Source organism: Pseudomonas fluorescens, from assembly GCF_900636825.1.
GTDB lineage: Bacteria > Pseudomonadota > Gammaproteobacteria > Pseudomonadales > Pseudomonadaceae > Aquipseudomonas > Aquipseudomonas fluorescens_BG.
Map to the genome: position 1 here is coordinate 3,015,525 of NZ_LR134318.1, position 57,028 is coordinate 3,072,552.

Here is a 57,028-nt window from a genome sequence, read left to right on the forward strand (position 1 = left end):
GCTGGCTGCTCCGGCTCAAAATCCAATTCGCCCCCACCGGTCGAGCGCGACCCATGCCTGGATGCGGGGCGCGCTAAAAGCGTGGATTACGATAACTGTTTGGCTGATCGGGAAGCCAGCAAGAGGGAGGCTCTCAGAGCACTTCTCGACGATACCGGCGTTAATTCCCGACAGGTAGTAGTCGAATCTGAAGACAATACTTACCAAGCATCTGATTTTCCGGATACACCCATTCCCATGCTCTACAAGGGTGCTGATTCGATAACGGCGACTGAAAAGCGGGCGCTACCTTTCAAAATCCGGGTCACCTGGAAGTACGCCTCCGAGGGTGTCATACCGCCGCCCCGAGACCGTTTCCGGATGGATGAAATGGAAAGATTGATACTGCCAGCGGTACAGGATAAAGGGCTAGCGAAGTGGGTGTGCACCGGGACTGGTGGACACCAGCGGGAGTGGATTTTCTATACGCGAAGCGACGAAGCTTTTATCGCTAAAACACAGGCTGTTCTAGCGCAGACCGGGCCATACCCTATCGAGTTGAGCGCACGCAAAGAACAAGCGTTGAGCACCGACGAGCAAAGTAGTGAAAACCGGCCTGAAGATATCCGTATCACGCCCAAGAAGTGCGTGGAATGATCCGCGATGGTTCTAATGCCTTCACCGACGCGCAGAAGCTGGCAGCCACAAGCGCACTGGTTATAGCCGCAGCCCCTGGAGACGCGTTTCAACCTCCAGGGGCAGACGCACTGTGTGGGCGTCTCAGGCCTTCTCGGTGCTTGCAATCAATGTCGCTCGCCTGATCATCAGAACGTAATAGCAACTCGCTGGAAATACCAGCCCTACTACCCAGGCCAGGTCGATGCCCTGCAGTGACGACGCAATCGGTCCTACATAGAGGGAGGTATTCATGAATGGAATTTCCAGCGCGATGGTCGCGAGGAACACAAAGATCGCGATCCAGTTCACCCGACCATAGATGCCGGAAGGCTCAAAGATGTCTGCTATCTGGTAAATCCCCTTACGAAGCGCGTAATAGTCCACCAGGTTGATCGCCGTCCAAGGGATCAGGAAATAGCTCATGAAGAAGATGAAGTTCAGGAAAAACTGGATGAAGTCATCCTGCGCAAGGCTGCACAGCGCTGTAGCCACTGCACAGATAACCAGCATGAACATGGCACGAACCCGGGGTGTTACTCTCAGCGCAGCGAAGGGCTCAATCACTGTCACGGTCGACATGAATGCCCCGTAGAGATTGAACACGTTGATCGCGATCTGACCGTAGAGCACGAAAGCCACAGCCAGCAATGTTCCCCCGCCGAGCACACTGATGAGGTGCAGACCAACGTTGTCAGAGAATCCTGCGACTGCCTTGGCCAGCACTGCGCCCAGCAGCATCATCCAGCTTCCACCGATGACCGTGCCGACATAGCTGTACCAGAAAACCTTGTGTGTCGAAGTGCTGGTTGGCAGGTAGCGAGAGTAATCGGCTACATAAGGGGCATAGGAAAGCTGCCAGGTCACTGCAATGCTCACCGAGGCGAGGAACCGCGCAAGGTTGAATCCTTCCATAGACCATTGCCCGGGCTCGATTGGCAGTGTGATGGCAATCAAGGTCGCGACGGCGAATACGGCGATCGACACCAGCGAAAGCAGTTTTTGCAAACGATGGATGAGCGAATAGCCAAACAAGGCCACCACGAAACAAAGCCCGCCGAGCAATACAATGTTTCCAACATTGTTGAGTGGGCTGGAATTAGCGATTGCCTGGGCTGCCAGCAGCGTGTTGCTGACAAAGAAACCCAGGTAAATCAGCATCACGAACAACAGCGGAACAATGGCGCCAAATACCCCGAACTGCGCGCGGCTTTGAATCATCTGCGGAATGCCCAGCCTTGGGCCTTGAGCAGAATGTGATGCCATGAACAATGCGCCCACAAGGGTTCCAAGCAGAATGGACAACGCGCTCCAGAACAGATTGAGCCCCATGCTGACTGGCAGCACTCCTGCCGCCACCGTGGTGATGTTGGCATTGGCGCCGAACCAGACGAAAAACAAGGAACGAGGCTCACCATGACGCTCGGCTTCGGGAATGAAGTCGATGCTTCTTTTTTCTACTTTCATATCATTCTCCGGTCAGCAATTCGCAGCGAGATGGCTTTCGAAATGGGCAATGGCCTGCATAAATGCTTCTGGCTCGAAGGCCAGATGATCGGGCTCTGCAGTCACCAGAGAAGCAGCAGGCAGGTTGTTCCATCGCCGCAGTAATTGCTCGGTGGAGAAGATTTCCAGTCCGTAGATCCAGTTGGAGAGAATGAACAGCGCAGAATAATGGGCCGCAGTCGTGGTCGCTGCGCAGGCGTCGGCAACCAGCGTCAGCTGGAAATCATGTTGATAGGCATCGAACAGGCTGCTCATCACACAGACATCGGTCAGCACGCCTATTACCACCAAACGGGTAATACCACGCCTCTTCAATGTTTCCGCCAGATCAGTTTTATGAAAGGCGCTGTAGCGTTGCTTGTCGATTACGACATCGCCGGCCTGCGGGGCCAGTGCATCAATGATTTCAATAGCGCGCGTATCGGCACGGTAGGTGGTCGGCCTGCCTTGCTCGTCTACCGGCTCGCCGAATGCCAGGTTTCGGCCTTGGGCATCGTTGACGTGGCGGCTGTAAAACAGCGGGATATGCATATTGCGGGCGCAGGCAACCAGCGCTGCTGCGTTGTTGATCACTTGCTCGAATCGCGGCAAAGGGTAGCCGTCTTCGTTTTGCATATCGATCACGAGAATAGCGGTGTCTTGAGTCATTTGATTTCTTCCAGGTACAGAGCACCGGGCGATGTGCAACGGGTTCGCCAGGAGGTGTTCGGGGGGATACGCAAAGCGCTGCGTTAGCGTTGCGTGCGAAAGACGTGAGGCGCTTTCGTGGAAGGAATCAGCTGACTATTTGCCAGAAACCATTTTGCTTGGCCGCTACCGAGGCAGGAAGACGTTGAAGGGTGATCTGCAATGGGGCAATAGCTCGTCTCAAGAACCCGCTCATGGCCCCGCACGGCAAGCCGCACCCCAGGCCGGACAGGCGGGTGCGGATACCAGTGATGAAGGGTTCAGGGCGTGCCATGACAAACTCTCAAAGAGATCTTCGGATCTCTACAGCAATTGTCGCGCCAGATTCTGAGCCCCGCAAAATGGCACTTACAGCCTTGATTGCCTGCAGTGTTACTGCAGGTCTGTGGTATACCGTAATACGTCTGTTACAAGACGTATCATCGGCATCCGCGCGTCTATTCACCCGCTTGCATAGCGGACAAACGCCAAGGCGCCGGTACGTGCCGGCCTGACTTCAGCGCTAGCCAACTGTTTTATCAATCATCCACATCCGACGCCAGCGAAAGCGGCTGAATCAGCTGTGAGCCCTGATTACGCACATTCCCGACATCCTTGCCAACCTTGTACCAGTGAAAATCCGTAGCAGGCCTGCAATGCTGCGTCGCAAGCTCGCGAGCTCGTTCTGGCGACGTATCGGGATCGATCCACTCACGGGCGTACTCGGGCGATAAGACCAATGGCTTGCGATCGTGGACATCGACCATGCCTTCATCGCTTGCCGCAGTAATGATGACGAAGCCATCGCGATCATCCGGCTCCAAGCCTGCGTGCACTTCAGCCAGACCGGCGAAAAACATTGGAATCTGTTCTTTCAGCGTTATGAAATAGGGCTGTTTTTTCTTTGGATCGTCAGCATCCTTGACCCATTCGAACCAGCCGTTCGCCGGGGCAAGTACGCGACCGTTCGGCCAAAGCTGATTGAAAAACTTGCCGGTGATGACAGTCTCGACCCTGGCATTGATCGGGTCAGGGCGCTTTCCCTTGGCCCAGAAAGGCGCCCATCCCCATTTGACCTTATCAACGCTCAAGCCCCCTTCCACCGGCCGTATGATCTCCACTCGCGTCGACGGCGCGACGTTGTACCGCTCGACTGGCCAGAGGTCATAGCCATTGATCACCAACTGCTTTGGCGCGAGCTCTTTGAGGTAGTGATCCATCGATTCGTAGATCGAATAGCGTCCGCACATGCTGTCACCCGTCGAATTGTCGTACCTATGACATTGACCGCAAGCGAATCAAATCGTTAACTGTATGCATGTACAGTTAACCTTTTAAGGCTTGCATCATGAGCATCACCCTCCTCGGCCAACTTGCTACCGGCGGTAAGACGCTGCCCCTTTATTCTTCCAAGGTGCCAGCGGGCTTCCCCTCCCCCGCAGCTGACCATATCGAGAAGCACATTTCCCTCGATGAGCTGTTCGATATCCGGGCGCCGCACGTGTATCTGGTGAGAATCGACGGGGACAGCATGCAAGGCGCGGGTATCTATTCCGGGGATTTGGTGATCGTCGATCGAAGCATCGAGGCAGTCAGTGGCGACATCGTCATCGCCGCGTTGAACTCTGAGCCATTCTGCAAGCGCCTGCTTTTGCGCGAGAACGCCGTGCTGCTGTTGTCGGAGAATCCCAAATATCCGGCGCGACATGTCATGGAAGGCGATGAGCTGGTGATCTGGGGTGTCGTGAAATACAGCGTCCGCGATCATGACAATACGTGAGCCGGTTTTCGCCCTGATCGACTGCAACTCGTTTTACGCGAGCTGCGAGCGCGTCTTCAGGCCTGACCTCGCCAGGACGCCGATCGTCGTGCTGTCCAACAACGACGGCTGTGTGATCGCGCGCAGCTACGACGCCAAGCCGTTCGTAAAAATGGGCCAGCCCTATTTCCAGATCAAAGACCATCTGCGGCGACACGGGGTTGTGGCATTCAGCAGTAATTACGCGCTATACGGCGACATGAGTGAGCGCGTGATGACGATCATCGAATCGATGGTCCCGGCGCTTGAGGTCTACAGCATCGATGAGGCGTTCGCCGATCTGACGGGTATGCCTGGGGATTTGTCAGCGTTTGGTCGGCACATGCGTTCCACCCTTCTCAAACGCACAGGCATCCCGGTCGGGGTCGGTATTGCACGCACGAAGACGCTGGCCAAACTCGCCAACCACACCGCCAAACGGCTGCTGGACATCACCGGGGGCGTGGTCGATCTGTGCGATCCGTTCAAACGCGACTGGACGCTGCGCAACACCGATGTCGGCGAGGTCTGGGGCATCGGCAGGCGCATGAAGGCGCATCTGGAAACGATGGGCATCAAGACTGCAATGGACTTGGCAAAAGCCGATCCGTGGATGCTTCGCCAGAAATTCAGCGTGGTGATCGAGAAGACTGCCCGCGAGCTGGCCGGCACGCCGTGTCTGGAATTGGGGGAAGCTGACCCACCCAAGCAAGAGATTTGCTGCAGCAGGATGTTCGGCAATCGGCTCACGCAGATCGAGCCGATCAAGGAAGCCGTCGCCACCTATACCCAGCGCGCCGCAGAAAAGCTCCGCGCGCAAAACTCGCTGTGCAAGAAGATCCGCGTGAGCATTCGTACCGGCATGTTCAACCCCGAGGAAGCGAAGTACGCGAACGGCGCTCTGGTTGAATTACCCTACCCGACCAATGACGTCCGGCTCATGACAAAGGCTGCCACCGAGGCAGTCAACCGCCTCTTCCGGCCGGGATTCAAATACAGCAAGGCTGAGGTTCTGCTGATGGATTTGCGACAGCCTGGCGAATTCACCGATGACCTGTTTGCGCATTCGCAGCCTGTGATGGCGGACAAGGTGATGAGCGTGCTGGATGAGATCAATAGCCGCTGGGGAAAGGGAGTGTTGCGTTTAGCCAGCGTGCCGGCGACGCCCGGGTGGGCGATGCGCCGCGAACTGATGAGTCAGAGTTACACGACCAAAGTCGATCAGCTGTGGACGGTCAGGGCTAGATAGCTTCCAGGTTGGCACTGAGCAATTTTTCTGGCGAAACGAAAAGGCACTTGCGTCAACCGCAAGTGCCTTTGCTACGCGAAACAATTGGGTCAACGAGCCAGCATGAACGTCTCGTATTCCAGATTATCCAGCGCCGACGACAGTTGGGCCAAGCCGATCAACACGCAAATCAATAATGACAACGTGAAGCCATAGCCAAAGAAGCTAGGCCCCAAGTGCATGCTCAATAACGTAAAGGCCGCGTTCAATACCGCGAACAACACGCATAGATTCAGCACGACGCGACGTTTGTCGAGGTAGAAGAACACGTTGAGCAACGCCATGAACACCACCTGGATGCTCACCCCGATCAGATCGATATAGAACAGCGGCAAGTAGTAGCTGGAGATGCCGAGCCAATCCAGCAGGCGCGGTGCGAAGAGGAACAGCAGCACGACTGTAAGCCCCTGGACTTTGCAGATTTCCAGCAGCCCCTGGCGGATGGATAGCGTCATTTCGGTTTTCAGCGAACCGATGTGCTGCAGCGTCTCGCCTTCGCGGATAGCACGGAACAAGCGGTCGTACCATTCGGCAAAATCGGTCTCGATACGCACGAGAAACACCGCCATGCCTGGGATGATCGCCAGGTAAGCGATGAAGATTGGCATGTCATAGAGCATCGACGCCCGCAGCGGTCCGATGACGGCGTTGGACGTACCGGGGTTGAACCAGAACAGGATCTTGTCGATCCAGATGCCGAAGTTGTAGAAGAACCCGGTCGCCAGCAAGCTCAGAAACACGTTGCGCCGATCGAGGAATTCAAAGGCAATCAGCTTGTCCGCCCGATACTCGCGCAGGATGTCGTAGAGGTACAGGAACAGCAGAACGCTGTGCCCTATCAATAACGCCAACAAGAGGCCGGGCATGCGCAGGAAGCTCAGCAGATAAGCACTCGCGACCATCAGCGAATAACCAATCAGCATGACCATCAGGATGCGGTTGTATTTTTTCATCCCCGACAGAAAGATGATCACCAGCCACAAGTTGCAAAGCACCACAAAGTTCGACAACACCAGTACGCGGTAGATCAGCGGCTGATCGAACAGCCATGCCAACAAGATGATCCCCAGCACTCCGGCACCGACGGTGACCAGCAGCAATATGCCGAGCAAGTTAGGCAGGACGTTCTCGTACTTGTGCTCGAACAACAGGTCGGACACGAAACGGGTGAAAAACAACTGCAGGCCGCCCGTTAAAATCAATGAGCTGGCCATCAGGTAGGTCACCGTCACCAGGAACTGCCCGACCAACTCGTTGGGTAACAGAAGCCCCACGCTGATGATACCCACCAGCAGCACGCTGACGATCGACAACACCCACGGCCCGGAGCTGATCAGGCCGGCGTAGACGTAGGCGTGCAGGGTCGCGGTGTAAGAGTCGCGCGAAAGAATCTTGCGCAGTTCGAAGCCAATACCGGCCATTTAACTGTTCTCCATGGCTGCCTGGTACAGGTCGCGATAGCGCTGCAGCATCAAGCCTTCGGTGTAGAAACGGTTGACTCGCAACAGGCCGCTGGCCTGTGCGGCTTCCCAGCGTTCAGGGCTGCGCAACAGTTCAAGGATCGCCGCGCAGGTGGCCTGCGGGTCGGCGATTGCGACGACTTTGCCCGCGACACCGAGATCGCGATCCTCACTGCTGCCGCCTTCGATCAGCTCGCGACACGAGCCCACGTCACTGCTGATTACCGGAGTGCCGGCAGCCCAGGCTTCGAGGATCACCAGCGGCTGCGCTTCGCTGATGGATGTCAGCACCATCAGGCCGAGTTTGGGCAGGATCTCCTGGATACGCTGGAAGCCGAGGAAATGCACCTTGCCTTCCAATCCGAGACTGGCCATCAGGCTGCGGCACTCGCTGACGTATTCCGGGTCTTCCTCCTCGGGCCCGACGATCCAGCCTTCGATGTGAGGCATGGCAGTGATGACCCCGCGCATGGCCCGCAAGAAAGTTTTCACGTCCTTGATCGGCACCACACGCCCGATCAACCCCACCACCGATGCGATGCCCGGCTCGCGCGTCTCCATGGCCCTGGCCCACTGCGACAGGTCGATACCGTTCGCGATCAATTGCGTGCGGCTCGGATCGGCGCCGTCCTTGATCTGACGCTGACGGTTGCCGTCGTACAGGGCAATGATGTGATCGGCGCTGTTGTAAGCCAACTGACCGATGCGCTCGAAGAATCGAACCCAGAGCGTGCGAATGTAGCCGGTACCGCCGTCGAGGCTGCGGTTGAGCGCCTGACCGGAACTCTCGGCGATCCACGACGCCTGGGCCAGGTCGATCTTGCGCTCCTTGGTGTAGATGCCGTGCTCGCTGAGCAGATAGGTGCATTTCCACCGTTGCTTGAGGATGCAACCCAGCGCCCCGGCATAACCGGTGGAAATCGAATGCAGTACCCGCGCCCGCGGCATCTTGCGAGACGCTTCGGCCAGCATCAGTAAAGGTGACTGCAAGGAGCGCAGGGTCCAGAAATAGTTGACGAATGACGGGTCGGCACAATGCTGACGATAGCCCTCGGTCAGTGTTTCCCAGCTCGCGCGGCTGCGCGATACATCGTCGAGCGTCAGGTCGCATTCAGCGATGCAATTGAGCAAGCGCTCACCCAGCTCGCGCTCTGGCTGATCCGGGTGATGCAGAAAACGATAGAGGTCGGCCAGTTGCTGAGGATCAGCCTCGCGCGGCTTGCCATGCAAGTGAGTGGCGTGGGTCGCGTCTTCAAGGAACACTTCCTCGATATGCACCACGTTGGCGGGGATTTCATAGCGCCGCGATGAATACGCCGAACGCTGCCCGCCGATGAACATGACCGAGAACGTCAGCTCCGGCAGGCCGAGGATCATCTGGTGAATCCAGCTCGATACACCGCCGCGCACATAGGGCCATGTGCCTTCCAGCAACAGGCAGATATCGGCTATCGGTGTCGCTTCCTTGTCGTTCATTGCCAACTCCTCACCAGCTCAGCGAAAGGTGGGCGCTGACGGGTTTTTTCCGGAAGTCTGGCCAGCAATCCGGAAATTTCATGATAACGACCGCTCTCAAACGCCAGTTCCGCGTGGAAGGGCAGCAACTGTGCGGAGTCCAGGCCATTCGCTTCTGCTTGGTGCAGCAGTGCTTCGGCGCGTTCGTTTTCACCAAGCTCCAGGGCAATGCGTCCGGCAAGCAACAACAGTTCGCCGCCCTCACCTGCCGCCAAACCCTGTTCGGCATGTTCGCTGGCTTGGCCGAGCACGTGTTCCAGCACGCTGCCCTGCGCCAGGCCAAGATACGCCAACTCCCAATACCAACGCGCGAGCCTGCTGTGCACGGGGCCCGCGTTGCGCTCGCTGACATCGGCCAGTTGCTGGAGGCCCATCTGGATATGCAGGTTGATGTCGCTTTCCTGTTTGTCGAGCATCGAGTACGCCAGCAAGCGCACGTCATCGCTTGGATCGCCGAGCGCCAGCTTGAGGATGGGCACCGCTTCTTTGCCCGGCATGCGTCGGGTTGCCAACAGCGCAGCCAGGCGCTGATCCGGATCGGACGCATGGCGAAGCACATCCTGCAAACCGCCATCGGAAAAGATCGGCGTTCGCATCTGCGACTGTGCGCGGAACGGCAATCCTGGAATGCCAACGGCCTGCCAGGCTTGTCCATCGCGCTTGCGTGGCAGGAACAGCGCCGGGAAGATTGACGCCACCACACCCAACGTACCGATCACCGGTATGAAAAATGCCAGGCTGAAAATGAACAGCGGGCTCCACGGCAACGGGGCGCGATAGCGGGCCGGCAGCAACAGCCACACGGCGCCGCACAACATCAGGCAGGCAAGGCCATGGGTGACGCTGAATACCGCTAGCTGATGCAATTGCGGCGCATCAAGCCACAAACTGGCCCAACTGCCCGCCTCCAGCACCAGTGCTCCGCTAAACAGCCACTTGCTGATCATTCAGGCCACACTCGTTGTAAAGGAAGTTACGCAGCCCGTTGCGATCACAGCCAGGCTCCAGGTTGAAAGACATGACGCGCACGCCCAGGCTGGCCAAATCGCAGTCGTGACCAAAATGTTCGTGCAGCAACAGGCCGATACGCGCCAGATAGCCTTCAGCGCCCTCCGGACTGGTCAGCGGCAACAAGACCAGCAGCAAACGGTGGTCTCGAGCATTGTTCACCGGCAGATGAAGATCCAGACCCCGCTGGCTGCGCTCCATCAAGCGCGCCAGCTCATCGTTGGTTCGCGTCATCTCGAACGCGAACAGACCGGCCGGCAGTTGGTGCTGCTCAACGTCCACTAGCGAGCGCTTGAGCTGCAGGGTGAATTGCTGGGCATCGGCGCTTGGCAGTTGTAGCACTTGCGGGTCGCGGCGCAACAGGTCGGCGATGTGCCCGGCCAACAGCGACAAAAGGCTCAAGGTTCGATCCTGAAACGCGAAGAACGGCATCTGACGTACCGCCAGGATTGCCAGCAGACGACCCTCGGCATCGATCAGCGGAATGCAGGCCTGCAAGGATGAGAATTGCGCCGCGTTCCCCGAATCAATCAGTTCCTGGCGCACGCTGACCAGTTCGCCGCGTTGCAGACACAGTTTGATCAAACCGTCGTCGGTGCCCAGTGGGCCCATCACGCCGATTTGCGCCAATGGCTGGTGCAAGACGTTTTTCTCTGCTTCATCGACACGGTATAACCCGGCCACCCGCAACGCGCCGTATTGCCCCAGCATCGCCACGATAGGCTCGGCCAGTTCGCTCAGGGCATCACCTTCCACCGGCATGCCACGCAACTTTTCCCGCAAGCCCAGCAAAGAGCTGCGCAAGCTCTGGTCGCTGCCGGCCACGCGTTGTTCCAGCAGATCGTGGGACACCCGCAGAATCTGATGGGCACGGGTGAATTCGTCGAGGCGGTACTGACGGTATTCGTTAGCCATCTGCAAGCGTTCGAGACGCCGTACCCACAGGTCGCGCACCTCGCCCACCAACATCCCGCAAACCAGCACGCCGACGATGAACGACGGTTGCAGTTCGGTATATCCCTCGCGTTCCCAATAGCGCAGCACAAACACCGCGGCCACCAGCAGCGCAGCGCTGAACAGACCGCGCACGAAACCGTACCGTACACCTAACAGCAGCGGCGCCAGAACCGGCCAGGGGAAACTGCCGTGCATCTGCAACGGATCTTCGGGTGTCAACCAGAAGCCCAGGCCAATCGCCAGGCCCGTCACAAGCAGCGTTTCCAGCCAAGACACCGGCCCGCTGGCGCGAGGCGCCAGGCTGTAATCCATGTGTGGAGAATTCATTACGTTCACTCGAACCGAAGGGCGCCAACAAGTTTGTCGATGACTGTCTGAGCATTGCCTGCCAGGCTTTCACGAGACCAGCCGGCGCGCGCGCCGCTTTTGCTCCACAGTACGGCGCCACTTTTGGCATCCAGTACGCGCAGGCTCACGCCCACTGCCGGCTCACCGTCGAGGCCGTTTTTGTACTGCCACTCTTCCACGCTGCCGGACACTACATAATCGAGCTTCTGCTCGCGCGCCCATTCCATGGCGCCGTTGAGGCGCTGATTGTCATCCATCAGTGCTTGTTCACCCTGGGTGCTGGCCGGGTAAACCCGTGGTTGCAGGCCGTGGCTGGACAGCACGCTGAGCAGAATCTGCTCGCTACGCTCACCGGCTTGAGGCGTTTGGGAATAGTTGACCATCGGCACGACGCCCCACAGCGCATTGCGCGGCAGGCTCGGGCTGTTGTCACTGGTGAAACTGGAGCAGCCAGCGACGAACAAAACTGTCAGTGCCAGGCTAAGGTTGCGAATTGCTTGCATAAGGTTGTCTCCCGTAGAGTTCTGTAATCAGCGCCCGAAACGCAGGCCATAGCTCATGCCCACTACGCCGCCGGACTGGCCATCCCCGCCCTGTGGCGCAGATTGGTAGCCGAAGGTCAGGGCCAGTTCGTCGTTGCCCAGTACTTCAAAACCGATACCGGTGTTAACGCCGTAGTTGAATGTCTGATCGGTCCATTGCCACCCTGCCGTCATGTCCACCAGCCAGGTGTATTGCGGCTTGCTGCGCACGAGCGCGCCCGGAATACCGCGTCGCCAAGTAGAGCCAACGTACAGTTGGCCATAGCGGCTTTGCAGAAGATCTTTGGCCGTCACCGTCTGCAATTCGACGGGATCCGCTGGCAGCGGCAAACCCGTGTCCGGATCAGTTTCGACAGCCGGAGCGGGCAAGGTCGGCACGCGGACAGCACCGTTGAAGTCGCTGGACAGGTAGTCCAGATTCCGGTCTTTGACGTTGTTCTTCTGGTAATCGAGACCACTGCGCACCGTCCAGTTGGGGCCGGCGAATTCCAGGGTGTGATCCAGCTCCAGCTTCAGCGCGTGACCGTTACCGAGCGAATCGCCGGCACGGGTCGAAAACGACCGCTGCGCGACTTCCCAACTCAGTTGATCGCGCGCGGTCAGGCCGTGACGCCCGCCGACCCAAGCGCGATCCTGCTGACCGAAGGCACGCATCAAACCGCTGTCTTCGCTCTTGCGATGCCAATCCAGACCGGTCTCGATCTGCTGCCGCGAATCCAGTTGCCATTGGCGCGACAGCCCAAGGCCGTTGCGGTCATCGTCCTTGCGCTGACTGGTGTCGCCGAAGAACGTCCAACTGCCATTTTCCACCGGGCGAATCAGGGTCAGGGCCGCATTGCTTTCGTCACCGATTCTCGACGAGATAACGTCGTCACCTTTGTACTTGCCGTTTTCGACTTCGAGGTCGGCGTACCATTTGTCGCCCAGGTTATGGGCAATTTTCAGGCGCGGCGAGTCGAAGGAAATACCCCCGAAATCTTGCTTCTTGTAGGACAGCAGCATGCCTTGCGGCGTGGTTTCGTGGATTTCCACGGCCTGGCGGCGCAATTGGTCGTTGACCGCCTCAGGCTGATCGTCACCCAGCGCCGATAAGTTGATGTCCAGCGCTTCATTGGTGCGCCCCAGACGGCTGACCGCCTGGGCACGTTGGGCCGGATTCAGATCGCTGTTGGCCAGCAGGGTTTCGAGCTGGGATTTATTGCGGCTGCGCAACGCCTGCTGAATCTGCTCATAGCGGTCGACCTTCAGGCCCTGGCCGCGTGCCCATTCCAGCCACTGGTCTTTTTGCGATTCCTGGTTGGTCGCGTCAAGACGCGCCAGCAACCGTTCAAACCACAATTGTTTCATGGCGGGCGAGCCGTCTTTCCATTTGAACAATTGTTGCTGCGCCATACGTGGCGAATAGCTGCTGGACATCAAGCGCAGCCAGATGGCGTAGCGCTGCGACGACGGTTGCAGATTGTCGGCCTCGGGATTGCGCAGCAGCTTCAAGCGCAGTCGTTGCGCGGCATCCTGATAACCCGCGGTGTCCAAGGCATCGGCATACGCCGCCTGCACCAGCCAATCGCCAGGCACTGTCTTCAGATACGTGCGGTACCAAGCCAACGCTTCGGCATCGCGACCGACCAACTGGCTGGCACTGGCAAACGGCAGCCAGAGCAAGCGATCCTGACGGGCCTGTGCGCGCCATTTGATAAGCAGAGGTTTGAGCTTCGCGGTATCGCCCTGATCAACGTAGAGCCACATCAAGCGCTCGCGGAACAGGTTTTCGCCGGAATACTTCGCCAGGCCCTGCAAATACAAGCGCTCGGCTTCTTCGGGTTGCCCTTGTTCGACCGCCAGAGCGCCACGCACGGCCAGCACTTGCGGTTGCTCATAAGCATCCGGGTATTGCTCGGCGTCCTTGAGCAGCTCGACGACTTGTGGCCAGTCCTGCAGATCTTGGGACAGCTGAAGGGCTTCGACCAGGCGTTGCGGATTTTTCCCGCTGTGCCAGCTGGCAATCATCAATGCCTGTGCGCGTCGTGGATCGCGGGTTTGATACAGCGTGATCAGCTGGCTTTCGTCGCCACGGTTGAGCTTGCCATCGATCGCCAGAAGCCTCTCCAGAGATTCCAGCAAATCTTCATCACGCTCCATGTCCCAGGCCAGGGATGCGCGAGTGAGCCAGTAGCCAGAGTATTTGATGCTTTTATCATTGGCCTGAACCACCTTCCATGCTGCTTGTTCATCGAACAGCTTCATGTAGGTGCTGGCCCAGTCAACTCGCTCGGGCATGGTCAGTTCAAAGCGCTTGGCAAATTCACTGTAGGCCTTGGCCTTTTCGGCAAACTTTCCAGTGTTTTCCAGATTCTGCGCCAGCCGCGTCCACGCCAGTCGATGCGAAGGGTACTTTTTCAGGTAGGCGAGCAGCCAGCTTTCGGCCTGCTCGGGCGTACCGCGCGATTCATGGCCATAGATCAGCGCATCAAGTTCAACGTCAGTAAGGGCACGCTGCTGCATGATCTCAGCGAGCAGCGGGATCGAGCGATCGAAGTCGAATTGCTGGCTCGCCAGCCGCCATGCGTGTTCACGCATTTGCGGATCATCTTTCAACTTCAGACGGCGAATCCAGAAACCCAACGCTGCCGCGTTGTCCCCACGCCATTCACCCAACCGGGCCATTTGCTCCAGCAACGACAAGTCATCGGGGTAAATGGTGGTCAACGGCAAACCGGTTTCCCAGGCACCGGCCAAATCATTGATGGCCAAACGCACGTGAAACTCTTTAAGCGCGACTTTCGGATTATCCGGCTGCAACACGCGCCATTGCTTGAGTAGGCGCTGGGCCAAATCAAAATGCCTGGTCGCCACCGCCACATCGACGCCCTGCTCCAGCCAGGCAGGATCGGTTTGCGGATTGTTGAGCTGCGGCAACTCATCGGCAAGCACCTGCGCCGCCCGCTGGTCATCGCCTGCAGACAACAGACTGTCGAAGGCCAGTTGCGCAAATTCACGACGTTCGGCCGCTTGCTGACTTTCGCGTCGCAGCTGCAGATAGATATCCGCCGCCCGCGCCGGTTTTTCGCCGGCCATGTACCAGCGCGCTGCGGATTTCAGCGCTTCGGTTCGTCCGGCCGGATCGCGCCCGGCGATCTCTTCGTAGACGGTGGCTGTGAACGCGGGGGACTGCAAAGTCAGCCCCAGCGTCGCCAGCTTTCGCAACAGCGGCAGCGGCAGCTTGGCGTGGTCGAAGCTTGTCAGCCGCGCAGCCAGCGCCTGCTGCGCGATCAGATCGTTTTTACCGGCGGCCATTAACGAATCCAGTTCGAGCCGGTAATAAGCTTGAACGTCGGCCGTCGGCTTGGGCCAGGCGTCGATATGCTCGCGTGCCCGGGCGTAGTTGCCCAGGCGAATCAGCAGATCCACCAGTTGCATCCGCAGATGGTCGTCATCGGGATGGGATGCCAGTAATAACTCGCCGTAGTTGGCCGAGACCGCATCGGGCTCGCCGCCGTCGGGCTGGAATACTTCTTCGCGCTGGAAGGTTGCCCAGAGCAGCCCGCCCACGGCTACCGCCACGACCGCCAATGCCCAAGGATTGAGCAGGCGGTTATTTTTAGTTGCAGAAGAGCTGACCATTACTCACCTGCTTCATTGGTAATTGAAAAGTCCAAAGGCCGGCCGAAGCCTTGCCCGCAAATCGCTGTCCATCCACTTCTACGCGGCAGGCAGTCGCCGAACGCACCGAGAAGCTCAAGTCGAACTCCCCGGCGAAGCTGAAGTTGACCCGACGATCATCCAGATAGCGCCAATCAACCAAGGGCAAGTTGGCTTCCTCCAATGCCGGCCGGGTGTCGCGATCAGGGCGCAACACCAGCAAGGCACTCGCACTGCTCAGGGCGACGTAACGGCCCTGCGGCAGATCGCGCACCCCGGCAATGCCCTGAGAACGCAGCAAGTCGGGCCAGCCCATCTGCGGATCCAGGCGCAACGTCCGCAGCGCATCCATCCCGCGGATCTGCCAGGCACCATCCGCCGTTTGCGCAAGGCTGGCCTGATACAAGCCGTGCACGCGATCCAGGTAATCGCTCATCCACAGCGACATCGGCTGCTGATCGCGCATGTACCCGTAGATATCGTGCATGGCCTTGATGGACGCTTGCTTGGTGCTGGAATAGAAGTGGTAATACAGATGCAGGCCGCGCAGACGGCGCGGGTTTTCGGTGAGTTCGAAGGTATCGATCAACTCACGAAAGCCGTAATACGGGCCTTTCCACAGGTTGGTGTAGAGGTTTTCATTGATGATCGGCGCGTAGTACTGCAAACCGCCCGGCGTAGGCCGCAACAGCGGATTCAACCCGGTCAGCGACGGGTTGGCCTTGGTCATGATGGTCTCGGAGCCGTTGACGTTCTTCAGACCAGCGTCGTAGGCCAGCTTGATGGTGTCGGAAGACGGCAGCGCGTCGCCTGGCCAGAACACCAGCTTCACCGGTTTTTGCGGGGTGGTGAGATTCTGGTTGATGTAGTCGCGCGAGCCGAATATCTCGCGACGAAAATCGATCTTGTCGTAGCCGAGGATCTTCATATTTATCCCGTACTCAGGCTCGAAGTTCTCGCGCTTGCGGGCTTTGTCTGGCTGCATGAAAAACGGATGACTGAACGTGTGCGACGCCACCTCGACTTTGGGGTTGGCGAAAATTTCGCGGGCGATCGGCTCAAGCTCACGGGCCAGGAACGGGAACGCGCCGCGTGGCGAAATCTCGCCTTCGATGATCGACACCGAGGTCAGAAATGGATTGGGCTTGATGTAGTCGTCCAGCGTATGGCGCCCGGCATATGGCGTGCCGCGCACTTCAGCGCGGGACGGGAAGCCGTCGCCATCGATATGCACGGTGGCGATGCGGCGGCCGTTTTCGGTGGTGGTGTCCGGGCGCGGCTGCACGGGCAAATGCAAACTGGCTTGAAGGAACGCGAACGGGTCGATGATCCAGCGTGCGCGTTCATTGTTTCTTTCGATCAGGTACGGCGCCAGCGCCAGGCCGCCCCATGGGGCGGTGACCACAGGAGTGAATACCTCGCCTGCCGCATTGGTCAGCGACAACGCCACTTTCGGCCCGTCCGGCAGCGTTGCCAGAGCGGTCAAGTCACGCGAGCGCGGCACCACCGGCGCCTCAAAGTTGCCGACCAAGGTGTTGTCCTGGTGCGTCACAGTAAGCACTTGCGTACCCGGCGTCGCGCCGCGCTTGAGGCCCATGCGCTTGAGCAGCACGGCGTCTTCAATCGGCAAGCCGGCAAGAAAAGCCACCGGGACGTTTTCGTCCAGGCGCGCCTTGATGAACCGGTTGAATGTCGCAACGTCCTGCGGCGGGCCACTGGTCATCCAGGTCACCACGCCGGCATAAAGTCCATTGAACGCGTAACTTGGCAAATCACTGTCGGCCGGCAGGTAATCGACGCGGTAACCGAGATATTCCAACAGACCGCCGACGTACGTATGACCGTTGGCGTTCTCAAGTGCCCCTTCACGCGGGTCGAAAATCAGCGCAATGCGGCGCGGCTGCACCTCGATACTGCTGATGCCCATGGTATTGAGATCAGGGGTGCTGATGTACGGAATGAAGCCTTCGCCGCGCAGACGCTTGGCCAGCTTGCGTGCGTCTTCACGCTGTTCCGGTGGCAAGTAGTCGATCGCCACCAGCGGGATACCCTTGGCGCGCAGCGGCTGCAGATGTGTTTCAAGCCACTCGCGATCAGATTCAGACACCGGACGATAGCGTTTGGTCGTCGCATCCCAGCCGGCATGGATCGACTCGACGGCCACGGCGGCGGCGACACCATCCAGTTCTGGCAGCACTTCAAAGCCGCGATTGAAGAACAGCTTTAAATCGGGCTGACGTTTGTGCAATTCGCGCAGCAGACTCACCAGGCCAACGCGCTGGGCTTCACGCGCGTCTTGCGGCACGAGTTGAAAACTGTCCAGCGTATCGAGGAACAAGCCGGCGTAACCTTGCGCTTGCAGGTCTTTCGCGCGACTGAACAAATGCGTGCGCCAGGCTTCCGACGTGAGATCCATGACCTGGCTGTCCCAAGCATCATTACGCACCGACGATAGCGCTTTGTTCAGACCGGCCTTTTCGATTGCAGCCTTGTTGCCATCGAATTCGCCGACAGAAAGGTACGCAAACGGCTGGCTGCCTAACGACCGCAGGGTTTTGACGTCAGCCGGCGTCATATGTCCCGGCTCGACCACCGCCCAGTCAAACTGCGACAGCTCGGGCAATGGCGGCTGGTCGGCGTACCAGAACGCGACGCTGGTGGGTTGCGGCAAAGCCGCAGCCTGGACTGCTGACCCGCTAACGACCAATGCCAATGCAGCCATCAGCCGCTCGGCAATCGCGCGAACACGCGTCCTGCGAAAAGCAATTTCCATAGTTCACTCTTGAATAGTGGCTGAGCCAGTATTTCGTTAACGTCGGATGGTGGTGACCGGCGGGTTACAAGCTTCGCAGAAGCTGCGCCAAGCCCTGGCCAATAGCGGTTGGTTGCGCGAGCGTGAAGTTATTCAGCAAGCGAGCATTGTTGGCGCGCGAGTGGCGAATATCACCTTGGCGTGGTGCTTGGTAAGACACGTCGAGCGGCGTGCCTGTGGCCTTGCCCAACTCGTCGATCAGGTCGTTGAGGCTGGTCGAACGGCTGAGTCCGACGTTGATGGCAACGCGCGGCGGCTCGCTGGTTTTTACCGCCTGGACGAGGATGCTCACCAGGTCGTCGACGTATACGAAATCACGGGTCTGTCCACCGTCACCGAATACCGTGATGGGTTTTTTGGCGAGCGCGCGTTCGGTGAAGATGCTGATCACGCCGGAATACGGAGAGGACGGATCCTGGCGAGGCCCGAAGATATTGAAGAAGCGGAATACCACGGGTTCCAGGCCATGTTCGCGGCGGTAGAAATCCAGATAATACTCACTGGACAACTTATCGCTGGCGTAAGGCGTGAGCGGTGCCTTGGGAGTGTCTTCTTCGATTGCACTGCCTTCGCCGTTGTTCCCATAAGTCGCGGCACTGGAGGCAAAGACCACTCGCTTCACGCCGGTTTGCAGCATGGCTTGGCAGACGTTGAGTGTGCCCACGAAGTTGGCTTGATGGGTGCCGACCGGGTCATCAACCGAAGCTTGCACCGACGCGACTGCAGCCAGGTGAACCACGGCGTCACAACCTTCCATGGCTTGGCGCACGACGGCAGCGTCAGCCACGTCCCCGATCATTAACTCCAGGCCAGCATGTCCGATGGGCAGATTGACAACCTTGCCGGTCGACAGGTTATCCAGCACGCTGACCTTGTAGCCTTCGCCAAGCAAGGCATCGACCAGATGCGAACCGATGAAGCCTGCACCACCGGTGACCAAAACGCGTTCCATAGACATGAAATTCTTTCCTGAAGATTCGATCGCAAGCACTTGGGTGGGGCACCACTTACAAGATGGAGGGCGGTTTGCTGCTCGCCCTTCCAAGACTTGTTGAACTCGTTTCTTGAGGATTCATTACCCGAAATCAGAAACCCCAACACGGCTAAAAATGGCGTAAAGCCATCAAAACCGGCCGGGATAATGTTTGATCCTGATAGGGCTGTCAATAGATTGTCATTTCTTTTAATTTGCGCCAAATAACGCCATTTAATTGACGACAAATTACTATCAAACGGCTGTGCGGGTGCGTCCTGGATACCGCGAAAACAAGGGCTCCTTCGCCATCGAGGAACTAGAAAACAAAGCTATGGCCGAGCTCTTCTTCCATCCATTCGAGGAACCGCCGAACGCGCGGAAAACTCGAGTGTGCCCTCGGGAACACCAGATGATGGGCGGCGACAGGTGAACTCAGTGCTTGCGGCGCGACCTCGACCAAGGCACCGCTTGATAAATACTTTTGCGCGAGCAGTGCACTTTCCAGAGCGAAACCCAAACCGTGGCTTGCCGCTTCGAGGGTCATGTACGAACGGTCGAAACTCAGCGCGTAAGGATTTTCGGGTCTTGCCAGACCATGCTGGGCGAACCACTCCGGCCACCTGAGGAGCGTTGCCTCAGAAAGAATCAGATCCGCCGCCAGCAGATCCGCTGCGGTATTGATCGGGCAACGAGCCAGCAGCTTCGGCGAGGCAAGGACGGCGAACGTTTCGTTGCGCACAGTGCGGACTTCGTAGCTGGGCCAGTTGGGTCGTCCGTGGCGGATATCGACGTCAATCTTGTCCTGGCTGAAATGCAGCGACTCATAGGAACAGGAGAGGTTTATCTGAATATCCGGGTTACTCATTCGGAAAGCTTCAAGCCGAGGCATGAGCCAGAGCAATCCAAAACTGGGAGAGGAATGAAGTCTGAGGCAGTCCAGACTCACGTCACTCGCCGCCCGCTCCGTTGCGACTTCCAGACTCTGCAAGAGACCGGAAATATCCTTCAGATACTGCTCGCCAACAGGCGTCAGTGTCACTCCGCGAGCGGCCCTGACAAACAGCTGTCGCCCGATCATCACTTCCAGTTTAGCTAACTGATGGCTCACCGCAGACGGTGTGAGATCAAGCACCTCGGCCGCTCGGGCGAGATTGCCGAAACGGGCTGTCTGCTCGAAGGCTTGAATTGCCCTCAGCGGTGGCAGATTGAATGAGGGATTTTCGTCGTTGCGCATCAGACGTGTTCCTTGTTTTTCTGGGCGTTACGGAGACAGTGTGCACTCGCTACTCAGCAACCTGGAGGCCCGAGAGGTGAATTTTTTTCATCGACCAGTGACGTTAGCATTATTGCTCGGCACTGCGCCGAGGAACACTCTGAATCATCGATCAATGAATCGAACCATAAAAACAATCAGAGGTAATCCTCATGCTTCTTCAAGGTAAAGTCGCCATCATCACTGGCGCAGCGTCGGAACGTGGTATCGGCCGTGCAACCGCAGTGACCTTTGCCAACCACGGCGCCCGCGTGGTTATCCTCGATCTGGACGAGGCCGCTGCACGTGACGCAGCCGCCGCCCTCGGCGAAGGTCATTTGGGACTCGCAGCCAACGTTGCGGACGAAACCCAGGTCAAACTCGCTGTCGCTAAAGTCATCGAGCGATTCGGACGTATCGACGTACTCGTCAACAACGCCGGTATTACCCAACCGATCAAGACCCTGGACATCCGCCCTGCCGATTACGACAAGGTTCTGGATGTCAGCCTGCGCGGTACATTGCTGATGTCACAAGCCGTCATTCCTACCATGCGCAGTCAGGCTTCAGGCAGCATCGTGTGCATGTCCTCTGTGTCCGCCCAACGCGGCGGCGGCATTTTCGGCGGCCCCCACTACAGCGCCGCGAAAGCCGGTGTTCTCGGACTGGGCAAAGCCATGGCGCGAGAGTTCGGTAGCGAAAATATCCGGGTTAATTCCATCACGCCTGGCTTGATACATACCGATATCACCGGCGGTCTCATGCAGGATGAACGTCGCCACGCGATCATCGAGAGCATTCCGCTGGGTCGCCTGGGCGCCGCTCAGGATGTTGCCAACGCGGCGTTGTTCCTCGCTAGCGACCTGTCCTCTTACCTCACCGGGATCACCCTGGATGTGAACGGCGGTATGTTGATCCACTGACGCAAGTGGCGGGTCGCATCGGCCCATAAAGTTCTGGATCGAAGGTACGCCGGGTTCATACCGGCGTTCTATAAAAACAAGAGATCAGACTGACATGATTACTTCCACCATGACCCTCGACGCTGCTGCCTCGGTTCGGTCAAGCGCCTACCGTAAAACCGCCTGGCGCTTGATGCCGTTTCTGATGCTGTGCTACCTGTGCGCTTACCTTGACCGGGTCAACGTAGGGTTCGCCAAGCTTCAGATGATGAGCGACCTCTCGTTAAGCGAGACCGTTTACGGGCTCGGCGCGGGGGTGTTTTTTCTCGGATATTTCCTTTGTGAGGTGCCGAGCAATCTGATCCTCCACAAGGTGGGTGCCCGACGCTGGATCGCGCGCATCATGATCTCGTGGGGCATCATTTCCGCCCTCTTCGCTTTCGTTGAAACGGCGTGGCAATTCTATGCGCTGCGCTTTTTGCTTGGCGTCGCAGAAGCAGGTCTTGCGCCCGGTCTGTTGCTCTATCTCACTTATTGGTTTCCTTCCTATCGTCGCGCGAAAATGACCGTGCTGTGGTTCATCGCCATTCCGCTTTCCGGAATGGTCGGCGGGCCGCTTTCAGGCTGGATCATGACGGAGTTCGCAGGGTTTCACGGCTGGGCTGGCTGGCAATGGATGTTCGTTCTGGAGGCCATTCCGACGGTGGTGGTTGGGCTTTTGGTCCTGGCATACCTCAAGGATGGCGTGCATCAGGCCACGTGGCTGAGCGATGAAGAAAAGGAACTGGTCAGCAAGGAATTGGCCGAGGACAACAGCCAGAAAGTCACCCACGCTTCAGTGGCTGAATTTATCCGTGATCGCCGCCTGTGGATTCTCGCCTGCATCTACTTCTGCGTAGTCATGGGCCAGTATGCGATCACGTTCTGGTTGCCCACGCTGATCCGCAATGCTGGCGTTTCCGACGCGATGCACATCGGCTTGCTGACCAGCCTTCCCTACCTGTGCGCCATTGTCGCCATGATTCTGATGGGTCGTAGCGGGGACAAACACCAAGAGCGTCGTTGGCACCTGGTGGGGCCGATGATTGCGGGCGCCCTCGGTCTCGCGCTCGCCGCGGTATTTGGCGGCAGTCTGGTTCTATCGGTATTGAGCCTGTGCCTGGCGGCGGCGGGTGTGCTTTCTGCCTCGTCACTTTTCTGGATGCTGCCGACCACATTGCTGGGCGGAGTTTCCGCTGCGGCGGGCATCGCCGGCATCAACAGCTTTGCCAATCTCGCAGGGTTCTGCTCGCCCTATTTGATTGGCTGGATCACCACCACGACCGGTTCAAGCGCCATCGGCATGTATCTGATCACTGGCGTGCTGTGCATCGGCGCCTGTCTGGTACTGCGCATTCCTGCCGCCTCGGTCAATCGTTGAGTTAACGGAGAATTCCCCCATGACTGCCGATCCATCTCATGCGCCGTCCACCACTTTGGTGCAGCGCGCGCACAATATTCGCCGCCACGCTTTACGCATGGGCCAGGTCCAAGGCCAGGGTTACGTCGGTCAGGCCTTAGGCGCTGCAGACCTGCTGGCCGTGGCGTATTTTCACGCGATGGCCTACAAGCCCGAAGACCCGGAATGGGAACAGCGCGATCGCTTCTACCTCTCCATCGGCCACTACGCGATCGCACTCTATGCAGCGTTGATCGAAGCTGAAATCGTGCCCCTGGATGAGCTTGAAACTTATGGCTCAGACGACAGCCGCTTGCCGATGTCCGGCATGGCCACGTACACACCGGGCATGGAAATTACCGGCGGCTCCCTTGGCCAGGGTCTGGGAATCGCAGTGGGCGCCTGCCTCGGTCTGAAGCGCAAGAAGTCCGCTTCGTTCGTTTACAACCTGCTATCGGACGGCGAACTGAATGAAGGCTCGACCTGGGAAGCGGTGATGTCGGCCTCTCATTGGAAACTCGACAACCTCATCGCAATTGTCGACGTTAACAATCAACAAGCCGATGGACGCTCCAGCGAGGTGTTGGCGTTTGAACCCATCGTCGATCGATGGCAAGCGTTCGGCTGGTTCACCCAACGTGTGGACGGTAACGATCTGGACGCATTGGTAAAGGCGTTCGATGCGGCGCGCAACCATCCAGCCGATCAGCCCAGAGTGATTATCTGCGATACCAAAATGGGCAAAGGTGTGCCGTTTCTGGAAACCCGCGAGAAGGCGCACTTCATCCGCGTCGATGAACACGAATGGGATCTGGCCTTGAACAATCTCGAAGAGGGGAAAACTGCATGAGCACTACCAATACCAATACGGCTCCGGCGCCCGTGACCGTGAAGAAAAAACTGACGACCTCTGCGATGATTGCTTCAATTGCCTCTGAAGGTCAGGCAACAAAATCTGCGCCCTTTGGCCACGCCTTGGCAGCACTCGCGGATCAGCGATCGGACATCGTCGGCTTGTCCGCCGATTTGTCGAAATACACGGATCTGCACATCTTCGCGCAAGCTCACCCCGACCGTTTTTATCAGATGGGCATGGCTGAGCAGTTGCTGATGAGCGCGGCCGCCGGCATGGCTCGGGAAGGCTTTGTGCCGTTTGCCACTACCTATGCGGTGTTTGCCTCCCGTCGCGCCTACGACTTCATCTGCATGGCGATAGCCGAAGAAAACCTCAACGTCAAGATTGTCTGCGGCTTGCCTGGCTTGACCACCGGTTACGGCCCAAGCCACCAGGCTACCGATGACCTGGCGATCTTCCGCGCCATGCCAAACCTGATGATCGTCGATCCGTGCGACGCGCTGGAAATCGAGCAGGCCGTGCCGGCAATCGCTGCGCATCAAGGCCCGGTTTACATGCGCCTGCTACGGGGCAACGTGCCGTTGGTCCTGGACGAGTACGGCTACAAATTCGAGATCGGCAAAGCCAAGACCCTGCGCACCGGCAATGATGTGTTGATCATTTCCACCGGTCTGATGACCATGCGTTCACTGGAAGCGGCGAAAGAACTCCAGGCGGACGGCATCGATGTCGCCGTCCTGCACGTTCCGACCATCAAGCCACTGGATGAACAAACCATTCTGGCCGAGGCGCGCAAGTCGGGCCGCCTGGTGGTGACCGCAGAAAACAGCTCGATTATCGGTGGCCTCGGCGAGGCGGTTGCCGGGTTGTTGCTGCGCAATGGCGTCACGCCGACCTTCCGGCAAATCGCTTTGCCCGACGCATTTCTGGACGCAGGCGCTCTGCCGACGCTACATGATCGGTATGGCATCTCGACGCCCGCCGTTTGTGCGCAAATCAAAGCCTGGTTGTAGCGGCATCTTGTTGTAGTTCATCGTGAAGAGCGCTTCGATGAGGGGCGCCTCTTCACATGAGAAAAGGGGCGCAGTCTTGAAACCACATGAATTGCTGGATCCCGCTTTCCGAAGCTTTTTGACGCCCGGCGCGGAACAAGCCTGGGCGCTGGATACGCTGCCTGCCATCAGGGAGCGCGTCCACGCAACATTCAAACCGACAGTGCAAGCCCGTTGCGAGTCGGTATGGACAGCAACTTTTGATGGAGCGCAGTTGCGTCTGTGTCTTTACCAGCCCGATGTCGCGGCACAGGGCAAGGTTCTACCTGTAATCCTGTACATCCATGGCGGTGGTTTCGTCCTCGGACAACCTGAAATGGCAGACGACTATCTGGCAGAACTGGCCGAAGAATTGGGCGCACTGATAGTGGCTGTTGATTACCGCCTTGCACCCGAACACCCCTTCCCCATTCCTCTTGAAGACTGCTACACGGCGCTTGGCTGGTTATTCGAAAATCGCCAAGACTTCAATATCGACACCCGTAAACTGGTCGTCATGGGGCACAGCGCCGGCGGCGGACTGGCTGCAGCGCTGGCTATTCTGGCTCGTGATCGAGGCACCTACCCCATCGCGGCACAAGTCCTGATCTATCCGATGCTGGATTATCGAACAGGCACTGCCGACTCGCCGCACAAGAACAGCACTACCGGAACAATCGGCTGGAAGCCTGAGCCCAACCTGTTCTGCTGGAGTTGCCTGCGCGGCGACTATGCACTCGATGATGAAAGAATCGGCTGGTTTTCACCGGCAATGCAGACAGACTTGAGCGGTCTGCCACCGACTTATATCTCGGTAGGCGCACTTGATCTATTTCTGGAAGAGGATGCCGCTTTCGCATTGAGGCTGTCTCGCTCAGGCATCGCCGTACAGTTCCATATTTACCCCGGCGCGCCGCATATGTTCGACCAGAATCCGGGCCACGTAACTGACCAGTCTGCCCACGACATCGTCCGAGCTTTGAGGCGTGCGATAGCAAGCGAGTAGGAAATGCTGAGCCACAGAAAAGGGCCACTTGGGCCCTTTCGTTGAAACCACAGAGGCTTTGTCAGATTGGCTCTACGTCAATCTCGCTCGCTTCACCAAGCGCGCGGTATTGATCGCGGAGCTTTCTCAGCTCGCGCGCTTCCATTTTCTCCAGACCCAAGCTGGCATTTTGCGCTGCATTCGTCGCTCGAATGAGTTCATCGATCTTCAGATGCAGAATGTCATTGTCTCGGTTTTGCGTATTCTGAATCAGGAAAACCATCAGGAATGTGATGATCGTCGTCGAGGCGTTGATGATGAGTTGCCAAGTGTCGTTGTAGTGGAAGTACGGCCCTGTTGCGGCCCAGGCGACGATCAAAAGGATCGCCGTCAAAAAGGTTTTTGGGCTGCCCGCCCAGTTGGACAGTGCCTGGCAAAAACGTGCGAATTTCATCTGGATACCTCTGGATAGACCCAAACATTGACCTCGTCTATCGCTGAAATACTTAGTCACATTCCAACCGCTCGTCGGTGTTAATGTGTTGAGGCAGAGATTGCGCCGGTTGAAGCGTTGCTAAACGGCCCGGTTTACCAGCCAAAAAGATCGCAGCCTGCGGCAGCTCCTACACTGGAATGCGCGATCCCCTGTAGGAGCTGGCGAAGCCTGCGATCTTTTAAGACTTGCAGTCTTGGTCCTCCGCAGCGCTGGCTCAAAAAGTGTTGCGCGCGGGTGCTAAACCCATCGAGCGCTGTTCCGCGCGCACCCGGCACGCTTCACCGAACGCCTGAAAGATCTTCAAATAATCCGCATGCGACATCACTTGCCACTCTGGATGCCATTGCACGCCCAGGGCAAATCCTTTGCTGCCAGGCACCGACAGCGCTTCGATCAAACCATCCTGCGCTATCGCTTCGATCCGCAAGTTGTCAGCCACTCGTGCGATGCCTTGCGCGTGCACCGAATTGACCTTGATCACCCCGCTCAGCCCAAGCTCCTCGAGCACGCCGCCGGGTTGCACGGTGACATCATGGGTTCGTGCGTATTGTTCTTCGATGGCTTCGTCGTCAGGCGCTTCGTGCTCCGCACCCGCTTCGTCGAGTTGCTGGTGCAGCGTCCCGCCGAAAGCCACATTGAGCTCCTGCACTCCGCGGCACAGGCCTAACACCGGCAACCCCGCCGCTATCGCCTCGCGCCAGAGTGGCAGCGTCAGTTGGTCCCGCGCCGGATCGTGCTGAGTGCCCGGCGGGCTTGGTGGGCCGCCGTAATGGCTGGGTTCGATATTTGAAGGCGCGCCTGTAAACAGCAGCCCGTCCACACTCGCGATAATCTGTGCAGGCTCGAGCAGATCCGGAAACATCGGCAAGATCAGCGGCAGGCCTTTGGCGGCACTGATCACGGCTCGGGAATTTTTGTCATCATTGATTTGCACGGCGTGCGGGCCGATTTTCCACGAACTGGCCGTGACCCCGATGATAGGCAGTGGAGACATATACTCCTCCGGCTGTGGTTGTTGATGCGATGCCTGCAGATATTGATATTCGCGAAATCCCGGCCGTTCATTTAAATCCGCAGAGCAACGCCAGGTGACCTTTCGTCCAGACGTGCGCAATACAGATGAACCTCAAACGGCGCAGTTTTTTCTATCGCTAACAATCCGATGGAGAACTGCAACATGACTGACCATCCGTTGATCGCTACGCACTCCCCCAACCATCGCGCCCAACCCGGTGCGATGACCAGCGCCGAGCGCGCATTGTCACTTTCGGCCGGAGGCGCGCTGCTGTTGCATGGCTGGCGCAAGGGCGGCCTGACCGGCGCTCTGGAAATCGTTGCCGGGGCTTATGGTATTTGGCGCGGTGCTGCCGGCCATTGTCGATTGAAACAAGCCCTCACGCCGACGCCCTTCGAACAGCAATTCAGCCGAGAGCATCACTGGCCGATCAGCGAAGCGATCACCCGCAGCGTGACGATCAACCGGCCATTGGAAGAAGTCCGCGACTTTATCGCCAGCGTCGACAATATCGGGCCGTTGCTGCGTTGGGTCGATAGCGTTGAGCAAATGACGCCCGACACCACCCGCTGGACGCTCCGCGCGCCGGCCAGTCGGCACTTGCAAACGACGCTGATTCGCCGCCCGGCCGAGGACGAAAATTCGCTGCATTGGCAGACCCCGGATCAGTCGAAGTGGCAGCACGATATTTCCGTGGCGCTGAGCCCTGCGCCTGCCGGTCGCGGTACTCAGGTCAAAGCCGTGGTCGTGTGCAAACCGGCCATGGGCAAACTCGGTTACGCGTTCGCCCGGGCGATCAGTCTGTTCAGTGACAAGGCTCTGCTCAATGGTTTGCAAGCCATCAAGCAGCAGTTGGAAACCGGCGAAGTCAGCAACAACCGCATGCGCCCCGAGGGCGACGACGATTTCTTTTACGTGCATGGCGAAACCGGGCATACCGCCGGACAAGGCGCGGTCAAGACCGGTGTGGCAATTGAAGGGGGGATTCACTGATGCGCGCACTTACCTGGCAAGCACCCAATCGTTTACAAGTGGAAAATGTCCCTGATCCGGCGATTCTCAACCCGCGCGATGCGATCATTCGCGTCACCCTCTCCTCGGTCTGTGGTTCCGATTTGCACTTGCTCGGCGGTTACGTTCCGGCGATGAAGCCGGGCGATATCATCGGCCATGAATTCATGGGCGAGATCGTCGAGGTCGGGCCCGGCGTCACGGGCCTGCGCAAGGGCGACAAGGTCATTACCATCTCGATCATCGGCTGTGGCAATTGCGAGCCCTGCCAACGCAGTGATTTTTCCTGCTGCGACAATTCCAATCCCAATCCTTCGATGACCGACCTCGCCTATGGTCAGCCGTGTTGCGGCATCATCGGCTACAGCCATGCCTTTGGCGGCTACCCCGGCAGCCACGCGACTTACGTGCGGGTGCCCTACGCTGACGTGAACCTGTTCAAAGTGCCTGACGGCGTGCGTGACGAACAAGCCGTGTTCGTTTCCGACGCGGCACCGACCGGCTACTTCGCTGCGGACAACGCCGACATTCAGCCGGGCGATACCGTCGCGGTGTGGGGTTGTGGCGGCGTCGGGCAAATGGCGATCTGCAGCGCCTACCTGCTCGGCGCCGAACGGGTGATCGCGATTGATCGTTACCCTGAGCGGCTGCGACTTGCCGAAGAGCGCAGCAAGGCGATTACGATCAATTACGAGAAGACCAATGTGCATGAGGCGCTGCTGGAATTGACCGGCGGACGCGGACCGGATCGCTGCATCGACTGCGTCGGCATGGAAGCTCACGGCACGGAAATCGATTACGCCTACGACAAGACCAAACAGATGCTGCGTTTGCACACCGAACGCGGCACGGTGCTGCGCCAGTCCATCCGTGCCTGCCGCAAGGGCGGTACGGTTTCGGTAGTGGGCGTGTACGGCGGGCTGCTCGACAAGTTTCCGATGGGCGCGATCGTCAACAAAGCGCTAACCCTAAGGTCCGGGCAACAGCCGGGGCAACGCTACGCCACGCGGCTGTTTGAACACATTCAGAACGGTGAACTCGATCCTTCCTGGATGCTGACGCACCCGATGAGTCTGGAGGATGGCGCCGAAGGCTATCGGATGTTCAAGGAAAAAACCGACCAGTGCCTGCGCGCCGTATTCAAGCCGTGACGCGCCGAGCGCTTCTGATGCGGGCATTGACGACCCGCTTCAGAAGCGCCGTTGATTCAGTCGTCCGCATGATTATGCGCGTCGGCGCACGGCAAACGGCCTGACTCGCCGCCAGCAATACGTTCGGCCTGATCGATGCCGCGCTTGAGCGCGTCATGCACCGTCCACTGGGCGCCCGGCAAGGTTTCGATTTTCTCGAACACAGCTTGTCCATTCGGGGCATAGACGCTGCGAAAGACCTCGACATCGCCGCTCTCCTGCTCCCGCGCTCTGACCTCAATGTGACAGCCGTTCTCCACCTCTTGGGTAAAGCATTCGTCGGGCCGTTCTTTTGCTGACCATTTCTTATACGTTTCGCCACGAATAAACATGATTCGCTCCGAGGGTAATACGCTCTCTCCAAAGAGTAGAGCTATTACAAAATGATTCATGTTTTATCGCGCAATGAAGCCTTTACCCCGATGAATGGCGACTGCCGTTTCGCTTGTTCAACCGTTCGTCAGGCGAAGTAACAAAATGTTAAACCAACCAGTTTTCCACGCCTTCCAAAAGTTCGTGGCCGTAGCGAAACACCTTCGCGTAATTGTCGCTAACAGCGTAGCCAACGCTATTTGTTGCGGTATCCGCGTTCGCGTGCCGACAGTAAGCGAGCCACTTCGATTCGCTGTTAAACAAGCGCAGCGGTAAAACCTTGCCAGCGTGAAAGAACAACTTGGCGCGTCGCGGTTTTGGTTATCCGGGGAGCGACGTCGACACTGGAGCCTGTCATGAAGCGAACGATCGGCTATTGCCTGATGTATATCGCCAGCAGCCTGTTATTGGCTGGATGCAATCTGGTTGTATTCAATCCCAAGGGCCAGGTGGCCAAAGATGAACGCGATCTGATCATTCTCGCAACGGGATTGATGTTGCTGGTGGTCATCCCGGTAATCGTGATGATGTTTGCCTTTGCGTACCGCTATCGCGCTACCAACAAAAAGGCCAGATATACACCGCGCTGGGCCAGTTCGCACAAGATCGAAGCCGTGGTCTGGGGCGTTCCGTTCCTGATCATTTGCGTGCTGGGCTGGGTCACCTGGGAAACCACTCATGCGCTGGATCCCTATCGACCGCTGGATTCCGACGTGCCACCGGTTAACGTGCAGGTGGTCGCAACAGACTGGAAATGGTTGTTCATTTATCCCGACCTGGGCATTGCTTCAGTGAATGAACTGGCGATCCCGGTCAACACGCCCGTCAACTTCACCATCACCTCCGACGCAGCCATGACCTCGTTTTTCATCCCGGCGCTGGGCGGGCAGATCTATGCCATGGCGGGGATGCAAACCAAGTTGCACCTGATCGCCAATGAAGTTGGCCAGTACCGCGGGATTGCCGCCAATTACAACGGTCGCGGCTTCTCTGATATGCACTTCAGCACTTTGGCTTTGAGCGGCGCCGATTACGAAGCGTGGACCGAAAAGGTCAAAAGCGCCGCGCAGCGCCTGGATCAAAACAGCTATGCCGAGTTGGCCAAGCCTTCTGTTGCCCATCGAATCACTTATTACTCGGCCGTTCAGGATCGACTGTTTCTGAACATCGTCGACAAGTATGAAGGCATGAATAAACGCCCTGGCGCCAAGCCAGCTCAAGCGCAGCGCGATAGCAATGACAAACGCGCTCAACAACAACCGAGTCTGCTGGCCGAGGAGCGCTGATCATGTTCGGGAAACTTTCGTGGGATGCAGTTCCAACTGACGAGCCGATTGTCATGTACACCCTGGTGATCGTCGGCCTGATGGGGTTCGCGCTGGTGGGCACCGTCACCTGGAAACGCAAATGGGGCTATATCTGGCGCGAGTGGTTCACCTCGGTCGACCACAAGAAAATCGGCTGCATGTACATCATCGTGGCGCTGGTCATGCTGCTGCGCGGTTTTTCCGACGCAATCATGATGCGCACCCAACAGGCCATGGCGTCGAGTGGCGGGCCGGGTTATTTGCCACCGGAGCATTACGACCAGATTTTCACCGCCCACGGCGTGATCATGATTTTCTTCATGGCCATGCCGTTCGTGGTCGGCCTGATGAACATCGTCGTGCCGTTGCAGATTGGCGCGCGCGATGTGGCGTACCCGTTCCTCAATGCGCTGAGTTTCTGGCTGTTTGTGGTCGGCGCGGCGCTGGTCAACATTTCCCTGGGAGTCGGCGAATTCGCCCGCACTGGCTGGGTCGCCTACCCGCCATTGTCTGAATTGGGTTACAGCCCCGGGGTCGGGGTCGATTACTACATATGGTCGTTACAGATATCCGGCATCGGCACGTTACTGACCGGGGTGAATTTCTTCGTAACGATTCTGAAAATGCGCACCGAAGGCATGACCCTGTTCAAAATGCCCGTGTTCACTTGGAACGCCTTGTGCACTTCTGTGCTGATCCTTGCGGCATTTCCGATCCTCACCGCCACCTTGCTGATGCTGACCCTGGATCGCTATCTGGGCATGCATTTTTTCACGAACGAGGCCGGCGGCAACCCGATGATGTACGTCAACCTCATCTGGGCCTGGGGCCATCCGGAGGTGTACATCCTGATTTTGCCGGCGTTCGGGATCTTCTCCGAAATCGCCGCGACGTTCAGCAGCAAGCGCCTGTTCGGTTACGTGTCGCTGGTGTGGGCGACGATCTCGATCACCATCCTGTCGTTCATCGTCTGGCTGCACCACTTCTTCACCATGGGCGCCGGGGCAAACGTCAATGCGTTCTTCGGCATCATGACGATGATTATTGCGGTGCCGACCGGCGTGAAGATCTTCACCTGGCTGTTCACCATGTATCGCGGGCGGGTACGTTTCGAAACGCCGATGTTGTGGACGCTGGGCTTTATCGTCACGTTCAGTATCGGCGGCATGACCGGCGTGCTGCTGGCGGTCCCCGGTGCGGACTTCCTGTTGCACAACAGCCTGTTCCTGATTGCGCATTTCCATAACGTGATCATTGGTGGCGCCGTGTTCGGCTACATGGCCGGGCTGACCTACTGGTTCCCGAAAGCTTTCGGTTTCCGCCTCAACGACCGGCTCGGGCGCATCGCATTCTGGTGCTGGCTGACCGGTTTCTACTTCGCCTTCATGCCGTCCTACGTGCTTGGGTTCATGGGCATGACGCGGCGCCTCAACCATTTCGACAATCCCGCGTGGCAGCCGTGGCTGCTGCTGGAACTGGTCGGCGTGGGCATCATTTTGTGTGGTGTGGCATGTCAGGCGTTGCAACTGTTTGTCAGCATCCGCAACCGGGCGCAGTACCGCGACCTGACCGGCGACCCGTGGGACGGTCGCACGCTGGAATGGGCCACGGCCTCGCCACCGCCCTTCTATAACTTCGCCGAACAACCGAAAGTCAGTGATCTGGATGCCTATTGGGGCATGAAGGAGCGCGGTGTCAGCACGCTCAGTCACACCGATTACCGCAGCATTCACATGCCGCGCAATACCTCGGCGGGTCTGGTGATCAGCGTGTTCGCCCTGATCTGCAGCTTCGCGCTGGTGTGGCACATCTGGTGGCTGGCGATTTTCGGGCTGGTGGCTTCGGTCATCGCCATGGTCGTGCGCAGCTACGACGAAGACATCGATTATTTCGTGCCGGCGCAGGAAGTTGCGCGGATCGAGAAAGCGCGTCTCAAAGACTTGGCGGAGGCCTGATCATGTCCAATATCGTGCTGGAAAAAGACATCGCTCACAGTCATGAGCAGGGCCACGAAGATGCCGGGTCGATGCGTGTGTTCGGCTTCTGGATCTACCTGATGACCGACTGCATCCTCTTCGCGACCCTGTTCGCGGGCTATGCGGTGCTGCGTGACAGCGTCGCGGGCGGCCCGTCTACCGTCGATATTTTCGAGTTGCCCTACGTACTCGCCGAAACCACTCTGCTGCTGCTGAGCAGCATCACCTACGGCTACGCCATGCTGGCGATGAACCGCAATCAGCCGTCCCATGTATTGCGCTGGCTGGGCGTGACGTTTGTGTTGGGGTGCGGCTTCATCGCCATGGAAATCAACGAGTTTCATCACCTCATCGAAGAAGGCTACGGGCCGGATCGCAGCGGCTTCCTCACGGCGTTTTTCACCCTCGTCGGCACCCACGGCGCGCACGTACTCAGCGGCCTGGTGTGGATGGCGGTGCTGATGGCGCAGATACGCAGCCGTGGCCTGACCAATACCAACACCACGCGCCTGAGTTGCCTGAGCCTGTTCTGGCACTTCCTCGATGTCGTGTGGATTTGCGTTTTTACCGTGGTTTATCTGCTGGGGGTGGTGTGACATGTATAACCAAAGCCAAGTACATAGCAGTGCCGGCACCAGCCATGGCACCAGTCGTTCGTACCGCATCGGCTTCATCATTTCGGTGATCCTGACGGTGATCCCTTTCGGCCTGGTGATGTTCCCGACATTGCCGCGCAGCGTCACTGCATGGGTAGTGGTCGCGCTGGGCGTGGTCCAGGTGTTCGCCCACCTCAAATACTTTCTGCATCTGGACACCGCTGCGGAACAACGCTGGAACCTGATCGCGCTGATCTTCTCTGCGGTCATCATTCTCCTGCTGGTTGGGCTCTCGCTATGGATCATGAACGGCATTCACCACAACATGCTGGCGCACTGAAGCAATGGCGGTTGCCGCTCAATCTCGGCATTGAACTGACCAAACCCGGCATCATCTTCGGCAATCTGACCTCAGTATTGGGCGGCTATCTACTCGCCAGCGCTGGCCATACGGTGTCGGTTGCACACTTGTCCGCCGCCCTGCTGGGCACAGCGCTGATCATTGCCTGCGGCTGCGTGATCAACAACTGCGTCGACCGCGACATCGACCGGCGCATGGTCCGTACCTGCCATCGGGCTTTGGCCATCCGCGCCGTGTCATTGCCGGTGGCTCTAAGCTATGCAAGCGTTCTCGGCGTGCTCGGTTTCGTGCTGCTTTGGCGCGGCACCAACCCGTTAGCCTGTGCGCTGGCCGCGTTCGGTTTGGTCGTTTACGCAGGTCTTTACACGTGCCTGATGAAACGCCGCTCCCATTGGGGCACGCTGGTCGGCAGTCTGTCCGGCGCCATGCCGCCGGTGGTGGGGTATTGCGCGGTGACCAACCGTTTCGATGCCACGGCGTTGATGCTGATCGTCGTATTTTGCTGCTGGCAAATGCCCCATTCCCACGCGATCACCGTCATGCGCCATGAAGATTTTCGTGCCGCCGGGTTGCCCACCCTGACGTTGCGCCAAGCGCGACGCGAGATCAGCGCCTACATGCTCGCCTTCCTCGCGAGCGCTGCCACATTGGCTTGGGTTGCCAACCTCAATCTGTCTTATCCGCTGGTGGTGATCGGCTTGGGGGGTTACTGGTTGTACCTGGCGTTGCAACAGGTAAACGCCAGCACCTCGAAGGCCTGGGCGCGACGCCTCTTCGTTGTGTCGATCCTGCTGATTATGGCGCTCAATGTTTCGCTGGCGCTGAATGGCGTCCTGCCGTCGCTGAGCACTTTCGCGACGAGTCGTTGACCTCGGTGACCGCTCATCGGCCACCGATAAATCCATTCAAACGCCATCGCATACACGTCATCACAATTAATGACCGCACCGACAAAATTAAACCGGAGGAAACCATGGCCAACGAAGCGTCCACATCCAAATGTGCCTGCCCGGGATGTACCTGCGAATGCAATGCTGAAGGCAGCGTCGAGCGCGACGGCAAACGCTATTGCAGCCAGGCGTGCGCAGATCTTCACCCCAACGGGCAACCCTGCCCTTCCAGCAATTGCCATTGCGAGCAAAACCTGGGGCGGGATAAGCAAAATGTCAGCGATGCGAAACTGGACGAGGCGGTTGAAGAAACCTTCCCGGCCAGCGATCCGATTTCGCCGTGAGTCGCCGACACTGTTATTCAATTGGCTGGAGATAAAGCTATGGACGAAGAAACCATCCGTAAAACCGCTTACCGCCTTTGGGAAGAACAGGGCCGACCGCACGGGCAGGATTTCGAACACTGGTCCCAGGCGCGCGCCGAACTGGATGCGTTCGATTCCGATGGCCTGCCCGGCTCGGTCGCCAGCAGCGTAGCGCCACCTGCACCGCGCAAAAAGAGCAACAGCGCTGCACCTGACGTAGCCAACAAAACCCGCAAAAAAACTTCTTCCGCGGCGAAATGATCGATTTGTCGAACCGACGGTATGCCGTCGTTAACCATGTCCGTTGCTGACAACGTGAAGCGCGGCGTCAATCTGGTTGCGGCGGCATTCGCCCTCACAGCGTTGTCGTATGGCCTGGCGCGGTTTGCCTATGGGCTGCTGCTGCCGACCATGCGCCAGGATCTTGCGCTCAGCGTCTCTGCCGCCGGAACCATCGGCGGCAGTGCCTTCGCGGCGTATTGCGTGGGCATCGTCGCGACATTCATCTGCAACGGAAAAATCAGTCCACGGGCACTGACGGTGTACGCCGGTGCGGCGGCTTCGATTGGCATGGGGTTGATTGTTTTCGCTGAATCGGCTTTGACGCTGGGGTGCGGCGTGGCCCTCGCCGGTTTAAGCACTGGCCTGACTTCGCCACCATTGGCCAGTGCCGTGGCTGCGCAATTTGATCAAGCGAACCGCGCACGCGCCAACGGTTTTATCAATGCCGGCACGGCCGCCGGCATCGTGTTTTCCGGCTTAGCGGTTATTGTCGCTGCGGGCGAATGGCGAGCACTGTACGCGCTGTTCGCGTTGATCGGCGTTGGCGTTACGGTCTGGTTGTGGTTTGCCGTACCGCGACGTTTCGAACATGCCGTCGTGCCGCAATTCTCCTCGGCCTTGCTGCATCGGCCCGGTTTGTTGCCGCTGTGCTGTAGCGCGTTTCTGATGGGGCTGGCGAGCACGGCGATCTGGACGTTCGGCGCCGACATTCTGCGCACTCAAGCCCACTATTCCGATGAATCAATCGCCTGGGCGTGGATCGTGTTGGGCGTCGCAGGTCTCAGCGGCTGTACAACCGGTGTGTTGACCGGACGATTTGGCATAGCGCGAATCCATCGATTAGCGCTGGCGGGCATCGCAGTGGGCACATTTGGGCTGACCGCCGCTTCCACTTCGGCGTTTATTGGCCTTGCGGCGATGTGCGTGTTCGGCGCCGCTTATATCGTGTCGTCCGGCGTTTATTTGCTCCAGGGCATCATTCTGTTTCCCGATCGTCCGGATCTGGGGCTGGGCATTCCATTTCTGGTCCTCGCGCTAGGGCAAACGGCTGGCACACCCCTGTTTGGCGCAGTGCTGGAACCTGCCGGGGTGACCGTTGCCCTCTGCGGTTTTGCGCTGGCGGCTTGCGTGGCGATGGCGCCTCGCTGCGTTGGCGGCAAACAGTACTGAGTCAGCTAATCATTGCCGTAGCAACGTCCCACAGTCGCCGCGCGTTATCCGGATCAACAGCGTAAGGCGCGACTCCCGTGTAGTCGGCCGGGCGCTTGTCGACGACCAACGCCTCGTTACAGTCTTCGAAATAACGACCGCCAATTCCCGCCAACAGCGGCGATGCGGCCAGTAATATCGATGTCGCGGCGCCTTGTTGCACAGTCTTCTGGCGTTCAATCGGGGTTTTGAGGCCACCGGTGTGCTTCTGCAGATTGGTGGCAATTGCGCCGGGGTTCAGTGCGTTAGCGAAAATCCCGCGTTCCGCCCAGCGCCGGGTAATTTCCACGGCGATAAGCGCGCAAGCGGACTTTGCCTGAGCATATGCAGCGAAAGCGTCGTAGGCACGGAAGTCGAAGTTGATGTCATCGAAAACCACCGGGCCTAGCAGGTTGGCATTTGAGCTGAGCGACACAATCCGCGCCCCTGCAGCGCTGCTCAAAGCGTTCTGCAATCCCAGCACCAGCGCAAAGTGACCGAGAAAGTTGCTGGCGAACTGCAGCTCCCAACCCTGCGCGGAAAGCTGTCGCTCAGGCACGGCCATGATGCCGGCGTTATTGACCAGAATATGCAGTGGCTCCGACCAGCACTCGGCGAACGATTTGACGGAAGTCAGATCAGCCAGATCGACGGTGCGGATATCAACCCGGCCCCTGCCCCCGGCGCGCAATTGAGCGGCTACCGATTCCGCCGCCTCGGGTCGCCGTACGGCGAGCGTGACGTCCGCGCCGGCATTGACCAATGCGCGCGCAGTCTCGATGCCAATGCCGGACGCCCCGCCCGTCACGATGGCCCGTTTCCCGCTAAGGTCGACGCCTTCGATGACCTCCTGTGCTGTTGAATGAAAGCCGAACGGTGTGGTGATACGCGTCATCAGTGATGCCTCGCTTGTAGAGTTGCGACTCACCATAAGCGCCAGGACTGTCGCGAACAATCAGGCTAATATCGGATGAACTCATGCAGGAATCAGCACAATGCAAAAATCCGGGCTGCTCGAACTCAACGCCGTGGTCGCGGTGGCCAGCCAGCGCAGCTTTCGCCGTGCGGCGGTGGAACTGGGTATGTCGCCTTCTGCGCTGAGTCACGCAATCGCAGCGCTGGAAAAGCGCCTGGGTGTGAGGCTGTTTCACCGGACCACGCGAAGCGTGTCGTTGTCTGAAGCCGGGGAGCAATTTCTCAATCGAGTGCAACCGGCGCTGCGCGACATATCCGCGGCCATGGAAGCGGTCAGCGAGTTCCGCGACACGCCAGCGGGAACACTGCGTCTGAACACCTCCGAAGGTGCCGCGCAAATGGTCTTGACCCCAGTGGTGCTGGAGTTTTTGCGGCGTTATCCGGACATGCGCGTCGATATCGTCACCGATCGAAGTCTGGTGGACATCGTCGCTGGAGGATTCGACGCCGGCATTCGCCTGGCGGAGAGCGTGCCGCAGGACATGATCGCCGTTGCGATCACGCCTCCGCTCAGTTTCGCCGTGGTCGGTTCCCCAGAGTATTTCGCGACATGCAAAAAGCCCAAGGCTCCGGCTGATCTGCTCGCGCATAACTGCATACGCGTACGTTTCCCCAGCGGCGCCATCTACAAGTGGGAATTCGAGAAGCGCGGCGAAGCGGTGTCAGTCGATGTACGCGGGTCGTTGACCCTTGATAGCCATTACCTGATGTTGGAGGCTGCGCTGCAAGGCGCCGGCCTCGCCTGGACCAATGACTTCGCCGCCTCTGAGCATCTTGCGTGCGGAAGGCTGGTCCGTGTGCTGGCAGACTGGACGCCTTCCTATCCGGGATTGCGCCTCTACTACCCTGCGAACCGCCACATCCCCGCCGGGCTCAGGGCCTTCGTTGCATTGGCGCGCGAGGTCGTGGCGCGCAGTTCGATCTGATCAGCATTGGGCGGGCTGAACATGGACACAGCATCACAAATCCAGAACCAGCGGCGCATCGCCCTCTTTGCCTTGCGCCGGCACTGCGCAGCAGATCAACACTTCTCCCGCTGCGGGCATCTCGGCGGGCAGGTTCAAGTAATGCACTTCGCCGCTGATCAGTTTGGTGCGACACGTTCCACATGAGCCGCCGCGGCAACTGAATTCCGGATTCAGACCACGACTTTCCGCCAGTTCCAGCAAGCTGACGTTGCCGGGCTCCCACCGCGCTTCCTTCGCCGAGGTGGCGAAAACCACTTTTACCGGGCTGCTGGCAGCAGGCGCTTGTTCTATTGCCGGGGTTAGCTGATCTCGGCGCCGAACCAGCGTCGATGGCCCGAAAGTTTCGGCGTGAATGCGATCGTCGCCAATGCGCAGTTCGCGCAGCCCGTCGTATAACGCCTGGGTGAAAGCGCCCGGACCGCACAAGTAGAAGTCGTAATCATCCAGAGGCAGTAGTCCCTTGAGCAGCGCGACGTCCACCCGCCCGGCCAACTCGAAGTCTTCGCCCTCGCGCGCGTGTTGCTCCGGCTGACTCAGCAATCGCAGGGCGCGAATGTTGTCCTTGCCCCGCGCGGCCAGTTCATACAGCTCATCACGAAACGCCAGCTCCGCCAGGCTGCGCGCACTCTGGATAAACCAGGTCGGGCGCGTACGGCGGATCCGCTCGCCTTCGTAGATGACCTCGCGCAGCATCGACAGCAGCGGCGTGACGCCCACGCCGGCGGCCAATAACACCAGCGGTCGATGCTCGTCCGCTTCCACGGTGAAGCGACCTTGCGGGGCGCGCGCTTCGATGAGATCGCCCACGCGAATCTGCTTGTGCAAGTGCGACGACACCAGCCCTTCCCGCTTGACGCTGATGCGCAGGAAATCATCAGACGGCGCGCTCGACACGCTGTAGGTTCTGACCACCGGTGGCTGCCCTTCAACCAGTTGAAAGCGCACGGGCAAATGTTGCCCGGCCTCGAAGCGCGGCAAGCCGGCACCGTCGTCAGGTTCCAGGTAAAACGAGCTGATGGTGCTGCTCTCGGCAACGATGCGGGTCACGCGCAGTTGTCGCCATTGGTCGCGCAAAGCATCGGCCTGCAAGCGGCCCTCGGCTTTCTCCCAACTGCCGGTCAGCAGACTGTTCGGCGAGAAACCTTCGAAGGCCCAGCGCAGCGCCAACGCTGCTCGGCGCAAGACGACATGCTCCACGGTCAACGTCCAGAGTCTTTCCGCACCTTGAAACGCCGCAATCTCCGGGCCGTCGAGAATGACCTCGGTGCGGCCTGCAACCTGAAGTACATCGCCTGTGGCGAAGTCGACGAAGGCCAAACCGGCTCGGGGGTTGAGCAACAGGTTGCCCAATGTATTGAAATGCAGATTGCCGGCAAAGTCGGGGATCGTCAGCACATTGCCTTCGACCCGGACAAAGCCAGCGTTGCCACCGCGATGCGAGACGTCCACCGAACGTTTCGATGAATCCCCTTCAAGATCGACATAGCTGGCGAGGAAAAAGGTATCGGCCTGGCGAATCATCGCTCTCGCCGCGTCGTCGAGTTCGCTGGCAGTTTGCGCCACCACTGCGGATGAGGATCCGCCAACGCTGACCGGTTCTACGCTGCGCAACTGAATGTATTGCGGGCAATTGCCGAAAGCGTGAACGACAGAAACGGCAACACCGTCGGATACGTCGCTGCTGATGTTGCCGTTCATGCGATTGCGCCGGCGGGTTTTCAGATCGATGCCGAGCAGACCGACAGCGGCACCCTTCTGCAGCGCCGCCCTCACCGGGTCGCCTGCCGCAGGCAAGCGGTCGAGTCGCAAAACACGTGGATCAGGTGAATGAACAAATCCTGGTGGCCCATCGATCAAAGTCGCCCACGGGATGCCTTCAGCGTCGACCGCACCGACCACCAGATAGGGCAGTTGGCTGTAGAACGAACGGTGCTGGTCCGGCATATAGTCGCGCACAACCTTGCGTCCGAACTGCTCCATCTGCTGTGCCACGCCGGCATGTTCCTGCAACTGCCGCTCGCCCGCATGCCAGGGCGAAGCCCCCGGCGCTTCCATCTGATTCATGATCACCTCGAAGTAGTGGTTAACGGGTGCATTTCAGTGACTGCAAAAACGATATCAAGCACGGATTAGGCAACTTGTGGCGTGTCATACCAACCTTGATCTGGAGTGGCGAAGCGCATCTTTTGCCGCACATACGTCGCGTTTTTCGCACTCGTCAGTTTTTCCAGAAGCAGGAACGCGACTTCGGCGGCCGTGCCTGGGCCGCTGGAGGTAATGATGTTGTCGTCAACGACAACAGGTCGATCGACGAAGACAGCGCCACTTTCCACTAATTGGTCTTTGCGTTTTCCACCTTCCTGATGATAGGTCGTCGCGTTCTTGCCGCGTAACACACCAGCCACGCCCAGGCAGATCGACGATACGCAAACGCTGGCGAGCGGTTTGCCGGTATCGGCAAAGTGGCGAATGGTTTCAAGAAACGCCTCGCTGAGCGCTTCCTCGTAAAAGCCTGACGGTTCGAATCCGCCCGGTAATGCCAGCGCGTCGAAGCCGTTCAGGTCCAACTCGCCCAGCAGACAACCGGGAATCAGCGTAAGGCCAAATGTGGTGGTGATTTTTCCGCGCAAGCCGGCGTTCACCAGCTCGACAGGACAATCCCCGAGCAAATCGGCCCAGCCGAGCACATCGGTGAAAGCGGCCATTTCCATTGGCTCGACGCCGTTGGCCAACAGCATGAGGACTCGTTTCATCGGGCGTCTCCGCGTTTGCAGCTGATAAATGCGTGAGGCGCATGCTCCGCTTTTATCGCTTTGGTGAGAACGAGCACAAATCACAATCCACTGTTTCATCTGCTGAAATGCTGGCCGGTTGTGTATCCCTGTGTAGCAAAGCCGTCTGCAGACACGTTCGCATGCACAGCGCGGGATATCTCGACACATGCGGTACACAGCCAGCGGTTCAACTGTTCCTGTCGCTTCACAACTCATTTTCTCCATGTACAGGAACATCAAATGAACAAGATTTTTGCAGGTCTGGCCTTAGCGGCCGCCATGGTCAGTGCCACCGCCGCGTTCGCTGCGCCGGTCAAACCGACTGTCGTCCTCGTCCACGGCGCGTTCGCCGATTCCAGCAGCTGGAATGGCGTGGTGAAAATTCTGGAAAAAGATGGCTACCCGGTGATCGCGGCTTCGAACCCGCTGCGCTCGCTCAAGGGCGACGCGCAGTCAGTAGCGGACGTACTCGCCAGCGTGAAAACGCCGGTTGTGCTGGTAGGCCACTCCTACGGCGGTCCGGTCATCAGCGAAGCGGCTTACGGCAATCCGAACGTCAAAGCGCTGGTGTATGTCGCGGCCATTGCCCCTGAGGCCGGTGAATCCACTGCCGAGTTGTCCGGACGTTTCCCCGGCGGCACGCTGGGCCCTACCCTTGCGCCACCGGTCGCTCTGGCTGACGACGGTAAGGATCTGTACATCCAGCAGGACAAATTCCATGAGCAATTCGCCGCTGATGTCTCGATGGTCGACGCTAAAGTAATGGCCGCGACGCAGCGCCCGGTCACGGTCGCGGCACTCAACGAAGCATCTACCGAGCCGGCCTGGAAAACCATTCCTTCCTGGTTCGTCTACGGCGACGCCGACAAGAACATCCCGGCCCAAGCGCAAGCCTTTATGGCTGAGCGGGCCCACTCCAAACAGACCGTTGTGGTCAAAGGTGCGTCCCACGTGGTGATGGTGTCGAACCCGAAAGTCGTCGCCAGCCTGATCGAGAAGGCAGCGAGCGCCAACTGAGTCAGTCGGCGGAAGGAGGCGCCAGCGCCTGAAGAGCATCCGGCATCATCGCCGGATGTTCGCGCAGGCCCTCGACGATATGATCGACAAAGCTTCGCACCCGCATCGCGGCTTTGCGCCCTTCCCGGTAGACGACATGCACAGGCAGCGCTGGCAGTTCGAATGGCTCAAGCACCCGAATCAAGCGCCCGCCATGCAGATAATCGTAGGCCGGATAACTCAGGCAGCGCGTCAGGCCCGCGCCGTAGGCCGCCGCATCCAGCGCCGCTTGCACGGTGGTGCAGCTGACTCGAGGCCGAGCCTTGATCGTGGTTTGAATACCTTGTGTGGAGAAATCCCAATTGATTTTCTCCCGGTACGCCTGAATGCCGATCAGCCGATGATGCTTCAGGTCCTCCGGCGCGGCGGGCGCCCCGTGCGCTTCGAGATAGGCAGGGCTGCCACAGACAATCATACGCACGTAGCCCACCGGCCTCGCGATCAACGATGAACTCGGCAGATTCCCCACCAGCACAGCCACGTCGAGGCCCTCTTCATTCATGTTCGGGTAGCGATCATGGTAATGCGCGAATACTTTGACCTCGGGATACGCCTCCAGGTAAGTGGTGAGCAGCGGCGTCATCACGTAGCGGCTGAAAAGATGTGGCAGCAACACGGTCAGATTGCCCTGCGCCTGAACGTGCAGGCCTTTGGCGGACGCTTCAGCTTCTTCGATGCCTTTGAGGATGCGCGAACAATCGGCCATGAATGCCGCTCCCGACTCGGTCAATGAAACCCCTCGGGTACTGCGTTGCAACAGCGCCACACCGAGGCGGGCTTCCAGCCTGGCGATTGCGCGAACGACCGTCGCGCCGGATACATCCAAACGCCGCGCGGCCGCCGCCAGGCTCGGGCGCTCCGAGAGCGCTTCGAACATGAGCATTTCATGGTAGCGGTCCATCAAGAGGTGCTTTTCACAAGCGGTTGGAGTGCGGTGTCGGAGGCCAAGCGTTCGCTGAGGAAATCCACGAACGTACGGACCTTCGCCGGTACTCGATTGTTTTTCAGATAAACCACCTGGATCGGCAACGCCGGCGGTTCGAAATCCTGGAGTACCACTTCAAGTTGCCCCGCAGCGACCTGACTGGCCACCTGATAAGACAAGACCCGCGTCACGCCCCAACCGAGGCAGGCAATGTTGATGGCGGCTTGATTGGCGGTGACGACCAACCTTGGATTGAAACGCAAACTCAGGGCATTGCCTTCATGCTCAAATTGCCAGTCGCTAAGCAAATGGCTCGCTGACGACATCACTATTTTGGCAGCGCTTAATTCGCCGGGATGGCGAGGCCTGCCATGGCGCTCGAAGTACGCGGGAGCGCCGCAAATCACCTGGCGAACTTCGCCGACCTTAATGCCTTGCTGACTGTTTTCGTACAGATGACCAATGCGAATCGCTACATCGATGCCTTCATCAACCATGCTCGTCACGCGGTCGACCAACAAGGCGTTGAGATGAACGGAGGGAAATTGATCGAGGTATTCGGCCAGCAACGGTGCGATGAACAACTCGCCGAAAAGCACGGAGGCGGTCACCGTCAAGTGCCCGCAGGGGATTGAATAACTGCCCGCCGCTGCTTCTTCCGCTTCGTTAACTTCACCGAGTATGCGTCGACAATCGTCGAGGTAACGTTGCCCGGCCTCGGTCAAATGCAGGCTGCGAGTCGTGCGTGAGAGCAACTGCGTGCCGATGCGTTCTTCCATCGCGGCAATGGCCCGGGTGACGCTGGGAGGGGATATGTTCAAACGGCGGGCGGCGGCGGCAAATCCTTCTTCTTCGGCCACCGTCATGAATATCTGCATTTCCTGAAAGCGATCCATAGGCGACTCTGCAGTGATAAAGGGATAGCGACTGGCAAATACGGCGGGCAGATTTCAAGGAAATCATAGATGATCGGCGGAGCGACCCCGAGTTGATTCCGGCGTCGCTCGCACCGTTTGGTCAAGCTTGTTGCAAGCCTTTGGCTGTGCGCTGCATGCCGACAAAATTCGGCAAGGCCTCGATGCTGCTCAGCCAGGCGCGGACGTTAGGGTAGTCGGTCAGCGCGACATTGCCTTCGGGGGCATGGGACACGTAGGTGTAGGCCGCCACGTCGGCAACGGTTGGATGTTCGCCGGCGAGGAATTTGCTATTGCCCAGCTCTCGCTCCATCACTTTCAGCAGCGCGTGGGATTTGCTGATCGCCTCTTCGGCGTCATATCCAGCGCCGAACACGGTGATCAGGCGAGCGGTGGCCGGGCCCGAGTTGATCTGGCCCGCTGCGACAGACAACCAGCGTTGCACTTTTGCCAGCGCTACAGGGTCAGACGGCAGCCACTGACCGTTGCCGTATTTGGCGGCGAGGTACACCAGAATCGCGTTGGAGTCCGCCAGAATCGTGCCGTGGTCATCGATCACCGGCACTTGACCAAAACTGTTGATCGCCAGAAATTCCGGCGTCTTGTGCGCGCCTTTCATCAGATCGACAAAGACGAGCTCGGTCGGCTGCCCGAGCAATGACAGCATCAATTCAACGCGATGTGCGTGGCCGGACAGCGGATGGCGATAAAGCTTGATCGGTTGCTGAGACATGACGTACTCCGGTTTGTTATGGGGGTTCGACCCGGTCATCGCGTCGATGGGATGCATCTTGCTCCCCAGTCCCAAACAGCGGAATGACCATTAAATACAATCCAGCATTTCACCCGGTGGAATGATCCACCGTTCTGTCTCATAGAAACCCGAAAGACCTCCCTACGCACCAAAGCCCATCGCCAGCTGGGCTGGCTCCCACATTTTCCGCGAGAAGCTGGACACCCGACTGGAAGAGGTCGCTGATCTCACTCGCTCATTCCTGAGCAAGCAACAATGAAAAAAGCGCACCCCGAGGCAATCAGGGTGCGCTTTGTCTTGATGCTCGAACCGCCCTGCTTCACCGGCCGCTCACCGGTGTGCGCAGGGTTACGAATTCTTCTGCGGAGGTCGGATGCACGCCAATGGTGTCATCGAACAGCCGCTTGGTCGCGCCAGCTTTCAACGCGATCGCTAAACCCTGAATGATGTCCCCCGCGTCCGGCCCGACCATGTGACAGCCCAGCACCCGATCAGATTCTGCGTCTACCACCAGCTTCATCAATGTGTGTTCCGGCGACTCGGTGAGCGTCAGTTTCATCGGGCGGAACCGGCTCTCGAACACCACCACGTCATGCCCCTGCTCAAGCGCTTGCTGCTCGGTAAGCCCCACCGTACCGATGCTCGGTTGGCTGAATACTGCCGTCGGGATGTGCCGATAATCCACCGGCCGATACTCTTCGGGTCTGAACAACCGACGCGCAACAGCCATGCCTTCCGCGGTCGCAACAGGCGTCAACTGGATGCCACCGATCACATCGCCCAGCGCCAGAATGGACGGCTCGCGGGTTTCGAAGTGCTCGTTCACATCGATGTAACCGGCGTCGTTGAGTTCGACGCGAGTGTTTTCCAGGCCGAGATTATCGAGCATTGGCCGGCGCCCCGTGGCGTAGAAAACGCAGTCGGTTTCCAGCCGCGTTCCGTCGTTGAGCGTCGCCAGCAAACTTCCATCAGCCTGCTTGTCGATGCGCACAATGTCGCTGTCGAAATCCAGGCGCAGTCCGCGCTTGGTCAGCTCCTCGGCCAAATGCGTACGAACCGATTGATCGAATCCGCGCAGGATCAGATCGCCCCGATACACAAGCCTGGTGTCTGCGCCGAGGCCATTGAAAATGCCGGCGAATTCCACCGCTATGTAACCGCCGCCGACCACCAGAACGCGCTTGGGCAGGTCTTTCAGGAAGAACGCTTCGTTGGAGGTGATCGCATGCTCGCGTCCCGGAATGTCTGGGATCTGCGGCCATCCGCCGGTTGCAATCAAAATCCGTTCGGCGCTGACGTGCTGGCCGTTTATCTCAACATGGTTGGCATCAACCAATCGTGCATGCCCTTCGAGCAATGTCACGCCGCTGCTGAGCAATAGCTGGCGATAGATGCCGTTGAGACGATCGATCTCACGGTTTTTGTTGGCAATCAGCGCAGACCAATCGAAATCAGCCTTGCCCGCTGTCCAGCCGAAGCTTTCTGCCTGTTCGAAGTCGTCAGCAAAATGGGCACCGTAGACCAACAGTTTTTTCGGTATGCAGCCGACATTGACGCAGGTGCCACCCAGATAGCGACTTTCGGCCACTGCGACTTTTGCGCCGAAACCCGCAGCAAACCGTGCAGCACGTACGCCGCCAGAGCCCGCACCAATGACAAATAGATCGAAGTCGTAGCTCATTTCAGTTCTCGATAAGGAATGCACAGCATGCGGCAGAGGCATCAAAACCTGAGCTGCCGAAGCTGCATGAATAAGCCGCGAACGCTTGAGAACAGGCTGTCGCCTGATGGCGAATGACACCGGTCAGGCAGGCCCGATCCGCTGATTTCACTGGCCAGGGCTCCCATGAATTGCGGAAGCAAAAAGCCCACTTCGTGCTCACGATGCAGAACAATTTCACGTTCTGAACGGTGTTCGTCAGGGCAGAGATGAGGAGTGCCGAACATGGGAATCTCCCAGCGATTGAAATCGCGTCAACGCCAGCGGTTGATCGCTTCTGGGAACAGTTTCAACAACAAAGGGCGGTCAGAGAACGGGCACGGATGTCATGGCTTAATTGTGCAGCATGAAATAATGCCCCTTCGACGCAGGCCACATCGGCGGGCTCAGCCGCCCATGCAACCGCTTCCCTCGACCTGATAGGTCGCGGTATGCCGCTCCCCTTTCGAGTCTTCGTAGACCAACTCGACCGGGACGATCCCACATGCGAGAGAGGTGTCGGTGATGCTGATGGTTTTGGCTTCATCCAATGGCACGCCGGTTTGTGCCGGCTGGGCACTTTCGGCAGCAAAGGTGGAGCCGGCAACGGCGGTCAGGATCAATGCGATCAATGTTTTCATGGGAGTTTTCCAGATAGGGGTCGAAGTGATTACACGTGGTGTTCGCGCAGCAACTGGCGTGCGGAGTCCGCCATCACCGGTAGCGCGCCGGCGAGCATCAGGACGTCTTTGAGCACCAGGCGTCCGGCGCCGGACAGATAAGGGAAGCCATGTTGCGCATCACCGAGCGCGCCGACCCAGGCTTCAGGCGTGGTGAGCAAAAAGCTCAGCGTGACCAGCGGCGTAGCGAAGGCCAAGGCTGCGCCCAACAGCCCGGTACGCCGCGAAATGGCATTGGAAAGCACCAGCAGACCGATAAGGATTTCGACGATGCCAAGGCCGGTTGAAAAGCCGTAGGTGTTATTCGCGGTTTGCCAAACGCGCTTGTCTGCGTTCAACTCGCCTTCATGGGTGAGGTGCGCTTTGTAGTCTTCGGGATGCTGGTAGAAGAACGACATGACCGGGCTGTTGGCAACAAAAGGCGTGATGCTGTCGGCTTCATAGGGAACGAATTTCAGCGCGCCGATCGACAGAAAAACCACGGCGATCGCCAAGCGCATGATTGTTGTTCCGCCGGTGTCGGCTTTGCTGATAAAACGCAGCCAGGCAATAAAGGATGTGGGCATGGGACTTCTCCAGGTGTTTGAATGTGGAGCAAGTCTGCTGCGGATCTAACGGGCGGTTTTGTGCGTCCTGCTCAATTTTTTAAGCGAAGCTCTCAAAATGAATTCGATCGATAAGCTCATCAGCCTGGCGAACGTGCGCGGCAGCCTGGATCTGCGCTGTCAGTTTCAGGGCGATTGGGCGCGAGACCACGAGCAGGAAGTCCTGGGCAAGGCGCCTTACCACGTCGTACTGAAGGGAGAATGTCGGGTCGAGTTTCCAGACGGACAACGCCTGCCCATGCGCGCCGGCGATATCCTGCTGTTGCCGCGCGGGGCGCCGCACATCCTGCACAGCGTCGGCAAGACGGTTGCGCCGAGCACGCCGAGTCTGGTGGCAAATACGCCGCTGCCGCTCTATCGCATTGGTGGGGTGACGGCGGATCTGGACATGCTTTGCGGCGGCTTTCACTACAACCGAACGTCGCTGTTGTTCGCCGCGCTGCCCGAACACCTGGTGATTCCCAGCGCCGCCCTGCCCGCCAGTGCGCCACTGCCGGCGCTGGTGGAAATGCTGCGCGGTGAAGCGGACAGCGAGCAGGCTGGCGCGCATTACTTGCTCGACGCTTTGTCCCAGGCACTGTTCACCTGGATCTTGCGCGCTCACCTCGCCAGCCACGGTCAACACACCGGCACGCTGGCCTTGCTGTCCGATCAGCGTCTGGGTCGGGCCTGGCAGTCCATGCTGGAAGATCCTGCGCATGAGTGGACCGTTGACGCGCTCGCGGACATCGCCAGCATGTCGCGCGCGACCTTCATGCGCGCCTTCGTCCGGGTAGCGGGCGTGTCGCCGTGGGCGTTACTGACTCAGGTGCGCATGGAGTTAGCGTTCAATTTGCTGAGCCATTCACACTTGGGTTTGAACGACATTGCCGCTCAGGTCGGCTATCAATCCCAAGCGGCTTTCAGCAAAAAATTCAAGGAAACCTATGGAGAGGCGCCGGGGCGAGTGAGGCGCGGATTGTGACCCTGTGAGTCAGCGATTACCGAATCACCCGATAGATCTCGGCCACCACTCGCATGACCGCGTCTTCGACTGTTCCTTCGTTACGGCACAGAAACCAGCCCTGGTCAGCAATCGCTTGTTCAAACCGCTCGGTACAAGCGACGTGTTCTGCGTGCTTCTGAATCACCGTTCCGCCCAGGCCACGCGGACGGTTTTTTGCTCTCGCCCATGACGTTTGCGCGGTCGTGATCACGCCAACGTGCAGATCCGGCACCCGCACGTTGCGCTCCATGTTCAATTGCAGAATCTCGGCGAACGGGACGGTTCGGCGAAATGCGGCGTCCGACGGATACCAGCGATCAATGAGGATGATGCTGCCCGTGGGCTGTCGAGGCAGCACGTGCTGGGAGATCCAGCGGCGGCTCTCGGCGAATTGCTGACAGACCGCCCACTCCAGATCCCGCGTGGGGTTTCTGGCGAGTTCGTTGACCAGCGCCATGGTCTGGCCCCGGTCGGGATCACTCTTGCGCTCGCACAGCCGAATGACTTTCTGACCGCCCGCCCGCAGCTCCTTGGTGATGGCCTCGAGCAGCGTGGTTTTGCCGACTCCCTTGGGCCCGTCGAGGGTGATGAAAAGCGGCGTATCGACGGCTGGGTCAATCATCCGAAGGGTCATAACTGTTCACATTCGGCACTTGCACATGCAGGCGACCGAGCAGATCGATCAGCGTGTCGACTTCCGCTGCGGTCAAGCCACTGAGCAGCCGCGCCTCACGCTCGAGTGCCACTTTCAGCACCCGGTCATGCAGTTCCTTGCCGGTGGGGGTCAGTCGCACGGTGTAACGCCGTGCATCCTTGGGATCGATTTGACTGGTAATCCGCCCCGCTGCCTCCAGCGTCTGCAATGAACGGCTGACAGCGCTCTTGTCGAGGCCGATGGCCTGGCAGATGCGATTGGCGGTGATGTCGGATTCGACCGCCAGCATCGAAAGCATCCGCCATTCCACCACGCCGATTCCGAAATGCTTGCGATAGCACTGGGAAGCGCCCGTGGCGAGTTTGTTCGCCAGGAATGTCACCAGACCCGGTACGTAACGCGACAGATTCAGCTGGGTATCGCTAGACATCAAGAAAACACCGTAGATCAGAGATCGTGCAATTTGGTTGACACCGCAACCAATTTGCCCGAGGATTTGCTCAGTCAAACAGTGCGGTCAGTGCGCCGCATCATAGCCGTAGCACAACCTCAAAAAAATAATTATCAGGTCTTGCTTATGAATCCTCGCCAGCCGTGTCCGTCCCAGTCTGTCGTGACGAGACTCCCTCGCTGCTTCCTCGCCCCCGGCTGATTCCCGTCTAGCCAGCAGCCCATTCTTTCCGTTTTTTTTCAGCCGTCACTTCAATGTGGAGGGAGAAGTCATGCTTCACGTCAAGGTCACCCGCAAGGCCGTCGAGGCAGAAGGTATCTGCAGTTTCGAGCTGTGTTCCGTCGACGGTCAGGCGTTGCCGCCGTTCAGCGCCGGTGCGCATATCGATATTCATATCGCCGATGGCCTCATCCGGCAGTATTCGCTGTGCAATGACAGCCAGGAGCGGCACCGCTATGTCATCAGCGTGCTGAAAGATCCTGCATCCCGTGGCGGGTCGGCGGCAATGCACGACACTCTCCAACAAGGCCAGACGCTGAGCATCAGCGAACCACGCAATCTCTTTCCATTGGCACCCGCAGCCAAGCGTCACCTGCTGTTCGGTGGCGGCATCGGCATTACGCCAATGCTGGCGATGGCCCATGAACTGCAGCACCAGCACGCCGATTTCCAATTGCATTACAGCTTTCGATCCGCTGAGCGCGCGGCGTTTATTGGCGACATCGGCCGAGCGCCGTTCGCCGGACGCGTGCACTTGCATGACGACAGCGGCTCAACCGCACAAGCACTCGATGCAACCGCCCTGCTCGCCAAGCCGGATAAGGAAAGCCATGTCTATGTGTGCGGCCCAACCGGCTTCATGAACTTCATTATCGCGACGGCACAGGCCGCTGGCTGGCCCGAAGTGCAGATCCATCGCGAGTTTTTCACCGCCGCGCCCATTGATCAGAGCGCTGACACGTCCTTCGAAGTGCAGTTGGCCAGCAGCGGGCAGATCTTTTACATCCCCGCCGACCGGAGCGTTTTCGAGGTGCTTGATGAGGCCGGAATCGCCATCGAGTCGTCTTGCGAGCAAGGCGTGTGTGGCACCTGCGTGATCGGGCTGCTCGACGGCGTTGCCGATCATCGTGACCAGTTCATGACCGCCGCAGAACACGCAGCCAATGACCGTTTCACGCCGTGCTGCTCACGGGCGAAATCCCCTCGTCTGATAGTGGACCTCTGACCCCAATACGAGCCATAGCCGCTCGCAGGAGAACGTTATGCCAACCACCGCTCTGCCCCTCGCCCATAACATTGCGCCCGGCGCCGCGCCGGTTTTCCCCCTGGATCAATGGTACGTCGCCGCGTTGAGCCGCGAGCTGCAAAAGCAGCCCATCGGCCGGACGCTGCTGAACAAACCTGTGGTGCTGTTTCGCACCGCGGATAACCAGGTTGCCGCGCTGGAAGACCGCTGCTGCCATCGCGCATTGCCGCTGTCCAGCGGCACCGTTGAAGCCGGCGGTTTGCGTTGCGGCTATCACGGCCTGCTGTTTGACGACGGCGGTCAATGCATCGAAATTCCCGGCCAGGACAAGATTCCGAGCAAAGCCAGGGTGCCCGCCTACCCCGTCTGCGAACAGGATCAGATCATCTGGATCTGGTTCGGCAGTGCGCAGCATCCGCAGCCGACGTGCGCGCCGCCGGCCTACGATGTGCACAGCAGCGGCAAATACCTGTTCGATGGTGATGTTTACCACTACGACGCGCCCTATCAGCTCATCCACGACAACCTCATGGACCTCAGCCACTTGGGCTACGTGCATCTACACACCATCGGCGGCAACGCCAGCATCCACATGAATGCGCAGATGCGCGTGGAAGGCGACGATTCGATGGTGCGCGTCGTGCGGCACATGCCCGACTCCGTGCCGCCACCGACCTACAGCGCAGCCTACCCGTTCAAAGGCAATATCGATCGCTGGCAGGAAATCGAATTTCACGTCAATCACTTGCGCATCTGGACCGGCGCCACCGATGCCGGCACCGATGATCTGAACAACCCTGAGCGTGGCGGTTTTCATATGCGTGGCTTTCACGGGGTAACACCGGAAACCGAGACCACCAGCCACTATTTCTGGACCATGGCGACCAATGCGGAGCACGACCCGGAAACCGTCAAAGCCAACGTTGTACATCAGACCCGGCTGACGTTCGATGAGGACAAGGTGGTAATCGAAGCGCAGTACCGCAACATGTGCCGTTTCGGCACGCGGCCGATGATCGATATTCACGTCGACGCGGGTGCCAATCGCGCTCGCCGAATCATCGAGCGCTTGCGCAACTCGTCATTTCAAGAGCGCCCTTGAAAGCCAGGATCGTCCGAACGCTCGCGCCGCGTTCGGACGATCTTTTGACCTTTAGCGCGACGGAAACACCACGCCGACCTGCTCGGCATACTTGCGCCACGCGGCCTTGAGGCGTTCAACCGTCTGTGGCTGGGCAGTTGCGAGATCATGGGTTTCCCCACGATCTTGCGTGACATCGAACAACTGCCATTGCGGCGGTTGCGCGTGATCGCCAAAACCGGTTTGCGGTCGCATGCCGAGCAATTTGAGATTGCCCTCGCGGTAGTAAGCATTACCGAACAACTCGCCGGCCAGATTGCCGCCAACGTGAGGACTGTTGTCGCCCTTGAGCATTGGCAGAATCGAGCGGCCAGTGATCGGGTGCTTGCCCGGCTCGTTTGGCACGGTGATTCCCGCCAATTCGAGAAAGGTCGGCGCCAGATCGTCTACCCGCGCCACGCCTGTTTCCACACCCTGACGACGCAGTGTCTTTGGCAGTTGAATGATCGCCGGCACGCTGATCCCGCCTTCAGCCGTAGTGCCCTTGAACAGGTGAAACGGCGCCGCGCTGACTTCCGCCCAGCGCAAGCCGTAGTCGATTTGCGAACCTGGCTTCCCGAGATTGCTCAGGCTGTTATCGGTGTGCGCACCGGGCGGATAGAACTGCGCGTGGTTTTCCGCCGCGGCACCGTTATCCGACATGAACACGATCAGCGTGTTGTCGTACTGACCGCTTTCGCGCAAGTAGTCGATCACCCGGCCGATGTTGTGGTCGAGGTTGTCGACCATCGCCGCGTAGATCTCCATTTTTCGCGCTTCGAGCTTTTGCTGCTCAGCGCTCAATTGCTCCCAGCCCGGCAGTTTCGGGTTCGCTGGCAATGGGTTTGCCGGCTGGAAATCCGCGGCCAACAGCCCGAGCTTTTTCAGCCGTTCGATGCGCGACAGCCGCACGCTGTCGTAGCCTTGATCAAAACGCCCGCGGTATTTATCCAGGTATTCCTTGGGCGCTTGCAATGGCCAATGCGGCGCGGTGTAGGCCGCATAGGCAAAGAAGGGTTTGCCTTGGCGCTGGCTGTTTTGCAGATAACCGAGCAGTTTGTCGGTATAGAAATCGGTGGAATAGAACGTCTCGGGCACCTCGACCGCCTGGCCGTTTTCGCGGTAATGCACTTGCTCCAACGCGCTCGGCGCAACGCTGGCCGGTTTGAAGTGCGACGCGCCGCCTTCGAGCAGCGTGAAGGACTGCTCGAAACCACGTCGATCCGGGCCTTGGTCGGCTTCCAGGCCCAAGTGCCACTTGCCCACCATCGAGGTGTTGTAACCGCCCGCTTTGAGCAGTTCGGCGACTGAATAGGCGCGCCCGTTCAGGTAACCTTCATAGCCGGGCTTGCCGCGCTGAAACGGCTGCAACGCTTCGGCCATGGTGCCCAGCCCGACCAGGTGATTGTCGGTGCCGGACATCAGCATAGAGCGAGTGATCGAACAGGTCGGCGCCGCATACATGCTGGTGAACTGCACGCCCTGCCGGGCCAGTTCATCCAGCCGCGGCGTATGAATTTCGCCGCCGTAACTGGCCAGATCCGAATAGCCGAGATCGTCCGCCACGATCAGCAAAATATTCGGTTGGCTGGCCGCCATGGCCACGCCACTGCCCATTGTCAGGATGCAACACAGTGCCGCCAGCGGTATCCGCGATAGAACCATCGGTTTTTCTCTTATTGTCATTGAAGGAGCGTGTCGATCAGACTGCTTGTTCTTCGAAAATCGCCACGGCGCGCACAAACCCTGCGGACGCGTGGCGAATCTTGTACGGGAAGCATGACACCGTGAAACCGCTGGCCGGCAGCGATTCAAGGTTGGCGAGTTTTTCCATCTGTCCATAGCCGATATCACGCCCGGCCTTGTGGCCTTCCCAGATGATCGAGGCATCGCCGCTGGCAGCAAAACGTTCGCGGGTGAATTTGAACGGCGCGTCCCAGCTCCAGGCGTCCGTGCCGACCACGCGCACGCCGCGTTCCAACAGGTACATCGTCGCCTCGCGCCCCATGCCGATCCCGGCATCGAGATAGCCCGGCTGGCCGAACAGCGCGCCGGCACGGGTGTTGATCAGCACGATATCCAACGGCCGCAGCGTATGGCCGATGCGTGCCAGTTCGGCTTCGACCTCTGCGGCGGTGACCACATGACCGTCCGGCAAGTGGCGAAAATCCAGCTTCACGCCGGGCTGCAAGCACCAGTCCAGCGGCAACTCATCAATGCCAAACGCCGGCTCGCCGCCATCGGTGGTCGACGCGTAATGCCATGGCGCGTCCATGTGCGTGCCGCTGTGCGTGGTGATCTGCAAACGCTCGGCGGCCCACGATTCATTGCCGGGCATTTGCTCCAGCTGCAAACCCGGAAACATCGCGGCCATTTCCGGCCAGCCTTGCTGGTGGTCCATGTAATCGATGTGCGGCAACAGCGGCGGCGGGTCTGTGTACGGGTTGTTATCGAGGGTCACGGAAAGGTCGACCAATCGACGTTTACGCTGGGTTGGCTGTGACATGGGACGAATCTCCGGGCAGCGGCAGATGCCGATAAGGGGCTGGATTGAGGGCGTTGCGGATCAGCGCGGCGACGTTGCCGTCATGGCTGAAGCCGGCAGCGCGGGCAAGTGGGGTTTTCAGGGGCGGCATGCGCCCGAACAAGGTTTCGAGGTTTTGATCGGCAGCGAAACTGATCAGCGCGCGGCGCTGTTCGCCGTAACTCGCGGCCAGCCCATCGATGACCTGAGCGATGGACAAATGCAGCACCGGCAGTTGCCAGACTCGCTGTTGCGCAGTGGCGGTATCCAGTTCGGCGGCATGGATCAGGTTGTTCACGCAACAGCGCGCCGACATCCACCACGCCGTCGCCTCGGGCGAGACCGGGCAGCAATAATCAGCGCCTTCGGCAAAGGCACGCATCAAGTCACTCATGAACGCCGAGCGCAAACCGTTGGGTTCGCGCGGGCGAGCAACAATGCCCGGCAGGCGTACCGCGCGGCCATCAACTTCACCGCGCCGACCGAGGTCGACCAGCGCGCGCTCGACCATCGCCTTGTGCGTGCCGTAAGACAGCTGCGGCCGCAGCTCGGCCTGCTCGTTCATCTTCGCTGGCAGATCAGCGCCGTACACCGCGACGCTGCTGGCATACACCAACACTGGCGGCCGCGCGCCGGTGCGCATCTGATCAAGCAGTTCGAGGCTGGCCAACAGATTGACTTGATAACCCAGCTCGTAATGGGTTTCCGCCGTGCCGCCGGGAATGCTCACCAGATGGAACACCACGTCGATGCCATCGGCCAGAATCCGGCGCATCAGCGCGGTGTCGGTCACGCTACCACTGTGTCGGCGTACGCGCGGATCGTTCGGCAAGCCTTGTACATCAGTGTCCAGTGCCAGTAACGAACGGATCACTTGTCCGCGCAGGCTGCCGCGCGCCAGCAGGCAGCGCAGCAGTTCGCGACCGACGAAGCCATTGGCTCCGGTAATCAATACACGCATGGGCGGCCCTCAGCCTTGGGCCTTGACGACGCGCTGCTCGATTGGGCCGAACATTGACTGGCCGTCGCTGCCGACAACGTCCATGCGCACTCGGTCACCGAAACGCATGAAGCCTGTCTGCGCGGCGCCCTGCTCGATCATCTCGATGGCCCGGCGTTCGGCGATGCAAGCCGAACCGGCGCTGCGCTCGGCGTTCGACACCGTGCCAGAGCCGATCAATGTGCCGGCACGCAAGCGTCGAGTCAGCGCCGCGTGGGCGATCAATTCGCCAAAATGGAAATTCATTTGCCCGCCGTGGGGCTGGCCGAACCATTCGCCGTTCCACTCGACGTGCAACGGCAAATGCACGCGACCGTCGCGCCAGGCGGCGCCGAGTTCGTCGGGGGTGATCGCCAGCGGCGCGAAACTCGACGATGGCTTGGCCTGCAGAAAACCGAAGCCGGTGCGCATTTCCCGTGGTGCCAAGGCGCGCAGGCTGACATCGTTGATTTGCAAAATCAGCTTGATGTGCGACAAGGCGTCGTCGGCGGTGCAGCCCATCGGCACGTCATCGACCAGCACGACAAATTCACCTTCAAAATCGATGCCCTGGCTTTCGCTCGGCAACTCGATGTCATCGCGCGGGCCGATGAAATCATCGCCCGCGCCCTGGTACATCAGTGGCGTGCGGTCGGCACCTTCGATCGGTTCGAGATTGAACGCTTTTTGCATCAACGCACCGTGACTGAGAAACGCCGAGCCGTCGCACCACTGATAGGCACGCGGCAGCGGCGCCATCGCTTGAGCGGGGTCGAAGGCCAGCGTCTGACGGCTATCGCCCTCCTCCAGTTGCCGCGCCAGGTTCTGCAAGCGCGGTTCGGCAGTCGCCCAGTTTTCGATGGCGTGCTGCAAGGTCGGCGCGACGGTGCTAGCGTCCATGGCCCGCGTCATGTCGCGCGATACGACGACCAATTGGCCGTCACGGCTGCCATTTTTCAAGGTTGCGAGTTTCATGCCTGGTCTCCCTGACTGCGTTGCAGTTCGCTGGCGTAGCGCCCGTCCAACAAGATGAAAA

The 57,028-nt window shown here is 59.0% G+C and carries 55 protein-coding genes (2 of these 55 only partly in view); 23 read left to right on the forward strand and 32 right to left on the reverse strand.

The genetic code is table 11. The features are described from left to right. On the forward strand, positions 1-636 hold the 3' portion of the coding sequence (locus EL257_RS13580; protein WP_232013091.1) for a DUF695 domain-containing protein. 186 nt of this gene lie to the left of the window's left edge; the window shows 636 of its 822 coding nt (coding positions 187-822); its start codon lies beyond the left edge, outside the window; its stop codon occupies positions 634-636. Between the two features lie 123 nt (positions 637-759). On the opposite strand, the gene EL257_RS13585 is transcribed toward EL257_RS13580, so the two are convergent. The 3 genes from EL257_RS13585 to EL257_RS13600 all read right to left on the reverse strand — a co-directional run bounded on the left by EL257_RS13585 (position 760) and on the right by EL257_RS13600 (position 4,076). Beyond that, positions 760-2,121 carry a purine-cytosine permease family protein gene (locus tag EL257_RS13585; RefSeq protein WP_126363291.1) on the reverse strand — a complete coding sequence of 454 codons (1,362 nt, stop codon included), beginning with the start codon at positions 2,119-2,121 and terminating at the stop codon, positions 760-762. A 12-nt stretch (positions 2,122-2,133) separates the two neighbouring features. Further along, a complete protein-coding gene (locus tag EL257_RS13590; RefSeq protein ID WP_126363293.1) occupies positions 2,134-2,808 on the reverse strand; it encodes a cysteine hydrolase family protein in 675 nt (224 codons plus the stop codon). Positions 2,809-3,365: 557 nt separating this feature from the next. Beyond that, positions 3,366-4,076 carry an SOS response-associated peptidase family protein gene (locus tag EL257_RS13600; RefSeq protein ID WP_126363297.1) on the reverse strand — a complete coding sequence of 237 codons (711 nt, stop codon included), beginning with the start codon at positions 4,074-4,076 and terminating at the stop codon, positions 3,366-3,368. 98 nt (positions 4,077-4,174) lie between these two features. Here EL257_RS13600 and EL257_RS13605 point away from each other — a divergent pair, with 98 nt between their 5' ends. Beyond that, positions 4,175-4,606 carry a LexA family protein gene (locus EL257_RS13605; protein WP_126363299.1) on the forward strand — a complete coding sequence of 144 codons (432 nt, stop codon included), beginning with the start codon at positions 4,175-4,177 and terminating at the stop codon, positions 4,604-4,606. Next, positions 4,593-5,873, forward strand: coding sequence for a translesion error-prone DNA polymerase V subunit UmuC (umuC, locus tag EL257_RS13610; RefSeq protein WP_126363301.1), 1,281 nt, complete (start codon positions 4,593-4,595; stop codon positions 5,871-5,873). The genes EL257_RS13605 and umuC overlap by 14 nt, the downstream gene beginning before the upstream one ends. A gap of 89 nt (positions 5,874-5,962) precedes the next feature. Here umuC and pelG read toward each other — a convergent pair whose 3' ends face one another. The 9 genes from pelG to EL257_RS13655 all read right to left on the reverse strand — a co-directional run bounded on the left by pelG (position 5,963) and on the right by EL257_RS13655 (position 20,403). Further along, complete coding sequence (gene pelG, locus EL257_RS13615) at positions 5,963-7,333, reverse strand: exopolysaccharide Pel transporter PelG (RefSeq protein ID WP_126363303.1); 1,371 nt, start codon at positions 7,331-7,333, stop codon at positions 5,963-5,965. Continuing rightward, complete coding sequence (gene pelF / locus EL257_RS13620) at positions 7,334-8,848, reverse strand: GT4 family glycosyltransferase PelF (protein WP_126363305.1); 1,515 nt, start codon at positions 8,846-8,848, stop codon at positions 7,334-7,336. Continuing rightward, positions 8,845-9,834 carry a HEAT repeat domain-containing protein gene (locus tag EL257_RS13625; RefSeq protein ID WP_126363307.1) on the reverse strand — a complete coding sequence of 330 codons (990 nt, stop codon included), beginning with the start codon at positions 9,832-9,834 and terminating at the stop codon, positions 8,845-8,847. The genes pelF and EL257_RS13625 overlap by 4 nt, the downstream gene beginning before the upstream one ends. Further along, positions 9,812-11,179 (reverse strand): PelD GGDEF domain-containing protein, encoded by a 1,368-nt coding sequence (locus EL257_RS13630; RefSeq protein ID WP_232013016.1) that lies wholly within the window; start codon positions 11,177-11,179, stop codon positions 9,812-9,814. Before EL257_RS13630 ends, EL257_RS13625 begins: the two co-directional genes overlap by 23 nt. A gap of 5 nt (positions 11,180-11,184) precedes the next feature. Further along, positions 11,185-11,703, reverse strand: a complete 519-nt coding sequence (locus EL257_RS13635; RefSeq protein ID WP_126363309.1) for a penicillin-binding protein activator LpoB — start codon at positions 11,701-11,703, stop codon at positions 11,185-11,187. Between the two features lie 27 nt (positions 11,704-11,730). Next, the gene (locus EL257_RS13640) at positions 11,731-15,363 is read right to left on the reverse strand and encodes a tetratricopeptide repeat protein (protein WP_126363311.1); all 3,633 of its coding nucleotides are present in this window, start codon (positions 15,361-15,363) and stop codon (positions 11,731-11,733) included. Continuing rightward, positions 15,341-18,154: a bifunctional glycoside hydrolase 114/ polysaccharide deacetylase family protein gene (locus EL257_RS13645; RefSeq protein WP_126363313.1), complete on the reverse strand. Its 2,814-nt coding sequence runs from the start codon at positions 18,152-18,154 to the stop codon at positions 15,341-15,343. Before EL257_RS13645 ends, EL257_RS13640 begins: the two co-directional genes overlap by 23 nt. A 64-nt stretch (positions 18,155-18,218) precedes the next feature. Continuing rightward, positions 18,219-19,151 (reverse strand): NAD-dependent epimerase/dehydratase family protein, encoded by a 933-nt coding sequence (locus EL257_RS13650; protein ID WP_126363316.1) that lies wholly within the window; start codon positions 19,149-19,151, stop codon positions 18,219-18,221. 334 nt (positions 19,152-19,485) lie between these two features. Next, positions 19,486-20,403 carry a LysR substrate-binding domain-containing protein gene (locus EL257_RS13655; RefSeq protein WP_126363318.1) on the reverse strand — a complete coding sequence of 306 codons (918 nt, stop codon included), beginning with the start codon at positions 20,401-20,403 and terminating at the stop codon, positions 19,486-19,488. Positions 20,404-20,594: 191 nt separating this feature from the next. Here EL257_RS13655 and EL257_RS13660 point away from each other — a divergent pair, with 191 nt between their 5' ends. From EL257_RS13660 to EL257_RS13680, 5 genes are all read left to right on the forward strand, one after another. Beyond that, positions 20,595-21,344, forward strand: coding sequence for an SDR family NAD(P)-dependent oxidoreductase (locus EL257_RS13660; RefSeq protein WP_126363320.1), 750 nt, complete (start codon positions 20,595-20,597; stop codon positions 21,342-21,344). A gap of 94 nt (positions 21,345-21,438) precedes the next feature. Continuing rightward, positions 21,439-22,743, forward strand: coding sequence for an MFS transporter (locus EL257_RS13665; protein ID WP_126363322.1), 1,305 nt, complete (start codon positions 21,439-21,441; stop codon positions 22,741-22,743). Between the two features lie 19 nt (positions 22,744-22,762). Then, the gene (locus EL257_RS13670; protein ID WP_126363324.1) at positions 22,763-23,611 is read left to right on the forward strand and encodes a transketolase; all 849 of its coding nucleotides are present in this window, start codon (positions 22,763-22,765) and stop codon (positions 23,609-23,611) included. Beyond that, entirely contained in the window at positions 23,608-24,630 is a 1,023-nt protein-coding gene (locus EL257_RS13675; protein ID WP_126363326.1) for a transketolase family protein, read from the forward strand. The genes EL257_RS13670 and EL257_RS13675 overlap by 4 nt, the downstream gene beginning before the upstream one ends. 76 nt (positions 24,631-24,706) lie before the next feature. Continuing rightward, positions 24,707-25,654: an alpha/beta hydrolase gene (locus EL257_RS13680; protein WP_126363328.1), complete on the forward strand. Its 948-nt coding sequence runs from the start codon at positions 24,707-24,709 to the stop codon at positions 25,652-25,654. A gap of 61 nt (positions 25,655-25,715) precedes the next feature. Here EL257_RS13680 and EL257_RS13685 read toward each other — a convergent pair whose 3' ends face one another. After that, entirely contained in the window at positions 25,716-26,087 is a 372-nt protein-coding gene (locus EL257_RS13685) for a low affinity iron permease family protein (protein ID WP_126363330.1), read from the reverse strand. Between the two features lie 256 nt (positions 26,088-26,343). Further along, the gene (locus EL257_RS13690) at positions 26,344-27,123 is read right to left on the reverse strand and encodes a gamma-glutamyl-gamma-aminobutyrate hydrolase family protein (protein WP_126368114.1); all 780 of its coding nucleotides are present in this window, start codon (positions 27,121-27,123) and stop codon (positions 26,344-26,346) included. 183 nt (positions 27,124-27,306) lie between these two features. Between EL257_RS13690 and EL257_RS13695 the strand changes: the two genes are divergently transcribed. Together EL257_RS13695 and EL257_RS13700 are read left to right on the forward strand one after the other, a co-directional pair. Continuing rightward, on the forward strand, positions 27,307-28,137 hold the full coding sequence (locus EL257_RS13695) for an SRPBCC family protein (RefSeq protein ID WP_126363332.1): 831 nt from the start codon (positions 27,307-27,309) through the stop codon (positions 28,135-28,137). Beyond that, positions 28,137-29,306 carry a zinc-dependent alcohol dehydrogenase gene (locus EL257_RS13700; RefSeq protein WP_126363334.1) on the forward strand — a complete coding sequence of 390 codons (1,170 nt, stop codon included), beginning with the start codon at positions 28,137-28,139 and terminating at the stop codon, positions 29,304-29,306. Before EL257_RS13695 ends, EL257_RS13700 begins: the two co-directional genes overlap by 1 nt. Before the next feature lie 56 nt (positions 29,307-29,362). Here the strand turns inward: EL257_RS13700 and EL257_RS13705 are convergent, their stop codons facing one another. Further along, positions 29,363-29,677: a hypothetical protein gene (locus EL257_RS13705; protein ID WP_126363336.1), complete on the reverse strand. Its 315-nt coding sequence runs from the start codon at positions 29,675-29,677 to the stop codon at positions 29,363-29,365. Positions 29,678-30,073: 396 nt separating this feature from the next. Between EL257_RS13705 and cyoA the strand changes: the two genes are divergently transcribed. From cyoA to EL257_RS13745, 8 genes are all read left to right on the forward strand, one after another. Continuing rightward, positions 30,074-31,003, forward strand: coding sequence for a ubiquinol oxidase subunit II (gene cyoA, locus EL257_RS13710; protein WP_126363338.1), 930 nt, complete (start codon positions 30,074-30,076; stop codon positions 31,001-31,003). 2 nt (positions 31,004-31,005) lie between these two features. After that, complete coding sequence (cyoB, locus tag EL257_RS13715) at positions 31,006-32,979, forward strand: cytochrome o ubiquinol oxidase subunit I (protein WP_126363340.1); 1,974 nt, start codon at positions 31,006-31,008, stop codon at positions 32,977-32,979. A gap of 2 nt (positions 32,980-32,981) precedes the next feature. Further along, positions 32,982-33,596: a cytochrome o ubiquinol oxidase subunit III gene (locus tag EL257_RS13720; protein ID WP_126363342.1), complete on the forward strand. Its 615-nt coding sequence runs from the start codon at positions 32,982-32,984 to the stop codon at positions 33,594-33,596. Between the two features lies 1 nt (position 33,597). Next, positions 33,598-33,936: a cytochrome o ubiquinol oxidase subunit IV gene (gene cyoD / locus EL257_RS13725; protein ID WP_126363344.1), complete on the forward strand. Its 339-nt coding sequence runs from the start codon at positions 33,598-33,600 to the stop codon at positions 33,934-33,936. Beyond that, complete coding sequence (gene cyoE, locus EL257_RS13730; protein ID WP_126363346.1) at positions 33,894-34,826, forward strand: heme o synthase; 933 nt, start codon at positions 33,894-33,896, stop codon at positions 34,824-34,826. The genes cyoD and cyoE overlap by 43 nt, the downstream gene beginning before the upstream one ends. Positions 34,827-34,930: 104 nt before the next feature. Then, a complete protein-coding gene (locus EL257_RS13735; RefSeq protein WP_126363348.1) occupies positions 34,931-35,191 on the forward strand; it encodes a metallothionein in 261 nt (86 codons plus the stop codon). A gap of 39 nt (positions 35,192-35,230) precedes the next feature. After that, positions 35,231-35,473 (forward strand): DUF2934 domain-containing protein, encoded by a 243-nt coding sequence (locus EL257_RS13740; protein WP_126363350.1) that lies wholly within the window; start codon positions 35,231-35,233, stop codon positions 35,471-35,473. Between the two features lie 21 nt (positions 35,474-35,494). Next, entirely contained in the window at positions 35,495-36,664 is a 1,170-nt protein-coding gene (locus tag EL257_RS13745) for an MFS transporter (RefSeq protein WP_126363352.1), read from the forward strand. 1 nt (position 36,665) lies between these two features. Here the strand turns inward: EL257_RS13745 and EL257_RS13750 are convergent, their stop codons facing one another. After that, positions 36,666-37,577 carry an SDR family NAD(P)-dependent oxidoreductase gene (locus tag EL257_RS13750; RefSeq protein WP_126363354.1) on the reverse strand — a complete coding sequence of 304 codons (912 nt, stop codon included), beginning with the start codon at positions 37,575-37,577 and terminating at the stop codon, positions 36,666-36,668. A gap of 100 nt (positions 37,578-37,677) precedes the next feature. On the opposite strand from EL257_RS13750, the gene EL257_RS13755 reads away from it, so the two are divergent. After that, entirely contained in the window at positions 37,678-38,583 is a 906-nt protein-coding gene (locus tag EL257_RS13755) for a LysR family transcriptional regulator (protein ID WP_126363356.1), read from the forward strand. 33 nt (positions 38,584-38,616) lie between these two features. Here EL257_RS13755 and EL257_RS13760 read toward each other — a convergent pair whose 3' ends face one another. After that, positions 38,617-40,689 (reverse strand): pyridoxamine 5'-phosphate oxidase family protein, encoded by a 2,073-nt coding sequence (locus EL257_RS13760; RefSeq protein WP_419866581.1) that lies wholly within the window; start codon positions 40,687-40,689, stop codon positions 38,617-38,619. A gap of 65 nt (positions 40,690-40,754) precedes the next feature. Then, on the reverse strand, positions 40,755-41,378 hold the full coding sequence (locus tag EL257_RS13765) for a DJ-1/PfpI family protein (RefSeq protein WP_126363358.1): 624 nt from the start codon (positions 41,376-41,378) through the stop codon (positions 40,755-40,757). Positions 41,379-41,639: 261 nt separating this feature from the next. Between EL257_RS13765 and EL257_RS13770 the strand changes: the two genes are divergently transcribed. After that, a complete protein-coding gene (locus tag EL257_RS13770) occupies positions 41,640-42,416 on the forward strand; it encodes an alpha/beta fold hydrolase (RefSeq protein WP_126363360.1) in 777 nt (258 codons plus the stop codon). A gap of 1 nt (position 42,417) precedes the next feature. Here EL257_RS13770 and EL257_RS13775 read toward each other — a convergent pair whose 3' ends face one another. The 7 genes from EL257_RS13775 to rclC form a co-directional block, all read right to left on the reverse strand. Then, on the reverse strand, positions 42,418-43,356 hold the full coding sequence (locus EL257_RS13775) for a LysR family transcriptional regulator (RefSeq protein WP_126363362.1): 939 nt from the start codon (positions 43,354-43,356) through the stop codon (positions 42,418-42,420). Further along, positions 43,356-44,276 carry a LysR family transcriptional regulator gene (locus tag EL257_RS13780; RefSeq protein ID WP_126363364.1) on the reverse strand — a complete coding sequence of 307 codons (921 nt, stop codon included), beginning with the start codon at positions 44,274-44,276 and terminating at the stop codon, positions 43,356-43,358. Before EL257_RS13780 ends, EL257_RS13775 begins: the two co-directional genes overlap by 1 nt. Before the next feature lie 121 nt (positions 44,277-44,397). Then, positions 44,398-45,027, reverse strand: a complete 630-nt coding sequence (locus tag EL257_RS13785; protein ID WP_126363366.1) for a glutathione S-transferase family protein — start codon at positions 45,025-45,027, stop codon at positions 44,398-44,400. A gap of 340 nt (positions 45,028-45,367) precedes the next feature. Beyond that, positions 45,368-46,729: a glutathione-disulfide reductase gene (gene gorA / locus EL257_RS13790; protein WP_126363368.1), complete on the reverse strand. Its 1,362-nt coding sequence runs from the start codon at positions 46,727-46,729 to the stop codon at positions 45,368-45,370. A 41-nt stretch (positions 46,730-46,770) separates the two neighbouring features. After that, complete coding sequence (locus EL257_RS13795) at positions 46,771-46,995, reverse strand: hypothetical protein (RefSeq protein ID WP_126363370.1); 225 nt, start codon at positions 46,993-46,995, stop codon at positions 46,771-46,773. 159 nt (positions 46,996-47,154) lie between these two features. Further along, positions 47,155-47,388, reverse strand: a complete 234-nt coding sequence (locus EL257_RS13800; protein ID WP_126363372.1) for a DUF2790 domain-containing protein — start codon at positions 47,386-47,388, stop codon at positions 47,155-47,157. 29 nt (positions 47,389-47,417) lie between these two features. Next, positions 47,418-47,993: a reactive chlorine resistance membrane protein RclC gene (rclC, locus tag EL257_RS13805; RefSeq protein ID WP_126363374.1), complete on the reverse strand. Its 576-nt coding sequence runs from the start codon at positions 47,991-47,993 to the stop codon at positions 47,418-47,420. Positions 47,994-48,090: 97 nt separating this feature from the next. Here rclC and EL257_RS13810 point away from each other — a divergent pair, with 97 nt between their 5' ends. Next, positions 48,091-48,996: an AraC family transcriptional regulator gene (locus EL257_RS13810; protein ID WP_126363376.1), complete on the forward strand. Its 906-nt coding sequence runs from the start codon at positions 48,091-48,093 to the stop codon at positions 48,994-48,996. A 16-nt stretch (positions 48,997-49,012) separates the two neighbouring features. Here the strand turns inward: EL257_RS13810 and EL257_RS13815 are convergent, their stop codons facing one another. Continuing rightward, positions 49,013-49,639: a dTMP kinase gene (locus EL257_RS13815; protein WP_126363378.1), complete on the reverse strand. Its 627-nt coding sequence runs from the start codon at positions 49,637-49,639 to the stop codon at positions 49,013-49,015. Further along, the gene (locus EL257_RS13820; RefSeq protein ID WP_126363381.1) at positions 49,632-50,102 is read right to left on the reverse strand and encodes a MarR family winged helix-turn-helix transcriptional regulator; all 471 of its coding nucleotides are present in this window, start codon (positions 50,100-50,102) and stop codon (positions 49,632-49,634) included. Before EL257_RS13820 ends, EL257_RS13815 begins: the two co-directional genes overlap by 8 nt. A 292-nt stretch (positions 50,103-50,394) precedes the next feature. Here EL257_RS13820 and EL257_RS13825 point away from each other — a divergent pair, with 292 nt between their 5' ends. Beyond that, complete coding sequence (locus tag EL257_RS13825) at positions 50,395-51,348, forward strand: PDR/VanB family oxidoreductase (RefSeq protein WP_126363383.1); 954 nt, start codon at positions 50,395-50,397, stop codon at positions 51,346-51,348. A 37-nt stretch (positions 51,349-51,385) separates the two neighbouring features. Further along, positions 51,386-52,471, forward strand: a complete 1,086-nt coding sequence (locus EL257_RS13830; protein WP_126363385.1) for an aromatic ring-hydroxylating dioxygenase subunit alpha — start codon at positions 51,386-51,388, stop codon at positions 52,469-52,471. 51 nt (positions 52,472-52,522) lie between these two features. On the opposite strand, the gene EL257_RS13835 is transcribed toward EL257_RS13830, so the two are convergent. The 5 genes in view from EL257_RS13835 to EL257_RS13855 are tightly spaced (at most 37 nt apart) and all read right to left on the reverse strand, a layout consistent with a single transcriptional unit that may run on beyond the window. Continuing rightward, positions 52,523-54,154 carry an arylsulfatase gene (locus EL257_RS13835; protein ID WP_126363387.1) on the reverse strand — a complete coding sequence of 544 codons (1,632 nt, stop codon included), beginning with the start codon at positions 54,152-54,154 and terminating at the stop codon, positions 52,523-52,525. A gap of 37 nt (positions 54,155-54,191) precedes the next feature. Further along, on the reverse strand, positions 54,192-54,995 hold the full coding sequence (locus tag EL257_RS13840) for a cyclase family protein (protein WP_126363389.1): 804 nt from the start codon (positions 54,993-54,995) through the stop codon (positions 54,192-54,194). Next, complete coding sequence (locus tag EL257_RS13845) at positions 54,973-55,974, reverse strand: NAD-dependent epimerase/dehydratase family protein (RefSeq protein WP_126363391.1); 1,002 nt, start codon at positions 55,972-55,974, stop codon at positions 54,973-54,975. Before EL257_RS13845 ends, EL257_RS13840 begins: the two co-directional genes overlap by 23 nt. A gap of 9 nt (positions 55,975-55,983) precedes the next feature. Beyond that, entirely contained in the window at positions 55,984-56,967 is a 984-nt protein-coding gene (locus tag EL257_RS13850; RefSeq protein ID WP_126363393.1) for a fumarylacetoacetate hydrolase family protein, read from the reverse strand. Continuing rightward, positions 56,964-57,028, reverse strand: partial view of a cupin domain-containing protein gene (locus EL257_RS13855; RefSeq protein ID WP_126363395.1) — the end only. The gene runs 517 nt beyond the window's last position; 65 of the gene's 582 nt are visible here — the last part of the coding sequence; its start codon lies off the right edge, out of view; the stop codon is at positions 56,964-56,966. Before EL257_RS13855 ends, EL257_RS13850 begins: the two co-directional genes overlap by 4 nt.

Coding starts and splice junctions, on each gene's coding strand:
- EL257_RS13585 (WP_126363291.1), bottom strand. CDS start 2,121: ATGAAAGTAGAAAAAAGAAGCATCGACTTCATTCCCGAAGCCGAGCGT.
- EL257_RS13590 (WP_126363293.1), bottom strand. CDS start 2,808: ATGACTCAAGACACCGCTATTCTCGTGATCGATATGCAAAACGAAGAC.
- EL257_RS13600 (WP_126363297.1), bottom strand. CDS start 4,076: ATGTGCGGACGCTATTCGATCTACGAATCGATGGATCACTACCTCAAA.
- EL257_RS13605 (WP_126363299.1), top strand. CDS start 4,175: ATGAGCATCACCCTCCTCGGCCAACTTGCTACCGGCGGTAAGACGCTG.
- umuC (WP_126363301.1), top strand. CDS start 4,593: ATGACAATACGTGAGCCGGTTTTCGCCCTGATCGACTGCAACTCGTTT.
- pelG (WP_126363303.1), bottom strand. CDS start 7,333: ATGGCCGGTATTGGCTTCGAACTGCGCAAGATTCTTTCGCGCGACTCT.
- pelF (WP_126363305.1), bottom strand. CDS start 8,848: ATGAACGACAAGGAAGCGACACCGATAGCCGATATCTGCCTGTTGCTG.
- EL257_RS13625 (WP_126363307.1), bottom strand. CDS start 9,834: ATGATCAGCAAGTGGCTGTTTAGCGGAGCACTGGTGCTGGAGGCGGGC.
- EL257_RS13630 (WP_232013016.1), bottom strand. CDS start 11,179: ATGAATTCTCCACACATGGATTACAGCCTGGCGCCTCGCGCCAGCGGG.
- EL257_RS13635 (WP_126363309.1), bottom strand. CDS start 11,703: ATGCAAGCAATTCGCAACCTTAGCCTGGCACTGACAGTTTTGTTCGTC.
- EL257_RS13640 (WP_126363311.1), bottom strand. CDS start 15,363: ATGGTCAGCTCTTCTGCAACTAAAAATAACCGCCTGCTCAATCCTTGG.
- EL257_RS13645 (WP_126363313.1), bottom strand. CDS start 18,154: ATGGAAATTGCTTTTCGCAGGACGCGTGTTCGCGCGATTGCCGAGCGG.
- EL257_RS13650 (WP_126363316.1), bottom strand. CDS start 19,151: ATGTCTATGGAACGCGTTTTGGTCACCGGTGGTGCAGGCTTCATCGGT.
- EL257_RS13655 (WP_126363318.1), bottom strand. CDS start 20,403: ATGCGCAACGACGAAAATCCCTCATTCAATCTGCCACCGCTGAGGGCA.
- EL257_RS13660 (WP_126363320.1), top strand. CDS start 20,595: ATGCTTCTTCAAGGTAAAGTCGCCATCATCACTGGCGCAGCGTCGGAA.
- EL257_RS13665 (WP_126363322.1), top strand. CDS start 21,439: ATGATTACTTCCACCATGACCCTCGACGCTGCTGCCTCGGTTCGGTCA.
- EL257_RS13670 (WP_126363324.1), top strand. CDS start 22,763: ATGACTGCCGATCCATCTCATGCGCCGTCCACCACTTTGGTGCAGCGC.
- EL257_RS13675 (WP_126363326.1), top strand. CDS start 23,608: ATGAGCACTACCAATACCAATACGGCTCCGGCGCCCGTGACCGTGAAG.
- EL257_RS13685 (WP_126363330.1), bottom strand. CDS start 26,087: ATGAAATTCGCACGTTTTTGCCAGGCACTGTCCAACTGGGCGGGCAGC.
- EL257_RS13690 (WP_126368114.1), bottom strand. CDS start 27,123: ATGTCTCCACTGCCTATCATCGGGGTCACGGCCAGTTCGTGGAAAATC.
- EL257_RS13695 (WP_126363332.1), top strand. CDS start 27,307: ATGACTGACCATCCGTTGATCGCTACGCACTCCCCCAACCATCGCGCC.
- EL257_RS13700 (WP_126363334.1), top strand. CDS start 28,137: ATGCGCGCACTTACCTGGCAAGCACCCAATCGTTTACAAGTGGAAAAT.
- EL257_RS13705 (WP_126363336.1), bottom strand. CDS start 29,677: ATGTTTATTCGTGGCGAAACGTATAAGAAATGGTCAGCAAAAGAACGG.
- cyoA (WP_126363338.1), top strand. CDS start 30,074: ATGAAGCGAACGATCGGCTATTGCCTGATGTATATCGCCAGCAGCCTG.
- cyoB (WP_126363340.1), top strand. CDS start 31,006: ATGTTCGGGAAACTTTCGTGGGATGCAGTTCCAACTGACGAGCCGATT.
- EL257_RS13720 (WP_126363342.1), top strand. CDS start 32,982: ATGTCCAATATCGTGCTGGAAAAAGACATCGCTCACAGTCATGAGCAG.
- cyoD (WP_126363344.1), top strand. CDS start 33,598: ATGTATAACCAAAGCCAAGTACATAGCAGTGCCGGCACCAGCCATGGC.
- cyoE (WP_126363346.1), top strand. CDS start 33,894: ATGGATCATGAACGGCATTCACCACAACATGCTGGCGCACTGAAGCAA.
- EL257_RS13735 (WP_126363348.1), top strand. CDS start 34,931: ATGGCCAACGAAGCGTCCACATCCAAATGTGCCTGCCCGGGATGTACC.
- EL257_RS13740 (WP_126363350.1), top strand. CDS start 35,231: ATGGACGAAGAAACCATCCGTAAAACCGCTTACCGCCTTTGGGAAGAA.
- EL257_RS13745 (WP_126363352.1), top strand. CDS start 35,495: ATGCCGTCGTTAACCATGTCCGTTGCTGACAACGTGAAGCGCGGCGTC.
- EL257_RS13750 (WP_126363354.1), bottom strand. CDS start 37,577: ATGACGCGTATCACCACACCGTTCGGCTTTCATTCAACAGCACAGGAG.
- EL257_RS13755 (WP_126363356.1), top strand. CDS start 37,678: ATGCAAAAATCCGGGCTGCTCGAACTCAACGCCGTGGTCGCGGTGGCC.
- EL257_RS13760 (WP_419866581.1), bottom strand. CDS start 40,689: ATGAATCAGATGGAAGCGCCGGGGGCTTCGCCCTGGCATGCGGGCGAG.
- EL257_RS13765 (WP_126363358.1), bottom strand. CDS start 41,378: ATGAAACGAGTCCTCATGCTGTTGGCCAACGGCGTCGAGCCAATGGAA.
- EL257_RS13770 (WP_126363360.1), top strand. CDS start 41,640: ATGAACAAGATTTTTGCAGGTCTGGCCTTAGCGGCCGCCATGGTCAGT.
- EL257_RS13775 (WP_126363362.1), bottom strand. CDS start 43,356: ATGGACCGCTACCATGAAATGCTCATGTTCGAAGCGCTCTCGGAGCGC.
- EL257_RS13780 (WP_126363364.1), bottom strand. CDS start 44,276: ATGGATCGCTTTCAGGAAATGCAGATATTCATGACGGTGGCCGAAGAA.
- EL257_RS13785 (WP_126363366.1), bottom strand. CDS start 45,027: ATGTCTCAGCAACCGATCAAGCTTTATCGCCATCCGCTGTCCGGCCAC.
- gorA (WP_126363368.1), bottom strand. CDS start 46,729: ATGAGCTACGACTTCGATCTATTTGTCATTGGTGCGGGCTCTGGCGGC.
- EL257_RS13795 (WP_126363370.1), bottom strand. CDS start 46,995: ATGTTCGGCACTCCTCATCTCTGCCCTGACGAACACCGTTCAGAACGT.
- EL257_RS13800 (WP_126363372.1), bottom strand. CDS start 47,388: ATGAAAACATTGATCGCATTGATCCTGACCGCCGTTGCCGGCTCCACC.
- rclC (WP_126363374.1), bottom strand. CDS start 47,993: ATGCCCACATCCTTTATTGCCTGGCTGCGTTTTATCAGCAAAGCCGAC.
- EL257_RS13810 (WP_126363376.1), top strand. CDS start 48,091: ATGAATTCGATCGATAAGCTCATCAGCCTGGCGAACGTGCGCGGCAGC.
- EL257_RS13815 (WP_126363378.1), bottom strand. CDS start 49,639: ATGATTGACCCAGCCGTCGATACGCCGCTTTTCATCACCCTCGACGGG.
- EL257_RS13820 (WP_126363381.1), bottom strand. CDS start 50,102: ATGTCTAGCGATACCCAGCTGAATCTGTCGCGTTACGTACCGGGTCTG.
- EL257_RS13825 (WP_126363383.1), top strand. CDS start 50,395: ATGCTTCACGTCAAGGTCACCCGCAAGGCCGTCGAGGCAGAAGGTATC.
- EL257_RS13830 (WP_126363385.1), top strand. CDS start 51,386: ATGCCAACCACCGCTCTGCCCCTCGCCCATAACATTGCGCCCGGCGCC.
- EL257_RS13835 (WP_126363387.1), bottom strand. CDS start 54,154: ATGGTTCTATCGCGGATACCGCTGGCGGCACTGTGTTGCATCCTGACA.
- EL257_RS13840 (WP_126363389.1), bottom strand. CDS start 54,995: ATGTCACAGCCAACCCAGCGTAAACGTCGATTGGTCGACCTTTCCGTG.
- EL257_RS13845 (WP_126363391.1), bottom strand. CDS start 55,974: ATGCGTGTATTGATTACCGGAGCCAATGGCTTCGTCGGTCGCGAACTG.
- EL257_RS13850 (WP_126363393.1), bottom strand. CDS start 56,967: ATGAAACTCGCAACCTTGAAAAATGGCAGCCGTGACGGCCAATTGGTC.